The organism is Pseudarthrobacter sp. 1C304 (assembly GCF_052245515.1).
In the GTDB taxonomy this organism is placed as follows: domain Bacteria; phylum Actinomycetota; class Actinomycetes; order Actinomycetales; family Micrococcaceae; genus Arthrobacter.
In genome coordinates this window covers 55226-110057 of the sequence record NZ_JBQQCH010000001.1, presented here as the reverse complement: position 1 = coordinate 110057, position 54832 = coordinate 55226, and the positions used below count along the sequence as shown (strand labels likewise).

The window sequence follows — 54832 nt, the reverse complement described above, 5'->3', positions numbered from 1 at the left end:
TTCGGCCTGCTGGGCGGCGCGGAGGTCCGCGCCCACAGGGTTGGCCCAGGTGACCTGACGGATGTTGAGCCGCGGGTTGGTCTGCATGGCTGCCTCGCTTCAATGAAGGGTTATGCAGATCAAGGCTAGGCAGCGCCGGTTTCGGCTGTGTTTCCTGTGCGTAAGGGTTCGGAGAACTCGGCTAGGGCGTGCCGCCGGTGGGGTCTTCCGCCGTCGGGTCCGCCAGCGCCAGGCCGCCCACGGGGCTGTCGTCCCAGTGGATGAGCCGCCAGCCGGCGTCGGGGTCCCCTGCCAGGGCCACGATCCCGGTGTTGGCGAGGACATGGCGGGCGGCAAAGTCCGCCTCCACATTGCCGGCCCGCAGGCCCGTCCACACTCGGATCGCGGCTCCGTGGCTGACCACGGCCACCGTCCCGGCATTTCCTGCGGCCGCTGACGCGGCGATCCGCGCGATCGAGGCGTCGTAGCGCTCGAAGAAGTCGTGCCCGCTGGGCCCGGCCGGCATCCTGCGGTGCAGTTCCCCGGCCGCCCAGCCGAACACCGTGCCGAGGTAGCGGAGGTGCGATTCCTTGTCGGTGAGCTTTTCCAGGGAGCCTGCTTCGATCTCGTGCAGGCCCTCCAGCACCTCGACCGTCAGGCTGCGCGCGGACGCCAGCGGCGCGGCCGTGATCTGCGTGCGGATCAGGGTGGACGCGTAGAGGAGGTCGATCTGCTCATTCGCCAGCGACCGCGCCAGGGCGGCGGCCTGCCGCTCACCGAGTTCGGTCAGCCCTGGGCCCGGGTGGGCGGTGTCCAGCTGGCCAAGGACGTTGCCCGGCGTCTGGCCGTGGCGGATGAGCAGGAGCCTCATGCGAGGTGGTCCACCAGCTTGTCCGCAATGCCGGTGTAGGTGCCGGGGGTCAGCGCCAGCAGGCGGGCCTCGGCGTCCGCGGACAGGCCCAGGCTCTGGACAAACTCCTGCATCCGGGCCGCGTCAACGCGCTGCCCGCGGGTCAGGTCCTTGAGCCGTTCGTACGGGTTTTCCATGCCTTCGACGCCGGCGATGGCCTCCGCGCGCATCACCATCTGGATGGCCTCACCCAGGACTTCCCAGTTGGTGTCGAGGTCCCCGGCGAGCACGTCTTCCGCCACCTTCAGGCGCTCCAGGCCCTTGGCGACGTTGGAGATGGCCAGCAGCGAGTGGCCGAAGGCGACGCCGATGTTGCGCTGCGAGGAGGAATCGGTGAGGTCGCGCTGCCAGCGCGAGGTGACCAGGGTGGAGCCCAGGACGTCCAGGAGCCCGGAGGAGATCTCCAGGTTGGCCTCGGCGTTTTCGAAGCGGATCGGGTTGACCTTGTGCGGCATGGTGGAGGAGCCGGTGGCGCCGGCGACCGGGATCTGCACGAAGTAGCCGATCGAGATGTAGCTCCAGATGTCCGTGCAGACGTTGTGCAGGATCCGGTTGAAGCGCGCGACGTCGGCGTACAGCTCCGCCTGCCAGTCGTGGCTTTCGATCTGGGTGGTCAGCGGGTTCCACGTGAGTCCCAGGCCCTCCACGAAGCTCTTGGCAACGTGCTGCCAGTCGGCACCGGGAACGGACGCCACGTGGGCGGCGTACGTGCCGGTGGCGCCGTTGATCTTGCCGAGGTATTCGGTCCGGGCGATGCGGTCCAGCTGGCGGCCCAGGCGGTGCGCGATCACAGCCAGTTCCTTGCCGAGGGTGGTTGGCGTGGCCGGCTGGCCGTGCGTGCGGGAGAGCATGGGCACGGCCCGGTTTGCCTCCGCCATGGCGCTGATCTGCGCGACGAGCTTGCGGGCGGCGGGAAGCCAGACGTCCTCGACGGCGCCCTTGATGCCCAGGGCGTAGGAAAGGTTGTTGATGTCCTCGGAAGTGCAGCCGAAGTGCACCATGGCGGTCAGGTGCTCGATGCCGATGCCGGGCAGGCGCCTGCCGATGTAGTATTCGACGGCTTTGACGTCGTGCACCGTGACGGCCTCGATGTCCGCCAGCTCGGCCACCGAAGCGGCGTCGAACTCGGTGACGATGGCGCGCAGCTTCTCCTGCTGCCCGGCGGTGAGCGGTCCGGCGCCCGGCAGCACGTTGTTGCCGGTCAGGTGGATCAGCCATTCAACCTCGACGGCGACCCGGTCGCGGTTGAGCGCGGCCTCGGAGAGGTAGTCGACCAGCGGCGCGACGGCGGAGGAGTACCGGCCGTCCAGCGGGCCGAGCGCGATCTGTTGCGGGGACGCGGCGAGGGCCAGGCGTCCGGACGGCGTGCGGGTATCGGCTGTGGCGGCAGTTTCAGGCATGTCCCGATTCTTTCACGAAGTCCCGCCCGGCCTTAAGCGCGCGGATCCATGTGACTTCCCGGTTCCGGGGTTGTCCACATGGGACCACCGGGAGCTTCAGCGCGGCCCGCGCGGTGCCTAACGTCGGGGGTATGAGCGGCAGCAACGGCAATGCGTCCGCCGGTGTCCTCAGGGCAGCCGACGCCGCGGCCTGTGCCTCGCGCGGCTACGAGGTCCAGCAGCTGGCCGCCCGGGTGGCCGCCTGTGCCGACCAGGCCGACGCCGCGCTGGCCCGGCTGTCCGGCGTGGAGATGGGGACCTGGGAATCCCCGGCAGGCCGGGCGTACCGGACGGCACTGTCCCTGCAGGCCGCCTCCCTGCGCCGCAGCCGGACAGCGCTGCAGGAGGCGTCCGCCGCCGTCCTCAGGCACGCCCAGGCCGTGATGATGTCCGCCGCGGGTACGGGCTGATGGCCGAAGCCACGCCGTCCGGTTCCGGGGCAGCGCCCGTCCCGGCCGCGCCCGAGGACGGAATGCTGCGGATCCGCGGCGGAGTGGGCGGGCTCAGCTTCCAGTTCGAGGAGCTGCTGGCCGGAGCGGCGGCCCTCGACGGGATCGTGCAGGAGCTGGCGGCCGTGGAAGCGGAGGCAGAAGCGGTCCGCATCGCCCTGGTGCCATACCTGCACGGCTCCTATGCCAGCGGCAGCACCGCGATCACCGCCGTCGGTGAGGCTGCCCGGGACCTCGCCCGCGTCCGGACCGAGCTGGACCGCCTCGGCAGCGACGTCCGGGCCAGCCACCGGGAGTACGAGTCCGCGGAGGCGCGGAACACCCTCCTCCTGCGGATCGGCCGGACCGGCCCGGCCTACGGACCCCTGTGGGGGCTGCTCGGCCTGCCGCCGGTGACCCTGCGCGACACCGTTGAGGACGTGGCCGGCTCGGTGCCGGCAGCGCTGGCTCTGCTCCTTGGCGTGCCGGCCGGCCATGCCCCGGGCGGGGGACCGGCCGCCGGTGTGCGGGCCGGAGTGCAGGACACAGTCCGCGGGCTGGCGGACGCGCCCGGCCTCGAGTTCCTGCGGCCCCGGCCGGTCCGGATCACCGGCACGGACACCCGGGTGGAGGAGGCAGACGTCTCCCCGGCCGGGCTGCTGCTGCGGGCCGAAGCCCTCGGCGGGGACCGGGGGTCCGTCGAGGTTCTCCGGCTGGGGGAGCCCGGCAGCCGGGCCTGGGTGGTGGTCATCCCCGGAACGCAGCTGGACGGGCTCCCGCAGGGCACGAACCCTTTTGACGCCGGTGGCATCGCCGAGGGCCTGGGGTTCGGGTCGGCCCAGACCGCCGCCGCCATACGGACGGCGCTGGCGGAGGCCGGCGCCGAGGCGGGGGACCAGGTGGCCGCCGTCGGGTACAGCCAGGGCGGCATCCACGCGATGAACCTGGCCCGCGACAAGGCCTTCCTCGCCGACTACAGGGTGAAATTCGTGCTCACCGCCGGCTCTCCGGTGGGGTCGATCGAGTCCGCGGGCGGCGTCCGCAGCCTGCACCTGGAGCACGAAGCGGACTGGGTCCCTGGAGCTGACGGGGCGCCCGGGCCCGACACCAAGGAACGTGTGACCGTCACGTTGACCGGCCCGATCCCAGCGCCGGAGTGGCTGGAGCCGGGCCTGGGGCCGGGCCATGCCATGACCCGCTACGCCGCCGGCGCCCGCGACGTCGCGGCCAGCCGGGACCCATCACTGGAGGCGTCCACCGCAGCGCTCGCCGCCGTGGTCGGCGCCGGCGGAACGGCCACGGTGACCCGGTTCTCCCTGCGCAGGGATGCCATGCCGCCGCGGGTGGCCGCGGCGCCGGGGCCGGCGGTCAGCGGTCCAGCGCGGGAAGGAAGCTCGCGACCAGGGACACGGCGCTGATGATGAGGGCGGCGAAGACGGCGGTCCACCAGAAGCTGTCGATGGTGAACTGGACGGTGGTGTAGCTGCTGATCCAGGACGTCAGGTAGAGCATGCCCGCATTGATGACAATCGTAAACAGCCCCAAGGTGAGGATGGTGATCGGCAGGGACAGCAGCATGACGATCGGCTTGACGAAGGCATTGACGAGGCCGAAGACCAGTCCGATGAAGAGGTACCCCAGCACCAGGCTGAGCGTGCCGTTGTCCGACGTGGTGATATCCAGGCCGGTAAGGATCCAGCACGCGATGGCCAGGGCCAACGCGTTGACGACGACTCGTACGATGAATGAGCGCATGGGCCAATGCTGTCACAGGGCCCGGGGCTGGCGGCAGGGACCATATCCCCCTTTTGCGGCGGGCTGTTGCGGCGGGACCCGAAGTAGGCTGGTGGGCATGACTTCTTCAGAGAACCCGGCCGGGGGCATCAGGCCCCGCCCGGTGGTAGACCTCCTTCCCCGCTACGCGGCCGGCAAACCGCCGGTCCCCGTCGAGGGGCTGGTCAGCTACAAGCTTTCCTCCAACGAAAACCCGCTCCCGCCGATCCCTGCAGTGCAGCAGGCCATCGCGGCGCAGACCGACTTCAACCGCTACCCGGACCCGCTCAGCAGCAAGCTGCGGGAAAAGCTCGCTGGTTTTCTGGACGTGCCCGCCGAGGACGTCGTCACCGGTGCCGGGAGCCTGGGCGCACTCAACCAGCTGCTCACCACCTTCACGGGGCAGAACGACGACGGCAAGCCCGACGAGGTCATCTACGCCTGGCGCTCCTTCGAGGCGTACCCGATCTGTGTCGGCCTGGCCGGCGCCGAGAGCGTCCGGATCCCGCTGACCGCCGACGGCCGCCACGACCTCGACGCCATGGCCCAGGCGGTGAGCGCGCGCACCCGGATGATCCTCCTCTGCACGCCCAACAACCCCACCGGCCCGATCCTCACCACCGAGGAAACCGAGCGCTTCATCCAGCGGGTGCCGGCCGACGTTGTGGTGGTCATCGATGAGGCCTACCAGGAGTTCGTCCGTGACGAACACGCCGTCGACGGCATCGAGATGTACCGGAAGTACCCGAACGTCGTGGTGCTCCGCACCTTCTCCAAGGCCCATGGCCTCGCCGGCCTGCGGGTCGGCTACAGCGTGTCGCGGCCCGGGCTCACCCAGCACCTGCGGGTCGCAGCCACCCCGTTCGCCGTCTCCCAGATCGCCGAAACCGCCGCCGTGGCATCGCTGGAGCATTTTGACGACGTTGTAGAAAGGGTACAAAGCCTGGTGGACGAACGGGAACGGGTCACCACGGGCCTTCGGGAGCTGGGCTGGTTCGTTCCGGAGGCGCAGGGCAACTTCGTGTGGCTCGATCTGGGGGCCGACAGCACGGAATTCGCCGCCCTGGCAGGGGAGCGGGCCCTCTCCGTGCGGGCGTTCGCCAACGAGGGGGTACGGGTGAGCATCGGCGAAGTGGAAGCCAACACCCGATTCCTGGAACTCTGTGCAATCTATACAAAACCCCCTCGGCGTTCCTAGCGCTTAACATGACGGCCGCGGCCAAGCCGCTGCCGCTAGAGTAATGACGAGTAAGCCACCTACGTATGCCGGACCGGGAATGTATTCCTGGCCCGGCATATGTCCCAGCGATCGCGGCGCATTCGGATGCGGCAGGCAAGGAGACGGTATGGGCACCACACATCTGCCCTCTACCGAGTTCGACGGAACCGGCATTGAGGACCGGCTCGAGGCGGAAGCCGAAGCGCGCCAGGGCGATCCTGCCGACCCGATGGTCCAGCTCCTTGCGCCGGACGGGACGCTCGGCTCTGATCCGGTGTTCTCTGAATACGCCGAGCGGCTCGATCCGGAGAAACTCCGCGGCTTCTACGCCGACATGGCGAAGATCCGCCGGTTCGACGTCGAGGCAACGGCCCTGCAGCGGCAGGGCCAGCTGGCCTTGTGGGTTCCGCTCACCGGGCAGGAGGCCGCCCAGATCGGCTCCGGCCGGGCCAGCCAGCCGCAGGACTACATTTTTCCCACGTACCGCGAGCATGGTGTGGCGCTGACCCGCAACGTGGACCTTGCCGAGCTGCTGCGCCAGTTCCGCGGCGTCTCCAACGGCGGCTGGAACCCCAAGGACACCAACTTCCACCTGTACACCCTGGTCCTCGCCGCCCAGACCCCGCATGCGGTCGGCTATGCGATGGGCATCCAGCGTGACCAGAAGTTCGCGGCGTCCACCGCCGGGGCGGGAAACTCCGGGAACCCGGGAAACTCCGGGAACCCGGAAAACTCTGCACCGGCAACCGAGCCCCAGGCTGCCGTGATGGTCTACTTCGGCGACGGGGCAAGCTCCGAAGGCGACGTGCACGAGTCCATGGTGTTCGCGTCCTCCTACAAGGCGCCCGTGGTGTTTTTCTGCCAGAACAACCACTGGGCCATCTCAGTCCCCACCGCCGTGCAGACCCGCATCCCGCTGGCGAACCGGGCCAAGGGCTACGGATTCCCGGGCATCCGGGTGGACGGCAACGACGTGATCGCTGTCCACGCCGTCACCGAGTGGGCCCTGGACCGCGCCCGACGGGGCGAGGGCCCGGTGCTGATCGAGGCGTTCACCTACCGGGTCGGGGCGCATACCACTGCCGACGATCCCACGAAGTACCGGGAGTCCGCCGAGGAAGAGCACTGGCGGGCCAAAGATCCGCTGGTGCGCCTGGAGACCTACCTGCGCGCCCAGGGTCTGGCCGACGACGCCTTCTTCGAGCAGGTCAGGGCCGCCGGCGACGAACTGGCCGCCTACGTCCGCAAGACCACCCACGACCTTGAGACGCCGGACATCCGGACGGCCTTCGCCAACACCTACGTGGAGGCCCACCCGCTGGTGGCCGAGGAGCTGGCGTGGTTCGAGGAATACAGTGCGGGATTCGCCGATGAGGCAGAAGGTGCGGCCAACTGATGACCACCATGACCATTGCCAAGGCCATCAACGAAGGCCTGCGCGCCACGCTGGCAAACAACCCTCGCTCCTTGCTGATGGGCGAGGACATCGGGCCCCTCGGCGGCGTCTACCGGGTCACTGACGGACTCTTTGCGGAATTCGGTGCTGACCGGGTGGTGGACACCCCGCTGGCGGAGTCCGGCATCATCGGCACCGCAATCGGCCTGTCCCTGCGCGGCTACCTGCCGATCTGCGAGATCCAGTTCGACGGTTTCGTGTTCCCGGGCTTCAACCAGATCACCACGCAGCTGGCCAAAATGCACTCCCGCAGCAACGGCAACCTGACCGTCCCGGTGGTCATCCGCATACCGTACGGCGGCGGCATCGGTTCGATCGAGCACCACTCGGAGTCCCCGGAGGCGCTGTTCGCCCACACGGCTGGCCTGCGCATCATCACCCCGTCCAATCCGCACGACGCCTACTGGATGATCCAGCAGGCCGTGGAGTGCCAGGACCCTGTGATCGTCTTCGAACCGAAGCGCCGCTATTGGCTCAAGGGGGACGTGGACACGGCGGCCCCCGGGCCTTCCGCGGACCCGTTCAAGGCGCACGTGCTCCGCGAAGGAACGGACGCCACCGTGGTGGTCTACGGCCCGCTGGTGCCGGTGGCCCTGGCGGCCGCCAACGCCGCCGCCGAGGACGGCCGCAGCGTCGAGGTGATCGACCTGCGGTCCATCTCGCCGATCGACTTCGACACCGTCACGGCATCCGTCACGAAGACGGGCCGGCTGGTGGTGGCCCACGAGGCCCCCACTTTCGGTGGAATCGGCGGCGAGATCGCTGCCCGGATCAGCGAGCGGGCGTTCCACTCCCTCGAGGCCCCCGTGATCCGCGTCGGCGGTTTCCACATGCCCTACCCGGTGGCCAAGGTGGAGGAAGACTACCTGCCGGACATCGACCGCATCCTCGAGGCGCTGGACCGCGCCTTCACCTACTAACGAGGACACCATGACTCTCCACAAGTTCAACCTCCCGGACGTGGGCGAAGGGCTGACCGAGGCCGAGATCGTCAGCTGGAACGTCAAGCCCGGCGACACGGTGGCCATCAACGATGTCCTGTGTGAAATTGAGACCGCCAAATCCCTCGTCGAGCTGCCGTCGCCGTTCGCCGGCACTGTCACCGAACTTCTCGTCCCGGAGGGCCGGACGGTCGACGTCGGGACCCCCATCATCAGCGTGAGCGACACCGCCGGCCCCGAGGCAGCCCCCGCGGCGGCGGCGCCGATGTACGGAAAGCTCGAAGAGGAAGCGTCCGACGCCGGTGAGCCGGCCGGGCGCCCGGCCGGCGGTCCCCTGGTGGGCTCCGGTCCCAAGGCCGACGCCGTCAAACGCCGCCGGCGCGTGGCCGCTCCGGCGGCAAGCCCTGCGGCAGCACCTTCTGCCGCAGCACTCGCAGCATCCGCAGCCGGGCAGGAGGCGGTGGAGGCCCACGACATCTGGATCAGCCCGGACGCCGTCGCCCACGCGGACCGCCCGGCCGCCCCCGCGGCCGGTCCCGCCGTCGACCAGCGGCCGACCCTCGGCGGCGCCATCAGCGGCCTGGTCAGCAAGGTCCTGGCCAAGCCCCCGGTGCGCAAGATCGCGCGGGACCTGGGCATTGACCTTGCCGACGTCACCCCCACGGGCGCCCGGGGTGAAGTGACCCGCGAGGACCTCGTCAGCTACCAGGCGCAGCGCGATGCCGAGGTGGACAAGGCGGATACCTTCTGGGGCAAGTCCGGCCGGCCGCAGGAGCAGCGGATCGAACGGATCCCGGTCAAGGGCGTCCGCAAGGCCACCGCGCGGGCCATGGTGGAGTCGGCGTTCGCCGCCCCGCACGTCAGCATCTTCGTCGACGTCGACGCCAGCCGGACCATGGAGTTCGTCAAGCGCCTCAAGGCCTCCCGCGACTTCGAAGGCATCAAGGTCTCCCCGCTGCTGATCCTGGCCAAGGCCGTCATCTGGGCCGCGGCCCGCAACCCCAGCGTCAACGCGACCTGGGTGGACAACCCGGACGGCAGCGACACCGCCGAGATCCATGTCAAACACTTCATGAACCTCGGCATCGCCGCCGCCACGCCCCGTGGCCTGATGGTCCCGAACATCAAGAACGCCCAGGACCTCTCGCTCAAGGAGCTGGCCCTGGCCCTGAATGATCTGGCCACCACCGCACGCGCCGGCAAGACCCAGCCTGCGCAGATGCAGGGCGGCACGCTGACCGTCACCAACATCGGCGCCCTCGGGATCGACACTGGCACGCCGATCATCAACCCCGGCGAGGTCGCGATCGTGGCCTTTGGCACCATCAAGCAGAAGCCGTGGGTCCTCGACGGCGAAGTGATTCCCCGCTGGATCACCACCCTGGGCGGATCCTTCGACCACCGGGTGGTGGACGGTGACCTCTCCGCGCGCTTCATGGCCGACGTCGCCTCGATCCTGGAAGAGCCCGCGCTGCTCCTGGACTGACGCGGGGACGCCGCCGGGCCAGGGCGGAATGCTGACCCGCCCGGCGGCCGGATCCCGGAGTAGGCCTATACCCCCGAGTAGGCAGAGAGCAGCTGCGTCATGCCCGGGTCGCCGCTGAGCCCGGCCAGGGCGACGGCGGCGGCGATCATCGCGCCGGCGAAGCCCGTGGTGCAGGCGGTCGCCACGGCAAAGAACTTCCAGTCCTCGCGCAGGACGCTCCGCATGGTTTCCGGCATGGCCAGCCCGGGGGTGATCAGGTTGGGGGCGCTGTCCACGGAGCCGTCGTCGAGATAGGCGACGACGCGGCCGGCCTGGCGGTCGACGCGCATGGTGCTGATGTGGTTGCCGTGCCGGGCGAGGAGAATGTCGGGGCCTACGAGCTGGCGGCGCTGAAGAGTGAGCATCGGTGTCCCCTGGGGTGTCGAGAATGGCGGAGCCGACGCCGTTGGGGGCACCTCAATTTTATCGCCGGGACAGGCTCCGGCCGGGCCGGATTCCCCGTGAGGCTGCCCACGGGGCGGGGTGACGCGCGTCAAGGCCGGTCCTGTCCAGGACGGGCGCCCGGCACTAGAGTGGCACCAGCCGCCGCCGGTTTGGCGGACGCGGATCAAAGGAGATGTTGCGTGTTTTCCAGCCCGTACCCCGATGTGGACATTCCCAATGCCAGCCTCTACGACTACCTCTTTGGCGACCTGGCGGAGGCGGACCTGGACCGGACCGCCGTCGTCGACGGCACCAGCGGGGCCGAAACCAGCTACCGGACCCTGGTGCAGCAGATCGACGCCGTGGCCGGTGCTGTCGCGGCGCAGGGACTGGGCGTCGGCGGCGTGGCGGCGCTCCTGTGCCCCAACATCCCCGCTTTCGCTGTGGTCTTCCACGGGCTGCTGAGGGCCGGCGCCACTGTCACCACCGTCAACTCGCTGTACACGGCGGACGAAATTGCCCACCAGCTCGCCGACGTCGGTGCGGAGTGGATGTTCACCGTCTCCGCCCTGCTCCCCGCTGCCCGGCAGGCCGCGGCCGATGCCGGGATTCCGGCCGGCAGGCTGGTGGTACTCGACGGCGCCGACGGCCATCCCTCGCTGCGGGACCTGCTCAGCGCGGGCGCCCCGGCGCCGCACGTCAGCTTTGATCCCGCCACCCACGTGGCCGTCCTGCCCTACTCCTCCGGGACCACCGGCCGGCCCAAGGGCGTCCGGCTCAGCCACCGGAACCTTGTGGCGAACGCCGAGCAGTCCCGCGGGCTGCTCAAGGTCTCGGCCGAGGACCGGCTGCTGGCACTGCTGCCGTTCTTCCACATCTATGGCCTGACGGTGCTGCTGAACCTCGCCCTGCGCCAGCGGGCCTGCCTCGTCACCATGCCGAAGTTCGAGCTGGCCGAGTTCCTGCGCATCATCCAGGACCACAAGTGCAGCTACTTGTTCATCGCGCCGCCGGTGGCTGTGGCCCTGACCAAGCACCCGATGGTGGCCGACTACGATCTCAGCTCCGTCCACACCACCCTGTCCGGAGCGGCGCCGCTCGACGGTGAGCTGGGACGCAGGCTTGCCGGGCGCCTCGGGTGCCGGGTCCTGCAGGGCTACGGCATGACCGAGATGAGTCCCGTGTCCCACCTGATCCCGGTGGACGCCACGGGCGTGCCGGTCAGCTCGGTCGGCTACACGGTCCCGAACATGGAATGCCGGCTGCTGGATCCCGCCACCGGGGACGACATCGAGGTCCCCGCCGAGGGCACCAGCGCCCCCGGCCACCTCCTCTGCCGGGGTCCCAACGTGATGCTGGGCTACCTCAACCGGCCCGAGGAGACGGCGGACACCCTCGACGCCGACGGGTTCCTGCACACCGGCGATATCGCCACCGTGACCGCCGACGGCGTCGTCACGATCGTTGACCGGCTCAAGGAGCTGATCAAGTACAAGGGCTACCAGATCGCTCCGGCGGAGCTGGAGGCGCTGCTCCTGACGCATCCCGGCATTGCGGATGCGGCAGTGATCGGCACGCCCGACGCCGACGGCCAGGAAGTCCCGATGGCGTTTGTGGTGCGCCAGCCCGGGGACGATGGCGACCGGCTCGACGAGGCCGCGGTGGCGGACTACGTGGCGGCCCGCGTGGCACCCTTCAAGAAGATCCGCCGGGTGGAGTTCCTCGACGCCGTGCCGAAGTCCTCCTCCGGCAAGATCCTCCGACGGAAGCTGAAGACGGCAGGGGCGGCCGCGGGATAGCCGCGTCCCCGGTGCGCCCCGCGGGGCGCACCGGAGACGGCGCGATCCCGCGCGTTCTAGTCGGCCGCGTCCGTCTTGGCGATGTACACGTCGCAGGGGGCGCTGTGGGCCACTGAATTGGCGACGCTGCCCAGCACGCGCCCCAGTCCCTGCATGCGCCGGTTCCCGACGACGATCAGCTGGGCGCCGGACCGCGTCGCCTCGGCCACCAGGGCCTCCGCGGGCTTGCCGCGGGCGGCGGCGTACGTGACATTCAGTGACGAGGTGCGGAGGCTGTCCGCGACGCTCCGGGCAACCTTTTCCGCGTTGCCCGCGTCGGAAACAATCCACTTGTCGCTGCCGCTGCCGAAGACCTCCGTCCGGTCGCTGTCGAACGCGCTGACCACGTGCAGCGTGGCTCCGAGAGACACCGCCAGGTCACGGGCGGTCTCCGCCGCTTTCCGGGCGGTCCCGCTGCCATCGACGCCGACAACAATAATTCCGGTCATGAAATGCTCCTTCGGATCAACGAAACTGCTGGCCATGCCAATGACTCAGGCTACAGCGCGTCGATGGCTTCCCGCAGGACCGGCGCCAGCCGGCGGACCCCCTCGCGGATGGACTCCGGCGGGACGGCGCTGAACGCCAGCCGGATCTTGTTGGACGGATCATCGGAGTGCGTGAACGCCGCACCGGGAATGAAGACCACCCCGGCGTCGATGGCCTTCTTCAGCAGCGGGTAGGTGTCCACGCCCTGGGGCAGGGTGACCCAGACGAAGAAGCCGCCCTCCGGCCGGGTCCACTCCAGGCCCGGCGGCATGTGCTCCTCAAGGGCGGCCAGCATGGCGTCGCAGCGTTCCTTGTACAGGCCCCGGTAGGTCTCGATCTGGCCCCGCCAGTCGTAGTCGCGGAGGTAGGCCGAGACCAGCATCTGGTTGAGCGTCGGCGGGCACAGCGTCACGGCCTCGGAAGCCAGGTAGTAGCGGCGCTGGAGGTGCGCCGGGACCAGGGCCCACCCGATCCGCAGCCCGGGTGCGAAGATCTTCGAGAAGGACCCCATGTAGATGACGTCGTCCGGATTGTCTGCCCGGAGCGGCGTGAGCGGTTTGCCGTCGAAGCGGAGCAGCCCGTAGGGGTTGTCCTCCAGCACCAGAATATTCGCCCTGCGGCATATATCCACGACCTGCTGCCGGCGCTCCGCGGAGAGGGTAATGCCGGAGGGGTTGTTGAAGCTGGGGATGGTGTACAGGAACTTGATGTTCTTTCCCGCAGTCTGCAGGGCGGCAATCCTGGCTTCGAGCAGATCGGGGACGATCCCGTTGCCGTCCATGGGTACGGTTTCAACCTCCACCTGGTAGGCCTCGAAGGTGTTGAGGGCCCCGACGTAGGTGGGGTCCTCCACCAGCACCACGTCGCCCGGGTTGCAGAAGACCTTGGTCGCCACATCCTGGGCCGACTGCGAGCCCGCCGTGATGATCACGTTCTCCGGTTTGGCGTCAAGGATTCCCTCGGCGGCCATCACTTCGCAGATCTGGGTGCGGAGCTCCTCGGTTCCCTGCCCGCCGCCGTACTGCAGAGCCGTCATGCCCTGCTCGGCAATGATCTTGGCGGCGGTCTGGCCTAGCCGTTCCAGCGGCAGGGACTGGAGGTACGGGCTGCCCCCGGCCAGCGAGACGAGGCCCGGGCGCATCGAGATGTCAAAGACATCGCGGACCGCCGACTGCTTGATATTGGCTGCGCGCTCCGAGAACAGGTCCTCGTGGCGGTGGGCGGACGTAGCCGCACGTTCGATTGCGTCAATTGCCTCGGCCGGAAGTACTTCTGCGGCGGCATCAAGTGTTTCGTGGGTCACATCTCCCAGAATACAGCCCGTGTTGCCGCGGGGGAAACCTTTGTTTCCTTTGCCGCGAATTCGCTACGAAAGCCGACAGCCGCTACGTGGAACCACGTAGCGGCTGTCCGAAATCGGCGCGAAATCGCCGGGGATTAGGCCGCTGCTGCGCGGGAGCCTTCCAGCGCGTCGAAGACGCCCTTGATCTGTTCCACTACCTCGGCGTCGTCCTTCGGGTGGGTCTCGGCAAAGCGGACCATGGAGCCCGGGACGGCCAGCTTGACGTCCTCCAGGACCCGGGCGCCGGCGATCCCGACGGCCTTGCGGGCCTCATCCTGGGCCCAGACTCCGCCGAACTGGCCAAAGGCGGTGCCAACGACGGCGGTCGGCTTGCCGTTCAGGGCGCCAGCACCGAAGGGGCGGGACAGCCAGTCGATGGCGTTCTTGAGCGAGGCGGGAACGGTGCCGTTGTGCTCCGGGGTGACCAGGAGCAGCGTGTCAGCATCCTCGGCTGCGGCGCGCAGGGCGGCTGCGGCGGCGGGGACCTGGCCCTCGACGTCGATGTCCTCGTTATAGAACGGGATGTTGCCGAGGCTGTCGTGGATGACCACCTCGACGTGGTCCGGGGCGTTGAGCTGGATGGCTTCGGCCAGCTGGGCGTTGGTGGAACCGGCGCGCAGGCTGCCGACGAGGGTGAGTACGGTGTTCTTGGACATGTGGACTCCTTGGGGGTCGTACCGCAGGGGCTCTGCGGCGGGCTGTTTATGGCGGCTTTGCCGGCCTTCAGGAGTGCAAACGGACTGCGGTCCGTTTCTATTCCCCGGATCCATTTTCCCGCGTCTAGACTGGGCGGTGTGAGCCTGATCCCCATCCGCACGGGCCTGGAGCCTGAACGCCGCGACGCCGCCCGGAACCGCGAGCTGCTGCTCCGCGCCGCCCGCGAGCTCATCGAGGAATGCGGTGCAGACGGCCTCACCATGGGTGCGCTGGCGCAGCGGGCCGGCGTCGGCAAGGGCACGGTGTTCCGGCGCTTCGGCAGCCGGGCGGGGCTGATGATGGCGCTGCTGAGCGACGCCGAGGCGGAATTCCAGGGCCGCTTTATGTTCGGCCCGCCCCCGCTGGGCCCGGGTGCGCCCGCGCTGGAACGGCTCATCGCTTTTGGAGTGGAGCGCATTGCCTGGGTGCTTGAGTTCGGCGAGCTGGCCCGGGCCGCGGACGTGTCAGCCTACAACCGCTTTGACGTGCCGGCCGCCGTGCTCTGGCACCGCCACTTGGAGATGCTGCTGCGCGACGCGGGTGTCACGGCTGATCCCTGGCTCATGGCCACCTCGCTGAGTGCAGTCCTGGAGCCTGAACGGATCCTGCATGCCGTCCGGGTGCACCACATCGCCCCGGAGCGCCTCTGCGCTTCCTGGCAAGAGCTGGCCTCGCGGGTTGTGCACGGAGCGTAGGACCTCGCCCGCGATGCCGCGTCCGGCCAAATCAATTCCCCAGACTTATTCATAACGATCTGATACCTGACTCGCGGAATGCACGGCCCGAGGGCATTCGGCGGGCCGATGCATGTGATAGTTTCCTCTGGAATGTGACCCGCAACATAGTCCACAAGGACTTGCCGACAGGCCTGCGGGGGGCCAGAGACCCGCTGGCGCAGATCCCGGATCGGCAAAGGTAACCCCCTGCCGCATGGGGACTACGGAAGGATCAAGTCGTGAATCTTGTCAATAATCGTGCGCGCGGCGGGGCTGGAATGACCCGTCCGGCACCGGCAGGCGCCGCGCAGGCACCGGCGATCCGCAACTAGGCCTCCCGTGCTCCGATACCTCGCCAAGCGTGCCGCCACGTATGCGTTCATGATCTTCCTGACCACCACCGCCGGGTATTTCCTGGCCGTCAACACCCTGAAGCCGGCACTGCTGGAACAGGAACGGATCCCGCGGCCCACCCCCGAGCAGGTGGCCAACTCCTTCCGCCTCAAGGGCCTCGACCCGGAGCTCAGCCCCTGGGAACGGTACGTCGAATGGCTCACCGCGATCGTCACCCGCTGGGATTGGGGGCGCAGCCCCAACGGAGCCTTCATCAACGCCGAGTTCGGCGACCGGGTCTGGATCTCCACCCGGCTGTTCCTGGCCTCCATCATCCTGACCCTGATCATCGGCGTCGCCCTGGGCGTCTACACCGCGGCTCGGCAGTACAAGGCCTCGGACCGGGTCATCACCTCCTACAGCTACCTCGTCTACATTGTGCCCGCCCCGATTGCGTACTTCCTGGTTCAGCTCGGCGCCATCAACATCAACGAGACGGTCGGCGAACGGATCTTCTTCGTCACGGGCATCTCCACCCCGGGGCTGGAGGGCGACGGCTGGGCACAGTTCGTCGACATGCTGGCCCACTACGCGGTGCCGACCTTCGCCATCACCATTGTGGGCTGGGGTGCCTACCAGATCGCCCAGCGGCAGTACCTGCTGGATAACGTCAACGCCGACTTTGTCCGGACCGCGCGGGCCAAGGGGCTCACCCGCAACCAGGCGATCAGCCGGCACGCGCTGCGGGTGTCCTTCATCCCGGTGGCGCAGAGCATCGCCTTCACCATCCCCGCCATCTTCGCCGGCGGTTTCTTTGCCGAGAAAATTTTCGCCTGGCACGGCGTCGGCTCCTGGAGCATCGACGCGATCGCCCTGCAGGACGTCAATGCCGCGACGGCGACCCTCGCCTACGGCTCCGTGATCTTCGCGATCGGTGCGATCCTCGCGGACTTTGCCACCACGCTGGTCGACCCGAGAGTGCGGGTGCAGTAGCCATGACAAACCTCAACACCGTTGACCCGGCCGCCGTCGCCGGCGAGGCGAAAATCGAGACCAACGACGTCGTCATCGCGAAGTCCTCGATCATCCTGCGGCGCTTCCTGCGCAACAAGACAGCCGTCGTCGGGCTGGTCATCTTCCTGGCCCTGACCGTCTTCTCCTTTGTGGGCGGGTTCTTCACCAGCTGGGACAAGGAGACAATCGACCCGTTCAACATCGGCATGCCGCCGTCGGCCGAGCACCTCCTGGGCACCTCCCAGGCCGGTATCGACCTCTACGCGCTGACGGTGGAAGGCACCCGCATCTCCATCCTGATCGGCCTCGTGGTCGGCCTGGTCTCGGTGCTGATCGCCGCCGTGTACGGCTGCACCATGGCCTACTTCGGCGGGAAGGTGGACAAGGTCATGCTGTTCATCCTCGAGGCCCTGATCATGATGCCGGCCCTGCTGGTGGTGGCCGTAGCCACGAGCGGCGGCGGCAACGGGCTCCAGGAGACCCTGCCCAGCTGGCTGCTGCTGATCATCGTCCTGCTCGTCTTCAGCTGGATGGGCACCGCCCGCCTCATCCGGTCGCTCTCGATGTCCCTGATGTCGCGCGATTTCGTCAAGGCAGCCCAGTACATGGGAATCCCGCCGCGGCGCATCGTCTGGCGGCACCTCGTGCCGAACATCGGCTCGCTGCTGGTCCTGGACATCACCCGCGGCGTCACCGGCGCGATCCTGGCGGAGGTGGCGTTCTCCTTCATCGGTATCGGTATCAAGGTCCCGGACGTCAGCCTGGGCGTGCTGATCGGCCAGGCCACCTCCCAGGTGTCCACCTTCCCGTGGATGTTCTGGGTCCCGCTGACCGTCATGTTCCTCCTCACCGGCTCGCTGGCCATGATGAACGACGGCCTGCGGGACGCGTTCGACCCCAACTCCAGCTCGGTCGGCAGCGCCAGGAAGGGCAGCCCCAAGAAGGGCCGGACCCGCAAGACACAGGAGAACGCCGTATGAGCCACGAAATGACCGCCAGCGCCGCCTCGGCGGGGCTGTCCGACTCCGACCTTTCCCCCGCCGAGCGCCTGCACGTCGCCGGGCTGCACGCCGCCGGCAGGCACTACACAGATGCCGCCACGGACGCCGTACTCTCCGTCCGGGACCTGAACGTCCGTTTCAACACCGAAAACGGTGTGGTCCACGCCGTCCGCGGCATCGACTTCGACCTGCGTCCCGGCAAGACGCTGGGGATTGTGGGCGAGTCCGGTTCCGGGAAGTCCGTCACCTCCATGGCCATCCTGGGCCTGCTGCCGGACACCGCCCAAGTCAGCGGGTCGGTCCGGCTCCAAGGCAAGGAGCTCCTGGGGCTCAGCGACAAGGCCATGTGCCAGCACCGCGGCCACGACATCGCCATGGTCTTCCAGGACCCCCTGTCCTCCCTGACCCCGGTCTACTCGGTGGGCACCCAGATCATCGAGGCGCTCACGGTGCACAACCCCACCATGAGCAAGCAGGCCAAGGAGGCGCGCGCCGTCGAGCTCCTCGGCATGGTGGGCATCCCCAGCCCGAAAGACCGGCTCAAAGCCTTCCCGCACGAATTCTCCGGCGGCATGCGCCAGCGCGTCATGATCGCCATCGCGATCGCCAACAACCCCCGCGTGCTCATCGCCGACGAACCGACGACGGCGCTCGATGTCACCATCCAGGCCCAGGTCCTGGAGGTGCTGCACACCGCACAGGAGGAAACCGGCGCCGCCGTCGTGATGATCACCCACGACCTGGGCGTCGTCGCCGGCATGGCGGACGACATCATGGTGATGTACGCCGGGAAGCCGGTGGAGACCGGCAGCGTCGACGACATCTACTACAACCCGAGGATGCCCTACACCATGGGCCTGCTCGGCGCGGTGCCGCGCGTCGACGTGGCGGAAAAGTCCTCGCTGGTGCCGATCGAGGGCATCCCGCCGAACCTCATCCACACCCCCACCGGCTGCTCCTTCGCGCCGCGCTGCCCGCTGGCCAGCGACTCCTGCCTGCAGGGCGAGCCGGAACTGTGGCCAGTCCCCGGCGACACCACCGGCGGCGGCCTGCCGCACCAGGCCGCCTGCATCAAGACCGACTCCCTCGGCCTGGAAGTGGACGTCCGCGAGGTCTTCAAGGCCCCGGCCGTGCCGGAGTCCCGCTTTGACGCGATCCCGCGGGCGGAACGCCGCACCGTGCTGGAGCTCAGGGACGTCAGGAAGCACTTCCCGCTGATGAAGGGCGCCCTGATCAAACGCCGGATCGGCACCGTCAAGGCCGTGGACGGCCTGAGCTTCGATATCCGCGAGGGCGAGTGCTTCTCGATCGTCGGCGAGTCCGGGTGCGGCAAAACCACCACCCTGCTGGAAATCATGGAGTTCCACAAGGACCAGGACGGCGAGGTGGTCATCGGGGGACTCAGCAACAAGCAGGCCGCGGACGCCAAAACCAAGGGCGCCATGCGCAAGGAACTCCAGATGGTGTTCCAGGACCCCACCGGGGCCCTCGACCCGCGCTTCACCGTCTTCGAAGTGCTGTCCGAGCCGCTCGAGAACGCCGGCATGCCCAAGGCCCAGATCCGGCAGCGGATCCTGGAGCTGATGGAGCTGGTGGGCCTCCAGCCGGACCACGTGAACCGCTTCCCCAACCAGTTCTCCGGCGGCCAGCGCCAGCGCATCGGCATTGCCCGCGCCCTCGCCGTGAACCCCAAGCTGGTGGTCCTGGACGAACCAGTCTCCGCACTGGACGTCTCCGTCCAGGCCGGCGTCATCAACCTCCTGGACCAGCTCCGCGCGGAGCTCGGGCTCAGCTACCTGATGGTGGCGCACGACCTGTCCGTGGTGCGGCACATCTCCAACCGGGTGGCCGTGATGTACCTGGGCAAGATCGTGGAGATCGGCGACGTGGACAGCGTGTTCGACAATCCCCGCCACCCGTACACCCGGGCCCTGCTCTCCGCCATTCCGGTACCGGACCCTGTGCAGGAGCGCACCCGCGAACGCATCATCCTGCAGGGCGACCTGCCCTCGCCGCTGGAGGCGCCCAAGGGCTGCAACTTTGCCACGCGCTGCCCGGTGTTCGCGGCGCTGCCGCCCGCGAAGCAGGAGAAGTGCCTCACCCTCGAGCCGGCACTGGCAGCAGTTCCGGCCCCCACAGACCAGCAATTCGCCTGTTTCTACCCGGACGGCGAACTGGACGCGGACATGCTCGTTGTCCACGACACCCACTGACCCACCGGTCTCACGCAGTACAACTCGCACCACAGCAAATGAAGGGGAACTCATGAAGAATCTGACCAAGCTCGGCGGCGTCACCGCCGTCGTGGCGGCGCTTACGCTCACCGCCTGCGGCGGTGGCGGCGGCGCTGCGACAGGTCCCGAAGCTGCCAAGGGCCAGGAGGCTGGAAGCGACCTGGCCAAGCTCGTCAGCATCAACGCCAAGGAGGCCAAGGACCTGCAGCCGGGCGGCACCGTCACCCTGCCGCTGGGCAACATCGGCCCGGACTTCAACGGCTTCTCCAACAACGGCAACAGCGCGGACAACACCGCCCTGCACCGCCCGATCGACCAGGCCGGCACCTGGGGCTGCTGGAACTTCGACTTCGACGGCACCGCCACGCCGAACAAGGATTTCTGCGAGGACGTCAAGAGCGAGGTCAAGGACGGCAAGCAGACCATCACCATCAAGGTAAATGAAAAGGCCACCTACAACGACGGCACGCCGATCGATGTCAAGGCCTTCGAGAACACCTGGAACATGCTCAAGGGCGAAAACAAGGACATCGACATCGTCAGCTCCGGCGCATACGAGTTCGTTGATTCCGTGAAGGCCGGCGCCAGCGACAAGGAAGTCGTTGTCACCACCACCCAGCCGGTCTACCCGCTGGATTCGCTCTTCACCGGCCTGATCCACCCGGCCGTCAACACCCCGGCGATCTTCAACGAGGGCTTCACCGGCGACATGCACCCGGAGTGGATGGCAGGCCCGTTCAAGCTGGACCAGTACGACAGCGCCGCCAAGACCGTCACCCTCGCCCAGAACGAGAAGTGGTGGGGCAACAAGCCGGTCCTGGAAAAGGTGGTGTTCCGCCAGCTGGAGAGCAGCGCAGCCATCGCCGCCTTCAAGAACGGTGAAATCGACGGCGTTTCCGCCAACACCATCACCCCGTACAAGCAGCTCGACGGCACCAAGGACTCCGAGATCCGCCGCGGCCAGCGCCTCTTCGCCGGCGGCCTGAACCTCAACGCCCAGAAGGCCCCGCTGACCGACGTCGCGATCCGCAAGGCGATCTTCACCGCCGTCGACCGCGAAGCGCTGCGCAAGGTGCGCTTCAACGGCCTGAACTGGGAAGAGGAAAGCTCAGGATCCATGATGCTGCTGCCGTTCTCCAAGTACTACCAGGACAACTACCCGGTCAAGGAAACCGGCGCCGAGGCCGCCAAGAAGGTCCTCACCGACGCCGGCTACACGGCCAACGCCGCCGGCATCATGGAGAAGGACGGCGTCCCCGCCGCCTTCAAGATCAGCAACTTCGGTGACGATCCCACCACCCTGGCGTTCGCCCAGACCCTCCAGAACCAGCTGAAGGCCGGCGGCATGGACGTTGGCATCGACCAGCGCGCCTCTGCCGACTTCGGCAAGGTCCTGGGCAGCCGCGACTTCTTCATGAGCGTCTCCGGCTACACCGTGGGCGCCGACGCGACCGACGCCGTCAAGCAGTTCTACGATTCCAAGACGAACGAGAACGAACTCGGCGACGCCGAGCTGGACGCCGAGATCAAGAAGCTCTCCACCATTGCCGACAACGCCGAGCGCAACAAGGCAGCCATGGAAGTTGAGAAGAAGCACATGGAGAAGTACTTCTCCATGGGTGTTGTGATGAACGGTCCGCAGATCTCCTTCGTGCGCACCGGCCTGGCCAACTACGGCCCGTCCCTCTTCAAGAGCCTGTCCCAGGTTCCGGACTGGACCACCATCGGCTGGGAAAAGAAGTAACACCCCCTCCGACGCTCCCTCACCAGTAGCGGCATTTCAGGCGGCGCTCCCTCACCATGTGGGGGAGCGCCGCCTTGTTTGTTGCAGGATCTGAGGGAGCGCCGGATGGCGGTGCGGGAGTAGCGTGGGGGCCATGACACAGAACTCCCGGCCCATCCGCACGGCCGTGGCGGGCTTTGGCCTCTCGGGCAGGGTCTTCCACGCCCCGCTCATCGCCGCCAACCCCGCCTATTCCCTTGACATGATCGCAACCTCCGACGCCGGCCGGCAGTCCGACGCGTCCGCCCGGCACCCCGGCGCCCGGATTGTGGACACCCCGGCGGAGATCCTTGAACTCGCGGACGGCCTGGACCTGCTGGTCCTGGGCACCCCGCCGGCCACGCACTACCCGCTGGCGAAGGCCGCGCTGGAAGCCGGGCTCGACGTCGTCGTCGACAAGCCGTTCGCCGTGCGCAGCGCCGAAGGCGAGGAACTCATCGAGCTCGCCGCGCAGCTGGGGCGGGTGCTTACCGTTTTCCAGAACAGGCGCTGGGACGGCGACTACCTGACGGTCCGGGGGCTGCTGGACAGCGGCGCCCTCGGCGCCGTCGCGCGGTTCGAGTCCCGTTTTGAACGCTGGTCCCCGACGGTCGCCAAGGCGTGGAAAGCGGACGCGACGGCGGACGACGGTGGCGGGGTGCTGTTTGACCTCGGCACCCACCTGCTGGACCAGGCCGTGCAGCTCTTCGGACCCGCCACGGTGGTCCACGCGGAACTGGCGGCGCGCCGGCCGGGCGCGAAGTCCGACGACGACGTGTTCCTCGCGCTGCGGCACGAATCAGGCGTCACGAGCCACCTCTGGATGAACATGCTCTGCGCCCAGCAGGGGCCGCGCTACCGGCTGCTGGGCAGCGAGGGCGCCTTCACCAAGCACGGGATAGACCCGCAGGAGCCGTTCATCGTGGCCGGCGGCAGCCCGCTGGACGCGGACTACGGCGTGGAGGACCGGGACTGGGCCGGGCTCCTCGGCCGCGACGGGCACCTCGACCGGCTGCCCACCGAACGCGGCGCCTACCCGGATTTCTACCGGATCCTGGCGGAGAAGATCAGCGGCGGCGGCGCGGCGTCGGACCTGCCGGTCCCGGTGGATCCGGCGGGCCCGGTGGAGGTGCTGCGGCTCATCGAACAGGCCCGCGCCCTGGCCGGCTAAGCGTGGCCCATTAACCGAAAACGGCAGCCACCCAGGTGTTGGATGGCTGCCGTTTTGCGCGTGCTGCTCGGCTGGTTACGCGGAGACCAGCTCGTGCCAGTCGGCCACGAGGGGCAGGTTGTGCGCCTCGGAGACCGAACGGTGCGCCACCTTGCCGCCGGCGATGTTGAGGCCGGCAGCCAGGGCGGCGTCACGCTCGAAGGCGGCCTTGACGCCCAGGTTGGCCAGGGACACGGCGTAGCGCAGGGTGACGTTCGTCAGCGCGTACGTGGACGTGTTCGGAACCGCGCCCGGCATGTTGGCCACGCAGTAGAAGATGGTGTTGTGGACCTTGTACGTGGGTTCCTGGTGCGTGGTGGGGTGCGTGTCCTCGAAGCAGCCGCCCTGGTCCACGGCGATGTCCACCAGCACCGAGCCGGGCTTCATCCGGGAGACCAGCTCGTTGGTGACCAGCTTCGGGGCTTTGGCGCCGGGGATCAGCACGGAGCCGATCACGAGGTCGGCGTCGACAACCGACTTCTCAATCTCGTAGGAGTTCGACGCCACGGTCTTCAGGCGGCCCTGGTACTGGGCATCCAGTTCGCGCAGGCGGTTGATGTTGATATCCAGGATGGTGACGTCGGCGCCGAGGCCCAGGGCCATGGCGGCGGCGTTGGTGCCGGCCACGCCGGCGCCGAGGACAACAACCTTGGCCGGGCGGACACCCGGCACGCCGCCGAGCAGCACACCCTTGCCGCCGGCCGGGGCCATCAGCGAGGTGGCGCCCACCTGGACGGACAAGCGGCCGGCGACCTCGGACATCGGGGCCAGCAGCGGCAGCGCGCGGCCTTCCTGGACGGTCTCGTAGGCGATGGCGGTGACGCCGCTGTTGATCAGGGCCTGGGTCAGTTCCGGCTCGGCCGCGAGGTGCAGGTAGGTGAAGAGGATCAGGCCCTTGCGGAAGCGGTGGTATTCGGCCTTGACCGGCTCCTTGACCTTCAGCACCATGTCGGCGCGGGACCAGACGTCGTCGGCTTCGGCGACGATCTCGGCGCCGGCGATGGCGTACTCCTCGTCCGTGATGCCCGAGCCCAGGCCTGCGCCGCGCTCCACCAGGACCAAGTGGCCGTGGGTGCGGAATTCGTGGACACCGGCGGCGGTGATGGCGACGCGGAATTCGTTGTTCTTGATCTCTTTGGGGACACCGATGATCATGTTGGGCTCCATAGTCTGGCGGCTTTGTGGGCCTGGGGATGTGGGGGAATCTGTACTTCCAGAATAAATCCGGTTGTGAGGCAAGCGACATGGCCGGATGCTGGCGGGCGCCGTAAATCCGCGGAATTCCGCCGGTTTCCAAATCCGACGCAGGACATTTGTCGACCCGCCAAGCGTCAGGTGTCGCCTGCTGTCCGTTGGAAGCAGTTCGCCGCGGCGTTCCCGGCGCCCGAGCGATCGGCAGTAATGTGGCACCATGCAGCAGCAGGACGTCGAACAGCTCGTCGAGCAGGTGGCACTGAAACTTGGCCGAGGCCTCTCCCTCGAGGATCTGGACGGCCTCCTGCTCGCCTACAGTTCCAACCAGTCCCACGCTGACCGGGTCCGGGTGAACTTCCTGCTGAGCAAGCGCGTCCCGGTGGACGTCAGCGCCTGGCAGCTCTCGCACGGGATCGCGACGGCCGTGCGGCCGGTGGTGGTGCCGGCCAATGAGGAACTGGGGATGCTCGGCCGCGTCTGTGTTCCCCTGCTGCTTCGGGGTTTCCGGGTGGGCTACCTCTGGGTCCAGCTCGACGCCGACGAACCGAGCGCGACGGCGGTCCTGGGCCAGCTGCCCGGGGTGTCCCGCGAGCTCGAACAGCTCTCTGCCCTGCTGCTGGAATCCAACACCGCCGAGTCCGAGTTCCGCCGCCGCCGCGAGCAGGAATTCCTGGCGGCCTGCAGGGGCGAGTCGAACGCCGTCGCGGCCGTGGGCGGCTGGAAGGAGGTCCAAGGACGTGGGCCCTGGCAGCTCGTCACCGTGCTGGACGCCGATGGCTGGGCCGAAGGGTCGGATCCGATCGCGTCCACCCTGGTCCACCGGTCCGCCGCGCTGCAGGCCACCATCGGGGTGGACGCCGCCCTGTTCAGCGCCGGCACGGAAACCCACTCCGTGGTGCTGTTCAAGGAGTCCACCGGGCGGGCGGACCACGCCCAGGTGCTGGTCCACTACCAGCTGGAGCTTGCCAAACGCTCAGGCAGGCCCGTGCACCGGATCATCCTCGGAACCTCCGAGGGGTTCACGCGGCCGCGGGAGCTGGCCGACGCGTACCGGCAGTCCCGGCAGGCCGCGCAGGCGGCGGCGGTGGATCCCCAGCTGGGCGAACTCGTGGACTGCCGGGCCACCGGAATCTACCAGCTCCTCGCATCGGCCGGCGGCGGCGCCGGAGCGTGGGCGGACGCCGGCTCGGTCTACTTCCGGCTCCTGGAGGACCATGACCGGAACCACGAGCTGCTGCCTGTGCTGGAGCTGTTCTATGACAACGACAGTTCGGTCCAGGGGGTGGCGGACAAGCTCCACCTGCACCGGAGCAGCATCTACAACCGGCTGGGCAGGATCAGGCAGCTGCTCGGCGTCGACCCGCTCAAGGGCATGGTCCGGCTGGAACTGCACGCGGCGCTGAAGGCGCGGCGCTGGGCGGGGCGGCCCAGGATCTAGGCGGCCCGGGATCCAGCCTGCCGGGGTCAGGAACGGCGGTCGTCGTCGCAGTCCGCCGCCCGGACGGCGTCGCACGCGGATTCCGTTCCCTGCGCCGCCTCGCCCGCTGTTCCCCGCGCTTTTCTGCTCTCGAACTCCCGCGCCCGTTCTCTCCTCCGGAGCGCTATCCGGCTGTCCATCCATAAGGAAACTGCCACAAACGCGACACAGCTGGCCATAAACGTGGCGGTGTTGCTCAACCCCATCGCGGTTCCGAGGAAGCCGGTGAGCACCATGGCGGCAATGCCCGCCACGATGTGCCACCCTCTGAACTTACCCACAATTCAAGCGTAACCCCGGCCTTCTCCGCGTTTCCGCGCAGGGCCGGGATCGTTGTTTGATCCTTATCACGCCGTCACGAACCATCCGCGGAGCCGTCATTTCCGTGGTCGGGAGCGGCGACGGCGGTACTGTTCTTCTTTTGCTTCTCCAGCCACGCCATGACGTCGGCGAGCCGGATCCTCCGGTGCGTGCCCCGGTATTCCACCGGGATTTCGCCGCGGTCCGTCATGTTCCGCAGATACGTGTGGGAGATGCCGGCGAGCTCCGCGGCCCGGGATGTGGTGAGCATTTCCTCGACACTGCTGACCGTCACCGCCTCGCCCCGGCTGAAGCGCGACAGCAGGTCAACCACGGCGTCCCGCGCCTGGGCCGGCAGCCGGTGGACGGTCCCGTCAACAAAAACGGTGATGTCGTCACTGCCGTTCAGGGCGAACCGGAGTTTCTGCGCGTCCTCGGCCGGCAGGGCGGCCGCCACCCGGGGTGCTATCTGTGTCATGGAGTGCATCCTAGCGCCCCGCGGCTAAACTGCACCCGGCTGCACATCGCCGCTGCACATCGCCGCTGCAAACTGGCGCTGCCTGCTGCGGCCCTACAGCCCCAGCTCCTCAAGGACCGGCAGTTTGGCCCGCACCCAGGCGCGGGCTTCCGTGGCGCTCGGTGCGGAGAGGGCCAGCTTGGCCAGCTCCTGCGCCTCGGCCAGGGTGACCGTCTTCAGCACTGCCGCCACGGCCGCGAGCGACCGGGCCGTCATGGACAGGGTGGTCACGCCGAGCCCGGTCAGCACGACGGCGAGTGCGGGGTCAGCGGCCGCCTCGCCGCAGACGCCCACCGGCTTGTGGTGGCCTTCTGCCGCGGACCCCTCCACGGTCAGGCCCACCAGGCGGAGGACGGCCGGCTGCCACGGGGTGTTAAGGGCAGCGAGCGGGCCGAGCTGGCGGTCGGCGGCCATGGCGTACTGCGTGAGGTCATTGGTTCCCAGGCTCGCGAAGGCCACCTCCCGGAGGATGGACTCGGCAGTGAGCGCCGCGGACGGCACTTCCACCATGACGCCGGGCGTCTTGATCCCGGCCTCGGTGCAGAGGTCGGCGAAACGGGCGGCCTCCTCCGCGGTGGAGATCATGGGCGCCATCACCCAGACATCCGCAGAGGATTCCTGCTCGGCCAGGGCGATGGCCTGCAGCTGGCGCTCCAGCACCCCCGGCGTCGTGAAATCGGTGCGGTACCCGCGGACGCCCAGGGCCGGGTTCGGTTCCGTGGCATCGGTGAGGAACGGCAGGGGCTTGTCCGCGCCCGCATCGAGCGTCCGGAGCACCACCTTCTTGCCCGGGAAGGCGTCGAAGACACCCTTGTAGGCGGCGGCCTGCTCTTCCACCGTGGGTTCGGTGTCGCGCTCCAGGAAGCAGAATTCGGTCCGGAAGAGCCCCACGCCCTGCGCGTTCAGCTTCGCGGCGGCCGCGGCGTCCTTGGCCCCGCCCACATTGGCGAGCAGCGGCACCAGGTGGCCGTCCGCCGTCGCGCCGGTGCCGTCAAAGTCGGCCAGCAGGGATGCCGTGGCGGCCCAGTGCTCGGCGGCGGCGCGCTGGGAGTCATCCGGGTCCACCGTAATCAGGCCGGCCGCGCCGTCAACGTAGACTTCGGTGCCGTCCGGCAGATGGTCCACGCCGGTGGCTGCCACGACGGCGGGGAGGCCCAGCGAGCGGGCGATGATGGCCGTGTGGGACTGGGGTCCGCCGCCGGCCGTGAGCAGCGCCAGCACCTTCTCCGGGTCCAGGGTGGCAGTGTCCGCCGGGGCCAGATCCTCGGCGATCAGGATGAACGGTTCGGGGGAGGACGGGATGCCCGGGGCCGGGACGCCCCGCAGTTCGGCCACGATCCGGGCCCGGACGTCCAGGACGTCGGTGGCGCGCTCCGCCATGTAGCCGCCCAGGTTGTGCAGCATTTCCGAGACCGAGGCGCCCGCTTCCCAGATGGCCCGCTGGCCGGAGGTGCCGCGGCCGATCAGCTTGGCGGCCGACTTCAGCAGCATGGTGTCCGTGGCCATCAGCGCCGTGGCTTCCAGGACCGCCTTGCCGTCGCCGGTGACCGTCCCGGCCCGGGCCTTCAGCTCGTCATGGACCGCCTTCGCCGCGGCCTTCAGTGCCGCCGTTGCCTCCTCGGCCGTCACGCCGGCCGGCAGCTGTTCACCTGCGGGCGGCTCGCTGACGGGTTTGGGCATCTGGCGGATGGTTCCGATGATGCGGCCGGGGCTGACGCCTACTCCTGGGAAGTTCTGCACTGAAGGTCCTCATTCTCTGCCGTGGGCCGCTAGGCCAGTAAGTCAGGGAGCGCCGGCGGCCGTCCGGGCCGCGTGGGAGGATCCCCCGGACCGTCCGGCGGGCCTGCCGACGGCTACGTCGGCGGGCCCCATCCGGCACCTCTAAAAAATTGTATGTGATGCACTTCATATAGCGTTGCTATAGGTGCTAGGGTAGCGGTTATGAGTTTCGATGGCCAGCTCCCGCCTAAGACGCGGCTGCTCCGTGCAGCCGCCGAGCTGCTGGCCAATTCCGCCGGAAGCGCCGTTTCCACCCGCCAGATCACGCAGCTGGCCGGCGTCACCGCACCCACCCTCTACCACCACTTTGGTGACAAAGAAGGCTTGTTTGACGCGGTGGTGGCGGCGGGCTTTGAAGATTATGTGGCGGGCGAACGCGACTTCGCGCCGTCGGGACAGCCGCTGGAGGATATCCGGCGGATGTGGGACAACCATGTGCTGTTCGGGCTCAACCAGCCGGAACTGTACCTGGTCATGTTTGGCAACATTCGCCCGGAAAGCCGCCCGGCCGTCGTCGCCGACGCCGAGGGCCTCCTGGAGGAAATGCTGAACAAGGCCGCCGTCGCCGGCCAACTCAACGTCCCTCCCCGGGAAGCTGCCAGAAGCATTCTGGCCGCCAACGTGGGTGTGACGCTGATGCTGATCGCGGAGAAGGCGCCCGAGCGCAACCTCGAGCTCTCCACCATGACCCGGGACGCCATGATCTTTGCGGTGTCCTCCGAGCAGGCCAAGAACAGCAGCCCCGAAGCCGCCGGGAAATCCTCGGTGGTTGTCGCGGCGATCGCCCTGAATGCCGCCTTGCAGGCCTCGCACTCGGATCAGCTCTCCAGCTCCGAACTCAAGCTCTTTCTCGAATGGCTCCACCGGATCTCTACCAGCTCCACCAGCTAGCTTTCGCGAAATCAACGGACCATCCTGCGGTGCAGCAGGAACAACGGTTAGGAAATCACATGGCAACAGAGACAGTTGCGAAACCCCGCACCAGCATGCGGGTGCATGTCCAGAAATTCGGGACGTTCCTGTCCGGAATGATCATGCCCAACATCGGCGCGTTTATCGCCTGGGGCATCATCACGGCGCTCTTCATCCCGGCCGGCTTCCTGCCGAATGAGGAGCTCGCCAAGCTCGTCGGACCCATGATCACCTACCTGCTGCCGCTGCTGATCGGCTACACCGGCGGCCGGATGGTCTACGGCGTGCGCGGCGGCGTTGTAGGCGCAGTGGCCACCACGGGCGTCATCGTCGGCACAGACATCCCCATGTTTATCGGCGCCATGATCCTCGGCCCCCTCACGGCCTGGCTCATGATGAAGCTGGACAAGATCTGGGAAGGCCGGGTCAAGCCGGGCTTCGAAATGCTTATCGACAACTTCTCGGCCGGCATCCTGGCCGCCATCATGGCGGTCGTCGGCATGCTGGTGGTCGGCCCGGTGGTGAAGGCATTCAGCAACGGCGCCAGCGCCGTCGTCGAATTCCTGGTTCTCAACGGGCTGCTGCCGTTCACCAGCATCTTCATCGAACCCGCCAAGGTCCTGTTCCTGAACAACGCCGTCAACCACGGCATCCTCACCCCGCTGGGCACGCAGCAGGCCCTTGAAGAAGGCAAGTCCCTCCTGTTCCTGCTCGAGGCCAACCCCGGCCCCGGCTTCGGCATCCTGCTGGCCTACTCCATCTTCGGCACGGGGCTGGCCAGGGCGTCCGCCCCGGGCGCAGCGGTCATCCAGTTCGTCGGCGGCATCCACGAGATCTACTTCCCGTACGTGCTGATGAAGCCCATCATGATCCTCGCCGCTATCGGCGGCGGCATGACCGGCATCTTCACCCTGGTGGTCACCGGCGCCGGACTCCGCTCCCCGGCAGCCCCGGGCAGCATCCTCGCCGTCTACGCAGCGACCGCACGCGACAGCTACGTCGGTGTGACGCTCTCCGTGCTGTTCGCCACGATCGTGTCCTTCCTGATCGCCTCGGTGATCCTGAAGGCCAGCAAGGCCACCGCGGAGGACGACCTGGACGAGGCCACCCACCGGATGGAAGCACTGAAGGGCAAAAAGAGCTCGATTTCCTCCGCCCTGACGGGCGCGGGCATGAACGCCGGAGGCGTTGCCGTCCTCGCCGGACCGGTCAAGAACATCGTCTTTGCGTGCGACGCCGGCATGGGATCCAGCGCGATGGGCGCCTCGGTGCTGCGGAACAAGATCAAGGCCGCCGGCTTCCCGGACGTCAAGGTCACCAATTCCGCGATCGCCAACCTCACGGACACGTACGACGTCGTCATCACCCACCAGGACCTGACGGAACGGGCGAAACCCGTCACCGCCAGCGCCGTCCACGTGTCGGTGGACAACTTCATGAACAGCCCGCGCTACGACGAGATTGTGGAGCTCGTCCAGGCCAGCAACACGGACGGGGGAACCGCCGCCGCCCCGGCCCCGGCTGCCGCCGTCGCCTCTGCCGCCGGCACCCCTGCGGCGGACGCCCCCGCGCCGGAAGCTGCCGGAGAGGCCGGTCCTGCCGGCATCCTGGTGGCCGAAAGCGTGGTTCTCAACGGCACCGCGACCTCGCGGGATGCCGCCATCGACGAGGCCGGCCGGCTCCTTATGGACCGCGGCGCCGTCGACGCCGGGTACCTGGACGCCATGCACGAACGCGAGGAGTCCGTGTCCACCTACATGGGCAGCTTCCTCGCCATCCCGCACGGCACCAACGCCGCGAAGGACCACATCATGAAGTCCGCAGTCTCGGTGGTCCGCTACCCGGACGGCATCGACTGGAACGGCAAGGAAGTGAAGTTCGTGGTGGGCGTCGCCGGCATCAACAACGAACACCTGCAGATCCTGTCCTCGATCGCCAAGGTCTTCACCAACAAGGCGCAGGTGGCACAGCTTGAGGCGGCCACCTCGGTGGACGAAGTGCTGGCCCTGTTCGGAAAGGTCAACTCCTAGTGAAGGCTGTTCATTTCGGAGCCGGAAACATCGGCCGCGGATTCGTGGGCCTGCTGCTTCACGAGGCCGGATATGAGGTGGTGTTCGCCGACGTCGCGGACGCCCTCATCACCCAGCTGGCAGCGGCGGACTCGTACCGCGTCCACGAGGTGGGGGACAACCCCGCCGTCCGTACCGTGGAGAACTTCCGCGCGCTGAACTCCGGCACCCAGGAGGCGGACGTCGTCGCGGAGATCGCGACGGCGGACATCGTCACCACCGCCGTGGGGCCGCACATCCTCAAGTTCGTGGCGCCGGTGATCGCCAGGGGGATCGCGGCCCGCGCGGCGGGGCTGCCGCCGCTGCAGGTGATGGCCTGCGAGAACGCCATCAACGCGACCGACATCCTCAAATCCGAGGTGGCTGCCCAGTGGGATCCGGCCGCCGGGTCCCTGGATTCCGCCGCGGTGTTCGCCAACACGGCAGTGGACCGCATTGTGCCCAATCAGGAGGCCGGGCAGGGGCTGGACGTCACGGTGGAGACCTTCTACGAGTGGGTGATCGACCGGACCCCGTTCGCGGGCAAGGAGCCGGTGATCCCGGGTGCCACGTTCGTGGACGACCTGGCACCGTACATCGAGCGGAAACTGTTCACCGTGAACACCGGGCATGCCGCGGCGGCCTATTTTGGCTTCGATGCCGGCCTGGACAAGATCTCCGCGGCCATGGCCGACCAGGATGTCGCCGCGGACGTGCGCGCTGTCCTGGACGAAACCAAGGAGCTCCTGGTGGCCAAGCACGGCTTCAACCGTGACGAGCAGGAGGCCTACGTCCAGAAGATCCTGGGCCGCTTCTCCAACCCGCACCTGCCGGACACCGTGCACCGGGTGGGCCGGGCGCCGCTGCGCAAGCTCAGCCGGCACGAACGGTTCATCGGCCCGGCCGCGGAGCTGGCCGAACGCGGGATCGTCCCGGAGGCCCTGCTCGGCGCGATCGCGGCGGCCCTGAGTTTCAACGACCCGGCCGACGAGGAAGCGGTGGAGCTTGGCAAGATCCTGGCCTCCTTGAGCCCTGCCGACGCGACAGCGAAAATCACGGGCCTGGCCCCGGACCATCCGCTGTTCCCGGCCGTCGCCGCCCTGGTGGAGGAGGCGAAGGCCGCCGTTTAGTGCGCGACGAGGTGACAGATAATGCCCATGTTTCCAGGAAACATGGGCATTATCTGTCACCTTCGACGAGGCGGGGGTTGGGCGCTAAGGCCGGGCAGCGGGTCAGGCCTTCGCGGAGCCCTTCGGCACAAACAGGGTCTCGGCCTGTTCCAGCGACATCCCGTTGGTCTCCGGCACCTTGAACTTCACGAAGAAGAACGACGCCGCCGCGAAGGCAGCGTACATGGCGTAAGTCAGCGGCAGGGAGGCGGCGGCCATGACCGGGAAGCTCAAGGTGATGGCGAAGTTGGCGATCCACTGGGCGGCGGCGGCGAGGCCCAGGGCGCGGGCGCGGATCCGGGACGGGAAGATCTCGCCCAGCAGCACCCAGACCAGCGGGCCCCAGGAGGCGCCGAAGCTGATCACGAAGACGTTGGCGGCAACCAGGGCCACCGGCCCCCAGGCTCCGGGGAGCGAGATAGCGTCGCCCGTGCCGGTGGCGGACCCGAAGGCCAGGGCCATGGTGCCGAGCGACAGGGCCATGCCGGTGGACCCGGCCAGCATGATGGGCCGCCGGCCGATCCGGTCCACGAGGGCGATCGCAAGGAGCGTGACGAGGATGTTCGTGACCGCGGTCGCCACGGAGATGGTCAGGGAGTCCTTCTCTTCGAACCCGACAGCCTTCCACAGCGTGGTGGAGTAGTAGAAGATCACGTTGATCCCGACGAACTGCTGCAGCACGGACAGGATGATGCCGATCCACACGACGGGCTGCAGGCCGAAGGCCTTGCCGCGCAGGGAACCCTTCTGGCCGGCGAGCTTGTCCTCCTCGATGGCCGTCTTGATCTCGCGCAGGTGGCGGTCGGTGTCCTCATCCGGGGCGATGGACTGGAAGACCTTGAGGGCTTCCTCGTCCTTGCCCTGGAAGACCAGGAACCGCGGTGACTCGGGCAGGGTGTAGGCAATCCAGCCGTAGACCACCGCAGGCACCGCGCCCGCAAGGAACATCCAGCGCCAGGCTTCAATGCCGAACCACAGGTCCTGGTCGGCGCCGCCGGCGAAGTTCGCGAACAGGGCGTCCGAGAGCAGGGCGGCGAAGATGCCGGTGGTGATGGCGAGCTGCTGGAGCGACGCGAGGCGGCCTCGCACGTGGCGCGGGGAGATCTCCGAGATGTAGGCCGGGGCGATCACGGAGGCCAGGCCGATGCCCAGGCCGCCGACGAGGCGCCAGAAGATGAGGTCCCAGACGCTGAAGGCGAAGCCGGTGCCGAGCGCGCTGACCAGGAACAGCAGCGCGCCGATCTTCATCGCCGGGATGCGGCCGTACCTGTCCGCCACCTTGCCGGCCAGGTAAGCGCCCGCCGCGCAGCCGAGGAGGGCCACAGCCACGGCGAAGCCCGTCACGGCCTCGCTGAGCGCAAACTCGCCCTTGATGGCATCGACGGCGCCGTTGACCACCGAGGAGTCGAAACCGAAGAGGAAGCCGCCCACGGCGCCCGCCACGGCCAGCCAAATCACCCGCTGGGGGATCTTGGTTACGGGCTGGTCTTGGGTGGTTGTCATGTGGCTCCCTCGGCATTTCGCGGTCCGCGGCCTGCGCCGCAGCTACCAAGTCTTACACCAGAGCCGGAGCGACCCCTGTCACACGCCGCAAAAAGTGAGAGGAAACATACCGCCGCCCGGAGCGGGAACGCCGGAACCGCAGTCGGGTTACAGTCGGGGTTACAGCCGGGCTTACCGCTCGACCAGGATCCCGTCCGGGTCGCACCAGATCATCGCCCCGGGCCGGATGGCGACGCCATCGATCTCCAGATCCGCGCCGCTCTCGCCGGCGCCCTCCTTGGCACTCTTGCGCGGGTTGCTGCCCAGCGCCTTCACTCCGAGCGGCAGCCCGGCAATGGCGGTGCGGTCGCGGATGGCGCCATTAATGACGACGCCGGCCCAGCCGTTCGCGACGGCGCTCGCCGCGATGAGGTCCCCCATGAGGGCGGTGCGCAGCGAGCCGCCGCCGTCGACGACGAGGACCGCCCCGTCGCCGGGCGTCGCCAGGGTGGCTTTGACCAGGGCGTTGTCCTCGAAGCACCGGATGGTCCGCACCGGGCCGCTGAAGTGCGTATGGCCGCCGAGCGACTGGAACTGCAGGGCCACGGAGTCGAGCTCCTCGCCCCGTTCGTCGTAGAGATCGGCGGTGTTCACGGCGGATGCGGCCATTAGTTCTCCTGTGCGCTGGTAATAGAAGGGCGGATCGTCACCCCCACGATAGTCTGGCCCCACACTGACTTTCAGCCTGCGCTGTCCGTTTCCGGGGGGAACCGAATTCCATGAGCCTGTCCGATACGCCCGGAGCAGCTCCGGACCCTGCCCGGCAGAGCCCCGGCGCCCCAGGCCCGACGGCGGTGGCGCTCGCCGAACCCGACCGGGCTGTCCGCCCGGTCTGGATATCCGGCGTCGTCCTGGTCAACGTCGGGATCAATGCGGCGTTCTTCGGCCCGCTCCAGGTGCTCCTCGGCCAGCAGGCGGCGGCTTTCAGCGAAAGCGACAAGGAGGCCATCCTTGCCCTGGTGACCGGGGCCGGGGCTGCCGTGTCCCTCGTGGCCAACCCCCTGTTCGGCGCCTTCAGTGACCGCACCACCTCGCGGCTGGGACGCCGTGTCCCCTGGGTCCTGTTCGGGGCCATCCTCGGCGCAGCGGCCCTGATCGCCCTCGCGGGGGCGCCCGGGGTCGCCGTCATGACGCTGCTGTGGTGCCTGGTGCAGGCCGGCTGCAACGGGGCGTACGCCGCCATCACCGCGGCCATCCCGGACCGTGTGCCGGTGGCCCAGCGCGGCACGGTGGGGGGCCTGGCAGCCATGGGGCAGACCGTGGGGATCCTCGCCGGCGCCGTGATCGCCGCGGCCGTGGCCGGGAACTTCGCGGCCGGCTACCTGGTCTGTGCCGTGGCGCTGCTGGCGGGCGTCGGGCTGTACTTCTTTAAGAACGACGACGTCCCGCTCCCCGCCGGGGCGCGCCCGCCGTTCAGCCTGGCCGGCTTCATCCGGGGCTTCTGGATCTCCCCGGCGCTGTATCCGGACTTCGCCTGGGCCTGGCTGACCCGGCTCCTGGTCAACATCGGCAACCACATGGTGACCCTTTACCTGCTCTTCTTCCTCAAGGACGCGGTCCGCCTTGAGGAGACCCAGGGCATCGCACCGGAGTTCGGCGTCCTGGTCCTCACCGGGCTTTACGCGGTGATGGTGATCATCACCAGTGTGATCGGCGGCCGGCTGAGCGACCGGATGGGACGGCGCAAACCCCTGGTGATCATTTCTTCGGTCATCATTGCGGTGGCCTCGCTGATCCTGGCCTTCGCGCCTAACTGGACCGGTGCCCTGCTGGGGGCGTCGGTGCTGGGAATCGGTTTCGGCTGCTACCTGGCGGTGGACTTTGCCCTCATCACCCAGGTGCTCCCGACGGCGCTGAGCCGCGGCCGGGACCTGGGGGTCATCAACATCGCCAACTCCCTGCCCCAGGTGCTGGCGCCGCTCATCGCCCTCCCGTTTGTGACCCTGTGGGGCGGCTACGTGTCGCTGTACACCGCGGCGGCGGTGATCGGCCTGCTGGGGGCCCTCTTCGTGGTCAAAATCAAGGGCGTCGACTAACCGGGGACGCTCGTTCGGCCCGCGCAGCCCCCGGTGTCCGGGTGCCGCCGGACCCCGGAAACGGACCTGTGACGTGGCGTATAGTGGACGGGAATTGCCGCGGCAGGGCTGTGGGGAGCATGTCCGCCTGCCGAGAAAACCGACCCCGGAACGCCACTGATGCCTGAATTTCACTCAGAACTTCCACCCATGGCCCCGCCGCCCACCCTGCCCCGGCAGCGGCTCCGCTACACCCGGATCCTCGACGTGGCGGCCGGATTCGCCCGGAAGGGCCTGGACTCCGTGGTCCTGTCTGAAGTTGCTGCCAAGGCCGATGTTCCGCTGGGCACCCTGTACCGCTACTTTCCCTCCGCCACCCAGCTGATGCTGGCCCTCTACCGCAAGCAGCTCACGGAACTTCACACAGCCGGCTCAGCGGCCCCGCCCGCTGGGAAAGCCGGGGTGGGCGTCCCGGCGCACTCTCTGGCCGGCGTCGTGATGGAAATCTTCCACATGCGCCTCATGCAGCCTGCGGTCGAGCAGTGCCTAAACAAGGCCGTCTACGCCAAGGGCACCGACACCACGAAGCTGCTCCGCGAGATCGATGCCGCGGCGGAGAAGGCCGTCACCGCCGCCAGCGGCGACGCCGCCGTCTCCCGGGTGCTGCTGCTGACCGTCACCGGACTGGTCCAGTCTGTCCGCTGCCGCCGGCTCTCCCTGTTCGAGGCCGAGGAAGACCTCAAAAAAGCCTGCGTGCTGCTGACATGCAGCGGCCGCGCCGCGTAACTGGCCTAGACCACAGACGGATTTTATTGGGCAGTAATTGGCTGTTTTTGGCGATCCGGCCCACCAAATAGCCTGAATAAACGTTTCACCAGCGCTTCGACTGTGTCGCGGCGGACCTGAGGCCCGCCTCCCGCTGTTTACTATTGCAACACCGGAGCGGCCCCGCCGCCTGCACTACCGGAGCGCCACCGCAGACCCACCACCACGGGCCTGCCGGCGTTCCCCCAGACCATCTTGAGCATCCCTGTGCTTGAGCTTCCATGAGCCGTACGCCCACGGTGAGCCCCAGGAGACAACGACGTGTCCATTGAAACGATGACCCCTACCGACGCCACTTCCGCCGCCGAGCCCGTAGAGGTGATCGGCGACGAGGAAATTTTCGCCTCCCACGAGGGCGGCAAGCTCTCCATCTCCGGCACCGTCCCGCTCGCCACCAAGCGGGACCTCTCCATCGCCTACACGCCGGGCGTTGCCCAGGTCAGCCGCGCCATCGCCGCCGACCCGGAGCTCGCCAAGACCCTCACCTGGGCCCAGCGCCTCGTTGTGGTGGTCAGCGACGGCACCGCAGTGCTGGGCCTCGGCAACATCGGAGCCAGCGCCTCACTGCCCGTCATGGAGGGCAAATCTGCCCTGTTCAAGGCCTTCGGCGAGCTCGACTCCATCCCGCTGGTCCTCAACACCACCAACGTGGACGAGATCGTGGAAACCCTGGTCCGGCTGCGCCCCAGCTTCGGCGCCGTCAACCTCGAGGACGTCTCGGCGCCGCGCTGCTTCGAACTCGAGGACAAGCTCATCGAGGCGCTGGACTGCCCCGTGATGCACGATGACCAGCACGGCACCGCCGTCGTGGTCCTCGCCGCCCTGACCGGCGCGGCCAAGGTGACCGGGCGCGGGCTGGAGACACTGCGCGTGGTGGTCTCGGGCGCCGGCGCGGCCGGAATCGCCGTCGCCCAGATGCTGCTCACCGCCGGGATCACCGACGTCGTGCTGCTGGACTCCCGCGGTGTCCTCAACCGCGAGCGTGCGGACATCGCCGCCGACCCCGCCAGCAAGAAGGCCGAGCTGGCCGCGAGCGGCAACCCCCGGGGCGTCTCCGGCGGCCCCGCCGAGGCCCTGCAGGATGCCGACGTGTTCATTGGCGTCTCGTCGTCCAAGCTGGCCGAGGAGCACCTCAAGCTCATGAGCCCGGACGCGATCGTGTTCGCCCTGTCCAACCCGGATCCCGAAGTCCTGCCGGAGGTGGCACAGCGGTATGCGGCCGTCGTCGCCACGGGCCGCAGCGACTTCCCGAACCAGATCAACAACGTCCTTGCCTTCCCGGGGATCTTCCGCGGAGCCCTCGACGCCGGCGCCCGCCGGATCACGCCGGCAATGAAGCTGGCCGCGGCCCGCGCCATCGCCGACCTGGCCGCCGAGGACCTGTCCGCCGACTACATCGTCCCCAGCCCGCTGGACCCGCGGGTGGCATCGGCGGTATCCGCCGCCGTCGCCGCGGCGGTTGAAGCCGAGTAGCCGCTCCTGTTCACACGACGGCGGCGGCGCACCCTTGGGGGGATGCGGCGCCGCCGTCGATGTTCCATAGACTGGGGCGATGAATCCCGAGACTGTTGTGACGGTCCTGTGCGGCCTCGCCATCCTGGTCGGCGTGGCCGGCACCGTCATCCCCGTGCTTCCCGGCAGCATCCTGATCGGGTTGAGCCTGCTGGCGTGGGCCATCTGGGGAGGCGCCGCGACCACCGGCTGGGTGGTGTTCGGAATCGGCATGGTGTTCGTGGCCGCCGGGATGGCCGCCAGCGCGGTGCTGACCGGCCGGAAGCTCAAGCAGCACAGCATCCCCGGCCGTTCGGTGGTGGTGGGCCTGGTGTTCGGCGTCGTGGGGATGTTCATCATTCCGGTGGTGGGCCTGTTCGTGGGGTTCGCCGCCGGCCTGCTGCTGAGCGAACTCCACCGCACCCGGGTTTTGGGCACCGCAGTGACATCCAGCTGGGCCGCGCTGAAGGCCACGGGCCTGGGCATGATCGTCGAGTTCGGGCTCGCCTGCCTGGCCGGGAGCACCTGGGTGATCGGCGTCTGGGTCGCGGCCGCGTCCTAGTCTGCCCCCGGTCCGCCTGCGCCTATTAGCATGGAAGCATGAGCTTCGCACCGGGAGAACCCGCTCCCCGCCCGGCCCTGTACCGCGACCACCGCGACCTCACGCCGTTCCGCCGCCCGGTCATCCGGACGCCCGCCCGCGGCCTGGCCGACGGCGTCGGCGGGATGGTGACCGGTGTCCTGGCGGGCCGGACCCGCGGGACCTTGCCGGTGGAGGGCGGGGCGCCCCGGCTCGGCCGGGCGCCGGGCAAGGCGGCGAAGGTGGTCCACGCCGCCATTTTCGGCAGCTCCGACCCGGACCGGCTGATCGCCGTGGCACATGCCCACCCCGGGTGGGCCGGGCTCTGCTACCTCATGGCCGGGCTGCTGAGCTATGACCAGGGCGGCCACCTGCGCGCCTCCGAACTCCTCCAGCGCGGCCTGCTGACCAAGAACGACGACGACGCGAACCGGTACGCGTACACCTACCTGTCCCGCGTGGTCACCAGGGTGGCTGTGGCCGAGCGGGTGGAGGTTCCGGTGCTGTTCAGCGAGGAGGCGGTGTTCCTGGCGCTCTCGCACGCGCTCCGTGAAACCGGCCAGAGCGAGGCGGCCCTCGCGGCGCTCAACGGCCTGCCGCCGTCGCTGCCCATGGCGCTGGCCCGCTGCTCACTGGCCGCCTCGCTGGGGCGGGATGTGGAGGTGGTGGCGGACACTGAAGGGTTGCTCAACGGGGACGACCTCTCCGCCGCGCTGCTCCTGGTCCGGGCACGCTCGCTGCGGAGGATGGGTGCCAATGCGGCCGCCCGGGCCGCCCTGCAGGAGGTCCTGCGCCGGCGGAAGACGGACTTCACCCTCCGCAGTGACGCGCTGACGGACCGGGCGCTCCTGCTGCTGGACAACGGGCGGAAGGCCCTGAACCGGCGCGAATGGCAGCACCCCCAGCCCTCCGAACTGCAGACGGTCAGAACCTTACGGAAGGACGCGGAACTGCACGAGCTCTGGGACCGCGAATACGGCAGGGCCGACGACGAGTGAACCTTGGGCGAACTCGCCCCGTTCCGGGCCCATCACACTTGCGGGCGCGCGGAAGCAGGGAGTAAAAACGAGGGATGAGAGACGCGGCAGCGCGCTGGATGCAGCACTACATCGCAGCCTGGACATCGAACCAGCCGGAGGATATCAGGGCGCTGTTCACCGAAGACGCCGTCTACGCCACCAGGCCGGATGATCCCGAGCCGTGGACGGGGCGCGAGCAGATTGTGGAACGCTGGATCGCGGCCGGTGATGCGCCGGGGGACTGGACGTTCGAGTGGCAGCTTCTGGGGGTCGACGGCGGGAGGGCCTTTGTGCAGGGCCGCACCGACTACAGCGACGACAGCCGCAGCTACGACAATCTCTGGATCATCCAGCTCACGGGGGACGGCCGGGCCACGGCTTTCACCGAGTGGTACATGCCCCGCAAGTGACCCGCGGCTTTACGCGCGGTTGAGGGCGTGGCCCACAAAGGGCAGCACCTGCTCGGACAGCAGGACGGCACCGAGGGCTACCATGATGATGCCGCTGGCGAGCGTTACCTTTCGTGCCGCTCCCGGCCTGGATTGCAGCAGTTTGCGTGCCAGCAGCGCCACGCACGTGTAAACCACGGCGACCAGCAGGACGAACGTCAGGCCGAAAAGGCCTGACTGCACCGGCACCGGCAGCGGCGCCTCCGGGCTGACGAACTGCGGCACCAGGGCAACGTAGAACAACAGGCCCTTCGGGTTGATGCCGCTGGTGCCGACGCCCTGCAGGAAGGTCCGGAGCTGGTTCGCCGGCACTGCTACCTCCACGCTGCCGAAGCTGGCGCCCCGCCAGGAGCGGATGGTGGTGAGCCCGAGCCACAGCAGGTAGAACGCCCCGGCCACCGTCAGCCAGCCCAGCACTCCGGGAACCCCGGTCAGCAGTGCCGCCAGGCCCGCCACCAGCAGCACCGTGTGAAGCACATAGCCGCCGCAGAGCCCCGCCACCGCGGGCACGAAGCTGCGTTGCTTCAGCCCGGCAGTGATGGAATACGCCCAGTCCACCCCGGGGGTGCAGGCCAGAGCGCCGGCCACCACGAGAAAGGCGAAAAACAGCTGGGGATTCACGGCGGTCTCCTGACGCTCGGCTACAGGAAAAGCCTAGAAAATATTGCGCCGTAAGTGTTCCCTCTTTTCGCGCGAAAAAGCCGGTACCGGGTAAAATAATTGCGTGGTTGATCACTTGGACAGAACTATTTTGCGCTACCTCAAAGAGGACGGCCGGATGACGGCCACGGCGCTCGCCGCCAAGGTGGGCCTGACGGTGGCACCCTGCCACCGGCGGCTCCGGGACCTGGAGGCCACCGGCGTCATCCGCGGCTACCGGGCGGACATCGATCCCGCCGCCGTCGGGCTCGGGTTCGAAGCGATAGTGTTCGTGACCCTGCGCCAGGTCGACCGCGCCACCATGGAGATTTTCGAGAACCGCGTTGCGGACAATCCGAATATCGTCGAAGCGCAGCGGCTGTTCGGCTCCCCCGACTACCTGCTGAAGGTCATCGCCGAGGACCTCCCCGCCTACCAGCGCTTCTACGACGCCGAACTGTCCTCCCTGCCCGGCGTCGAGCGCCTCACGTCGACCCTCGTCATGAAGAACCTCAAGACCAACACCGGCCCGCCGGTGTAGGTGCCGGCCGCAGGCTCAGGCGCCCAGCAGCCCTGTGGTCCGGTACGGGATGACTTCCCGCAGGAACATGCTGGTGGAGGTCCGCACGATCCCGGGGCACAGGCGGATTTCCTCCGAGACCCGGTAGAGGTCATCCGGGCTCTTCGCCACCACGCGGATCAGCAAGTCGGTCTCGCCGGCCGGAGCGTGGCATTCGAGGACCTCGGGGATGTTCCGCAGTGCGGCGATCGCCTCGTTCAAGTGGCTCTGATCCAGCTCGGCGCTGACCGACGCCGCCACGCCCCGGCCCAGCGCCGCAGGGAGAACCCGGCTGCTGTTGGCCCGCAGGGCGCCCGACAGACTCATCCGCTCAAGCCGCGACTGCACCGTGCCGCGCGCCAGGCCGAGCTTCTGCGCCAGCACCATGATCGGCAGCCGGGGATCTTCGTCCAGGGCGAGGAGGATCCGCCGGTCCGTCGGGTCAAGTTCCTGCAATGTGACTACTCCCTGCGCTTCGGTGTGGTCCGACTTGATCAGATTGACCAGCGTAACCCGAGTCCGTTGCGCCTACTGTATGGCTTCTGCTGAAATGGTAGCAACAAAGGAACAGGCCACCGCCGATCCTGAACAGGCTACAAGCACCCCGGCACACCACCCGGAGCTTGGATGAGGCTTCCCGCAAGGAACCCGCCCGCTGATTGACTCTTGTTCACATCATCGTCATTCCGCAAGAGCCCCTGAGCCACCGACGTCGGATTTTCCGAAGTCATCGGTAGCTGAGGGGCTCTGGTGTTGTTAGGGGGCGCCGGGCCCGCTGCGCATAGGCTGGTGCCATGACTTCCGCCGGCCGCTTCGCCCCCAGCCCCTCCGGCGAACTCCACGTCGGCAACCTCCGCACGGCCATCCTTGCCTGGCTCTTCGCCCGGTCCACCGGCCGGCGGTTCCTGATGCGCGTGGAGGACCTGGACCGTGCCCGGGCCGGCGCGGAGGCCGGGCAGCTCCGGGACCTCGCCGCCATCGGCATCACCTGGGACGGCGGCGTAATCCGCCAGACCGACCGTGGGCCGCTCTACGCGGAGGCGATCTCCCGGCTGTCCGCGGCGGGCCTCACGTACGAGTGCTACTGCACGCGCCGCGAGATCCAGGAAGCCCCCTCCGCCCCGCATGCCCCGCAGGGGGCCTACCCCGGGACGTGCCGGGACCTGTCCGCTGCTGTTCGGGAGGCGAAGCGGGCGGTCCGGCCCGCGGCGGTCCGGCTCCGGGCGGCCGTCACCGAGGCGGAGGTGCAGGATGTGCTGCACGGGAGCTACACGGGTGTGGTGGATGACTTTGTGCTGCGCCGCAACGACGGCGTGACGGCGTACAACCTCGCCGTGGTGGTGGACGACGCCGCCCAGGGAATTGACCAGGTGGTCCGTGGCGACGACCTGCTGCCCTCCACGCCCCGGCAGGCCTATCTGGCCTCGCTCCTGAATATGCCTGTTCCGGAATATGCGCATGTGCCGCTGGTGCTGAATGCCGGCGGCGCCCGCCTGGCCAAGCGTGACGGGGCGGTCACGCTCACCGACCTCGCCGCCGTCGGCGTCTCTGTGGATCAGATACGGGACAGGCTGCTGGCGTCCCTCGGATTGCCCGCGGGCCGGCTGGAGCACGCACTCGCCGTCTTTGACCCCGCCAAGCTGCCGCGGGACCCGTGGATATGGCCCGGGATGGGCGGGCCCGGCGCGTAGGCTGGAACCATGCCAGAACCAGAGTTGACCGAAGCGGGCAGCCCGCAGCCGAGATTTACCGTCGAAACGGCGAAGGTCCTCGCCGAGGTGGCCCACAACCGGCAGAAGGACAAGCTCAAGCGGCCCTACCGCGAGCATGTGATCGCCGTCGGGGACGCCCTGGCGGACTTCGACGACGACATCCGGATTGCCGGTTATCTGCACGACATCGCCGAGGACACCCCCATGACCCGGCAGGCCCTGCTGGACATGGGCGTCTCCGAGCGCGCCGTGGACATCATAGAGCGCGTCACCAAGCGCTTTCATGAGAACCCGGACGACTACCAGGCCGGCATCCGCTACATCGCCGAGGACCACGACGCCACGCTGGTGAAGATCGCCGACAACGCCCACAATTCCCTGCCGGAGCGGGTCAAGGCACTGGCCGAGAAGTGGCCGGACAAACCGCCCGTCACGCGCTACAACGAGGCCCGCCCGGTGCTCTACGCCGCGGTGCCGGTGGAGGAGACCCGGAAAATCCTGGCCCGGATCAACCCGTGGCTACTGGAGGAACTCGACGACCGGCTCGACGAGGCGGACGACACCGACTACGAGAACCTCTCCTACGACGAGGCCCCGAAGGGCTAGACCCGGCCCAGGGCGTCGATGTCCTCGAGGAACTGCTGGTGGACCTCGTCGCTCACCGTGGTGCGGGTCTCCGCAATCGCGTCGAGGTAATCCTGCGTCGCGGGGCCCTTCCGGACGGCTTCGCGGACGGAGGCGTTGCCGCTGGAAGCCAGCCCGCCGTCGTCGTACACCGCTTTTTCCAGGGCCCGCTGGGACGCGCTCCGGGCCGCGTATTCGATGTCCGCCGGGGAGAACCCCTCGGTGCGGTCCACCAGCAGTTCCACGTCCACGTCGTCCACAACAGTGGAGGGGATGAACCGCTGCCACATGGCCTCCCGGGCCTGGCGGTCGGGCAGGCCGATGGGGATGACGTAGTCGAAACGGCCGTGGCGCAGGAACGCCGAGTCCAGGGCGCGGATGAAGTTGGTGGCGCAGACCAGCAGGCGGCCCGGCTGCTCGCGGAAGGCCGGGATGATCTTCAGGAGCTCGTTGGTGACGCCCTGCAGCGGCGACGGCGGTTCGCCGGACCGCTGGGCGGCGATCTCTTCCACCTCGTCGATGAACACCACGGCGTGTTCCAGCTCGGCGATCTCCAGGAACGTCTCACGCAGGGCACCCGCCAGTCCCTGCGGGTCGGAGGCCAGCCGGGAAGGGAAGACCTCCACGAACGGCCACTCGAGCCGCGACGCAATCGCCTTCGCGAACGTTGTCTTGCCGGTGCCTGGGGGGCCGAAAAGGACCACGGCGCGCGGCGGCACCACGCCGTACTCGTCGGCGAGGTCGGCTTCGGCCAGGGGCAGGACCAGCCGGCGTTCCAGCAGCTCCTTCTCATTGCGCATGCCGGCGACGTTTTCCCAAAGATCGCGGGCCAGGATCCGGCCGCCCAGCAGGCTGAGGGGCTCAAGCTCCTGGCGCTGCACGGGAATCGTCCGCTCGAAGTAGCGGAGGTTCTTCTTCAGCACAAAGCCGCGGCCCAGGAACGCCTCCACCCGGGTCTCGGATTCCGGCATCAGGGCGGACAGCTTGTTCAGCCCGTGCGGCGCCATCCGGTTCTCGACGGCGGCAAGCAGCGAGGTTCCGATGCCGCGGCCGCGGTATTCCGGGAGCGTGGCCAGGAAAACGATCCAGCCCTGGTCGTGGGCGGCGCGGCCGACGGCGGCACCCACCACCTGGTCGCCCTGCACCGCGACGACGGCGTGGTCTTTTTCGCAGGAGGCCAGCACCTCGGACAGCGCGTAGACCGGCTCGACATTCGAGGCTTTGAGGGTTTCCCAAAGGTGCAGGATGCCGTCAAGATCGGCCGAGTGGAAATCCCTGATGCGCCAGTTGGTCATGAAGTGTCTCCCGGATGGTTCGTCGCTGAGCCAGTGTGAAGCTGTCTGCTGAGCATATGCGAACCGCATCCGCGAGAGGGTGCCGGGACGCTGCGTTACGGGGAGGGCGGCATGCCGGAAGGCTACTCCGGATTTCCGCCGTCGGATGCTTCCGTGCCACGCACGGAGCGGGCCGCCACGAGCGGATAGGGCCCGGTGAACCCGTCGCGGACGGCTGCGATTTCCAGGATGCGGTGCCGGCAGAGACGCCAGCCGAGCATCAGGAGCGGCACGATCACCACGATGGACGCGATGGTCCACGTTCCCACGGGCGAGTCGAACGCCATGAGGATCAGTACCGCCAAAAGGAAGGCCAACGTGATCCAGCCCGTAACGGGAGCGCCGGGCATGCGGAAAGCGGGCCGGAGCAGTTCCCCGCGGGCTGCGAGCCGGGCAAGCTGCATTTGGCACAGGACGATCATGGCCCAGGTGCAGATGATGCCCAGCGATGCGACGTTCAGGACGATCTCGAAGGCCTCGGCCGGGACCAGTGCGTTGAGGATGACTCCAAGGCCGGCCACGCCGGCGGTGAGGGCGATGCCGCCGTACGGAACACCGGACTTGTTCATCCGACCGGCAAACTTCGGCGCGGAACCTGACATGGACATGGACCGCATGATCCGGCCGGTGGAGTACAGGCCGGCGTTAAGCGAGGACAATGCCGCGGTCAGGACCACGAGGTTCATGATGGCGTCCACGCCCTCGACGCCGATGGAACCGAAGAACGTCACGAACGGGCTTTCGCCGGCCTTGTAGGAGCTAAAGGGGAGCAGCAGCGAGAGCAGTACGAGCGAGCCGACGTAGAACACCGCAATACGGACTATTACCGTGTTGATGGCCCGCGGCATGATTTTTTCCGGGTTTTCCGTCTCGCCGGCAGCGGTGCCGATCAGCTCGATCGAGGCGTAGGCGAACACGACACCCTGCATCACCACGACTGCGGGCAGCAGACCGTTGGGGAACATGCCGCCGTTGTCCGCGATCAGGCTGAAGCCCACCTCCTGGCCGGCGACGGGGGTGCCAAAGATGACGAAGTAGATGCCTACGATCAGGAAGGACGTGAGCGCCACGACCTTGATCAGCGCGAACCAGAATTCGAGCTCGCCGAACACCTTTACGCTGACGAGGTTGAGGCCCAGGACCAGGATCAGGGCGGCCAGCGCCCACGCCCACTGCGGTACGTCCGCGATCGGCGCCCAGTACTTCTTGAAGAAGTTCATGTACAGCGCGACGGCGGTGATGTCCACGATCGCCGTCATGGCCCAGTTCAGCCAGTACAGCCAGCCCGTGACAAAGGCGGCCTTCTCGCCGAAGAATTCGCGGGCGTAGGAGACAAACGAGCCCGACGACGGCCGGTGCATCACGAGTTCGCCGAGGGCGCGCAGGATCATGAAGGCGAAAAACCCGCACACGGCATAGCTGATAACCAGGGCCGGGCCGGCCGCGGCGAGACGGCCGCCGGCGCCCATGAACAGGCCGGTGCCGATCGCCCCGCCGATCGCGATCATCTGCACCTGCCGGGGTTTCAGACCCTTGTGGTAACCCTGGTCCTCGGCATGCAGCGCCGCCTCGGAGGCATGGGCATGCGCGGGAATGGTGTGGTCGGAGATGGCGGGCTGCTGTTGGGTCGCTTGTTTTTGGGCGCGGGCAGTTTCGGGATAAGTCATGAGGGTCCTTCGGGGTTCGAGGGTGCGCTATTTGCTCAGGTTGGCCAGGCGCTGCGGGCTGAGGAGGTCGGCGAGCTGCTCGGCGGTGAGCAGTCCGTGTTCGAGTACGAGTTCCGCGACGCCCTTGCCGGTGGCAAGGGCTTCCTGCGCGATGGCCGTGGCCGTGGCATAGCCCAGGTGCGGGTTGAGTGCGGTGACGAGTCCGATTGACTGTTCCACCGTGAGGCGGAGGTGCTCGGTGTTGGCGGTGATGCCGCGGACGCAGCGGGCCGTAAGGGTGCGGCAGGCGGCTTCCAGGTGGGAGATGCTCTTGTGAAGGCTGTGGACAATGATGGGTTCGAAGGCGTTGAGCTGGAGCTGCCCGGCCTCGGCCGCCATGGTGATGGTCACGTCGTTGCCGATCACCTCATAGGCCACTTGGCTGACCACTTCGGGAATGACGGGGTTGATCTTGCCCGGCATGATCGAGGAACCGGACTGCACGGCGGGGAGGTTGATTTCCCCGAAGCCGGCGCGCGGGCCGGAGGAGAGCAGCCGGAGGTCGTTGCAGATCTTGGACAGTTTCACGGCGACGCGCTTGAGCACGCCGGAAAGGTGCACGAAGGCGCCAACGTCCTGGGTGGCCTCGATCAGGTCGACCGCGGTGACGAGCGGCAGGCCGGTGATGTCGGCGAGGTGCCGGCAGGCGGCCCCGGCGTACCCTGCCGGGGCGTTGAGCCCGGTGCCGATGGCTGTGGCGCCGAGGTTGATTTCGTGGATGAGCAGGTCGGCTTCGGCCAGGCGGAGCCGGTCCTCGCCGATGGTGACGGCGTAGGTGCCGAACTCCTGGCCGAGGGTCATGGGGACGGCGTCCTGCAGTTGGGTGCGGCCCATCTTCACCACCGTGCGGAATTCCAGCGCCTTGGCGGCGAAGGCGTCCTCGAGCTCCCCGAGGGCATGGAGCAGTTCCCGGGCGGCGAAGATCGTGCCGAGCTTGACCGCGGTGGGGTAGACGTCGTTCGTGGACTGGCTGAGGTTGACGTGGTCGTTGGGGTGCAGCCGGGAGTAGTCGCCTTTCGGGTGGCCGAGGATTTCCAGGGCACGGTTGGCGATCACCTCGTTGGCGTTCATGTTCGACGAAGTCCCGGCACCGCCCTGGATGACGTCCACCACGAACTGCTCGCTGAGTTTGCCGTTCAGGATGTCGGCGCAGGCGTCCTCGATGGCCCGGGCGCGCTCGGCATCGAGCAGGCCGAGCTCGTGGTTGGTGCGGGCGGCGGCCAGCTTTACGGCGGCCAGTCCGCGGACCAGGTACATGTTGGAGGACAGCGGCTGGCCCGTGATGGGGAAGTTCTCCACGGCGCGCAGGGTGTGCACACCCCAGTAGGCGTCGGCGGGGACGTCCCGGTCGCCCAGGAGGTCGTGTTCGGAGCGGAAGTCTGCGCGTTCGTCGAGCGGGGTCATGGCGGTCCTTACGGGGCTTCGGGGGCGTTGCAGGTTTCGGGAGATGGGAGGAAGTCGGCGGCCTGCAGCAGCCCGACCGGCCGGCCGCCGCCCAGCACGGGTGCCGAGGCGATGCGCGCCAGCGGAGAAGTGTCGACGCCGAGGGCGGCCAGGATGCGCACGGTGACGGGCATCCTCGCGCGGTCCCCGCCGTCGGCAATTTTCACTGCGACGGCGCGGCCGTCGGGCAGGCCCACCAGCTGGACGCCCTCGAAGCCGTCCTTTGCCAGGAGGCCGGGGACCAGGAGCATCAGCTCGGTGACATCCCGGTCCTCGCCCGCCACCATCTCCGGGTGACGCCGCATGGCGCCGGCGACGGCGGCTTCCGCGCTGCCGGGTCCCGTGGCCGAGGCCAGCCGGCCGAACGCGCGGGCCATGCCATGCAGGCTCAGTGCGAAGAGCGGAGTTCCGCAGCCATCGGTGGACATGCGCTCCGGGTCCTCGCCTGTCAGGTCCGCTATGGTCCGGGCCACGAGCTGCTGGAGCGGGTGTGCCGGGTCCAGATGTCCCAGGACTGGCCAGCCATTGATGACGCAGGTGGCCGCCATTGCGGCGTGCTTGCCGGAGCAGTTCTGCGCCAGTTGGGTGGTATGCCCGCCGCCGCTTAGCCATTCCTCGCGCTCACGGACGCCATAGGGGAGGTCGGTGCTGTTTTCGAGGTCTTCCGGAGTCAGCCCGTGCAATTCCAGGATGCGCAGCGCACCGTCGCGGTGGGCGGCACCCCCGGAGTGGCTGGCGGACGCGAGGGCCAGGAGTTCGTCCGGGAGGTCCAGGCCGGCACGGACCATGGCGACGGCCTGCAGGGGCTTGAGGGCGGAGCGCGGGTAGAACGGGGCGAGGGGCTCGCCAGCTGCCAGAAGGGTCCGGCCGTCCGCTGCAGTGGCGATTGCCGAGCCGTAATGGACGCTCTCGACCAGTCCGTCGCGGGTCTGGACCGCGAGCGGGGTGTGCTGCGGGAGCGTCTCCGGGGCCAGCGGGGTGGGGAGGCGCGTGAGGGAAGGAGGAATCATTGCGTCCTTTGGCGGTGGTGGCTACTGGTCAGGCTGCTGCTGAGTCTGCTCTTGTTGGCGCGGGCTGAGGCGCCTGCGCTCACGTGTTGAGGATCGAGTCGAGGGCAACACCCACGGCGTGCAGGTGCTGGCTCATGGCGATGCGCGCCGTTGCCGCGTCGCCAGCCTCGATGGCGGCCAGGATGCGCCGGTGCTCCTCGTCGGAGGCGCGCTGGCGGTCCGCCACCATGTTCAGGGTCTCGGACTGGTGGGCCAGGGCCTCCCGGATATCCGCGACGACGTTTTCGAACACCTTGTTCCGGCTGGCCCGAGCGATCAGCGCGTGAAAGCTTGAGTCCAGGCCCACCCACACTTCGGGGTCGTCCTCGGTTGTCATCGCGGCGACGATGTCCCGCATGGTGTCAAGTTCCTCGGGCGAGCGGCGTTCTGCTGCCAGTCCGGCGGCAGGAACCTCGATGTGGGGGCGCGCCTCGGTGAGGTCGCGGGCAGCGTACTGGCCGAGGACCAGGTCCTTGGCCACGTGGTCGGCGACCACGAACGTGCCCCGCCCGGTCCTCGTGACGGTCAGCCCCAGGGCGGTGCAGGACCGCAACGCCTCCCGGACCACGGAGCGGCTCACGCCGTACTGCTGGGCAAGGCTGGCCTCGGAGCTCAGCTTGGCGCCGATGCCCAGCTTGCCGGATTCGATTTCGGAGCGGAGGACATTGAAGACTGCTTCGGCCGCGCTGAGACGGGCGAGAGGCTGTCCTGCTGTCTGGCTGTCTGACAGGTTCACCCTTTGAATATGGCAGGGGTCACATCGGCGTGTCAAGTGTGACGGCGACCCCGGGGTGGGGGCCGCCGCCATTGTGCATCTCTGGTGTTTGTCTAGAGCCCTGCGAGCAGGTCCTTCATTTTCTGGATCTCGTCCGTCTGGGAGGCCGCAATGTCCTTGCCCAGCTGGATGGCCTCGGCGTTTTTGCCGGAGCGGACCTCTGCGTTCGCCATCTCGACGGCGCCCTCGTGGTGCGCAATCATCTGGCTCAGGAAGAGCTTCGCGGCCTCGGTGCCCTCCGCGGCGTCGAGCTTGCTGAGATCCTCGCCGCTCATCATGCCGGTCATGGAGTGGCCCCCGGGTGCCTGGGTGGCTTCGTTCCAAGCGGTGAGCCAGCCGGTCATCTTCTCGATCTCGGGCGCCTGGGCCGCTTTGATCTGCGTTGCCAGCGCGGTGACCCTGGCATCGATGCCCTGCTTCTTAAGGATGATGTCGCTCATCTCCACGGCCTGGGCGTGGTGCGGAATCATGGCCTGGGCAAACATGGTGTCCGAGCCGTTGTGGTCTGCCGCTTCAGGGGCGGCGCTGGAGCCGGGCATTGACTGGCCCGTGCTGTGGTTCATGCCGGGCATGCTGCTGTCAGAACTGGCGGAGCAGCCTGCCAGGGCAATCGCAGTGGCCAGGGCAGCGGCGGAAATGGTCAGGATTCTGTTCATGGAAAATCGCGTCCTTTGGGTGGAGTCCGGGGATGGCGCGCAGGGGCCACCGGGCGGCGGCCTGCGCCGGAGCGGGTGATGTGCCGGTGGCTTCACGGCACATGTCCAGTCTTACGTCCGGCTGATGGACAGGTCGCCGGGTGTGGGTGTCCCGGGAGAATACGTGGAGCGGGGGAGGAGGCCCGTGTGTTCCGCCGCAGGAGGCCAGGCGGTCACCAGCGTGGCCCCCGGCTGCGGGGCGCTCAAGGCAGCGCCCGCCGGCGACGGTGTGCAGTCGACGTGCGCGCCCGGCTGCTCCGTGCAGCCGTCTGCCGCCGGGGCCGGATGGAGGCCGGCTGGGCTGGCACCGTGCCCGGCATGGCCGGTGGAGCTGGTGGTGCCGTGCTCGGCGGCATGGCTGCCTTCACCGCCGGCTGCGGCGGGGGCATGCGTCACGTGGGGGCTGGCGAGGACATGCATGCCCAGGAATCCCAGGATGACGGCCAGGACCCCGGCCAGCAGGAAGGCGTGGCGGAGCAGGACGGCGGGACGGGCTGCAGTGGCAGCGGGCATGAGGCGCCCTCCTTCCGCGTGATTGTGGTCCGGGGCAGTTTCCAGAATTCCCAAGGGTACCTGTAGTCAACGCCCGCCACCGGAGCTGTGTTCCGGGCGCGGGACGGAAAACAGCCGCAGTAAGGAAAGTGTGGCATTATCTGCATATGAATGCAGATATGCAGATTGGGACCGACAGCCCGCACGTGGAGTTGGCTGTCGAGGTGTTTGCACTGCTGGCCGATGCCACCCGGGTCCGGCTGATCCTGGCGCTCGGGGACGGTGAGCTGACGGTCAACGCGCTTGCTGAGAAAGTGGGGAAACCGGCCGCCGCTGTGTCGCAGCACCTGGCCAAGATGCGGCTCGGCGGCATGGTGGCCACCCGGCAGGAAGGCACCAGGGTGTATTACCGGCTGCGGGACAGCCACGCCAGCCAGCTCGTTCTGGATGCAATCCATCAGGCGGAGCACGCGCTCGGTACGGCCCCGCGGCACGGCGCATGAACCGCCCGGCGGAGTCCGTGGAGCAGCATGACCACGGCGACGGGCAGGACACCAGCCACCACCACCATGGCCCGCATGACCACGGCGACGGGCAGGACACCAGCCACCACCACCATGGCCCGCATGACCACGGCGACGACGGACACGCGCACCCCCACAGTCACGCGCACCCCCACACCCATGCGAAGGGCCTGAGGGGCTGGTTCCAGTCCGTCTTCGTTCCGCACTCGCATGACGCCGCGGATTCCATCGATGAGGCCCTCGAGGCCAGTGTGCAAGGGATTCGCGCGGTCAAAGTCTCGTTGCTGGGCCTCGGCGCAACAGCCGCGTTCCAACTGGTGATTGTGCTGGTCAGCGGCTCCGTGGCGCTTCTGGCGGACACCGTGCACAACTTTTCCGACGCGCTGACGGCAGTGCCGCTGTGGATCGCTTTCCTGCTGGGCCGCCGCAGGGCAACGCGGACCTACACCCACGGCTACGGCCGGGCCGAGGACCTCGCAGGGCTCTTCATCGTCGCCATGATTGCGCTGTCGGCAGTCGTCGCCGCCATCGAATCCATCCGCCGCTTCTTCGAACCCCAGCCGGTCAACAACCTCGGCTGGGTGCTGGCCGCTGGCGTGGTGGGCTTCGCCGGCAACGAACTCGTGGCGATGTACCGGATCCGGGTCGGACGGCGGATCGGTTCCGCCGCGCTGGTGGCCGACGGCGTCCATGCCCGGACGGACGGGTTCACGTCGCTCGCCGTCGTCGCCGGCGTCGTCGGCATCTGGCTGGGCTTCCCGCTGGCGGACCCGATCGTGGGCCTCCTGATTTCCGCGGCCATTGGCGTGCTGCTCTGGGGCACCATGCGTGACGTCGGTCGGCGGCTCATGGACGGCGTCGACCCGGAACTGACGAAGCGCGTCGAGGACCTCATTGCGGAACACTCACGGGCCGGCGGCACCGCGCGGCTGCGCTGGTCCGGCCACCGGCTGCAGGTCGAAATCACGGTGCCGATCCCCACGGATGCCCACCTGGTTGAGCTCGCCTCGGTGACGGCCAACCTGGAGCGGGAAATCCGACGGGCCCTGCCGCACGTCGGATCCGTGGCCGTGGTGCCTGCTTTCGCTGACGCCGAGGCGCCGCGGACGGTCTAGATTCCCAGCGTCGCCAGGCTCTCCCGCAGCGTCTCGGCGGAGTGGTGCAGGGAGGCGAGTTCGCCGTCGTCCATGGGGGTATCCAGCACTGCGCGGACACCGCCGTGCCCCACGATGCTGGGGAGGGACAGCGCGATGCCGGTGATTCCGTACTGTCCGTCCAGCACGGTGGAAACCGGCAGCACCGCGTTTTCACCGCGCAGCAGCGCCTCCACGATGCGTGCGCCGGAGAGGCCGATCGCGTAGTTCGTGGCGCCTTTGCCGGCGATTACTTTGTAGGCCGCCTGCGTCACTTCCCGCGCGGTGTCGGCGAGGTATTCGGGCGTGAAGACGCGTTCTCCGTCCACCGTCCAGTTGCGGATGGGGACCGGGCCGATCGTCGCGCCGGACCACACCGGGAACTCGGTGTCGCCGTGCTCGCCCACCATGCTGGCGTGCACGCTGGTGAGGGAGACTCCGGCCCTGTGCGCCAGCAGCCAGCGCAGCCGCGACGTGTCGAGCACCGTGCCGGAGGAGAAAATGCGCGACGGCGGCAGTCCGGAGATCTTCTGCGCAGCAACGGTCAGCACGTCGCAGGGGTTGGTCACCAGCACGTAGACGGCGTCCGGTGCGTGCTTGAGCAGCTGCGGCATGAGCTGTTCGAGAATGCGGACGTTGGTGCCGGCGAGGTCCAGGCGCGTCTGGCCCGGCGCCTGTTTCGCCCCGGCGGTGATGACGACGACGTCGGCCCCTTCCGTCGCGGCGATGTCCCCGCCGCCCGTCACGGTGGCCGCTGCGGCGGAGAACTGGGTTCCGTGCGCGAGGTCGAGAACCTCGGCTTCGGCCTTGGCGGCGTTGACGTCAAAGAGTGCGACATTGCTTGCGGAGCCGCGGATCAGGGCCGCGTAGGCGAGGGACGAGCCCACGCTGCCGGCGCCGACAATGGCCAGTTTTGAGCCGGGATTCTGGGACATGGGATTTCGCTTTCGTGTCAGGCGGTGTCAGTCGGAAGGTGGCGCAACGGAGCCGGCCGTCTCGCCGCCGTCGATTACGAACTCGGCACCTGTGACAAACGAGGACTCGTCGGCTGCCAGGTACACCGCCAGGTCCGCGATCTCCGTGGGTTGTCCGGTCCGGTGCAGGGGGACATGTCCGGTGTCGAAGGTCATGCCGGCGGTCATGGGCGTTTCGATGACGCCGGGGTGCACCGAATTCACCCGGATCCCGGAGCCGCCGAGGTCCAGCGCGGCGCTTTTTGTCAGGCCCCGGACGCCGAACTTCGACGCCGTGTAGCCGGAGAGGTTCTCGTAGCCGCGGAGGCCGGCGATCGAGGAGACGTTGATGATGGAGGCGGTGCCTGCCTGGGCCATGGCCGGGGCCGCCGCCTTGATGCCGTTGAAGACGCCGGTGAGGTTCACATCGATGATCCGGGCCCAGTCCTCGTGCGGAAACTCGTCAATCCGGCCGAAGTTCACAATGCCGGCATTGTTGACCAGGATGCTGAGGCTGCCGAAAGTCGAGACGGCCTCGCTCACCGCCGCATCCCAGTCAGCGGGCCTGGTCACGTCGAGGTGGACGTAGCGGACTCCGTCCCCGAGCTGGGCAGCCAGCTGCCGGCCGTCCTCGTCCAGGACATCCCCGGCGACGACGTTGGCCCCTTCTTCGAGGAACCGCCCCGCGATGGCGGCGCCGATGCCCCGCGCGCCGCCGCTGACCAGAGCCACTTTGCCGTCCAACCGTCCCATCGCGGGTCCTTTCGGGAGCGAGCCTCCCTGGGGACGCGGCCGTCCGGGCTCCGCTCCAAGCTCACCAAGGACAGCAGGGGTTGGGCAGGGCCGTTGGACCCTACGGGGGGCCGCACCAATCCGCAGCGGACGACGGCGGCCGGTCAGCCGCCGTCGCGCTGCGTGGGTATCAGGTCAGAGGTGCTGGATGCCTGCCCGCTGCATGGCGTCCTTGTAGACCTCGACGTTCTTGCCCAGGAGCTCCTCCTGCTTGGCGGGGGAGACGGCGAAAGCGCGGCCGCCCAGGGCTGTGGCCTTGTAGATCTTGACGCCGCGGTTCTTCAGCGAGGAGTGGTAGGTCTTCTCGAAGAGTGTCAGGAAAGAGTGGGCGTCGGCGCCGTGGGCGATGATGGCGGACACCCGCTTATTGATCTTGAGGAACTGGCGGAAGGGCCG

Annotated in this window: 54 protein-coding genes (2 of these 54 cut by a window edge); 28 read left to right on the top strand and 26 right to left on the bottom strand. The window is 68.3% G+C overall.

The annotated features are described in order from the left end of the window. From ACTWQD_RS00535 to purB, 3 genes are all read right to left on the bottom strand, one after another. Positions 1-87, bottom strand: the 5' end (the start) of a protein-coding gene (locus ACTWQD_RS00535; RefSeq protein WP_443194262.1) for a GNAT family N-acetyltransferase. The gene continues 417 nt to the left of window position 1, outside the view; the window shows 87 of its 504 coding nt (coding positions 1-87); its start codon is at positions 85-87; the stop codon falls past the left edge of the window. 94 nt (positions 88-181) lie between these two features. After that, entirely contained in the window at positions 182-850 is a 669-nt protein-coding gene (locus ACTWQD_RS00530) for a histidine phosphatase family protein (protein WP_443194261.1), read from the bottom strand. Beyond that, the gene (purB, locus tag ACTWQD_RS00525) at positions 847-2289 is read right to left on the bottom strand and encodes an adenylosuccinate lyase (protein WP_443194260.1); all 1443 of its coding nucleotides are present in this window, start codon (positions 2287-2289) and stop codon (positions 847-849) included. Before purB ends, ACTWQD_RS00530 begins: the two co-directional genes overlap by 4 nt. Before the next feature lie 131 nt (positions 2290-2420). Between purB and ACTWQD_RS00520 the strand changes: the two genes are divergently transcribed. Together ACTWQD_RS00520 and ACTWQD_RS00515 are read left to right on the top strand one after the other, a co-directional pair. After that, positions 2421-2738 (top strand): hypothetical protein, encoded by a 318-nt coding sequence (locus ACTWQD_RS00520; protein ID WP_443194259.1) that lies wholly within the window; start codon positions 2421-2423, stop codon positions 2736-2738. Continuing rightward, positions 2738-4174: a hypothetical protein gene (locus ACTWQD_RS00515; protein ID WP_443194258.1), complete on the top strand. Its 1437-nt coding sequence runs from the start codon at positions 2738-2740 to the stop codon at positions 4172-4174. Before ACTWQD_RS00520 ends, ACTWQD_RS00515 begins: the two co-directional genes overlap by 1 nt. Here ACTWQD_RS00515 and ACTWQD_RS00510 read toward each other — a convergent pair. After that, complete coding sequence (locus tag ACTWQD_RS00510) at positions 4125-4511, bottom strand: phage holin family protein (protein ID WP_443194257.1); 387 nt, start codon at positions 4509-4511, stop codon at positions 4125-4127. The two genes, ACTWQD_RS00515 and ACTWQD_RS00510, sit on opposite strands and share 50 nt — an antisense overlap. A 97-nt stretch (positions 4512-4608) precedes the next feature. Between ACTWQD_RS00510 and ACTWQD_RS00505 the strand changes: the two genes are divergently transcribed. The 4 genes from ACTWQD_RS00505 (at position 4609) to ACTWQD_RS00490 (ending at position 9631) form a co-directional block, all read left to right on the top strand. Beyond that, positions 4609-5727 (top strand): histidinol-phosphate transaminase, encoded by a 1119-nt coding sequence (locus ACTWQD_RS00505; protein WP_443194256.1) that lies wholly within the window; start codon positions 4609-4611, stop codon positions 5725-5727. Positions 5728-5875: 148 nt separating this feature from the next. Further along, entirely contained in the window at positions 5876-7144 is a 1269-nt protein-coding gene (gene pdhA, locus ACTWQD_RS00500; protein WP_443194255.1) for a pyruvate dehydrogenase (acetyl-transferring) E1 component subunit alpha, read from the top strand. Beyond that, positions 7144-8124 carry an alpha-ketoacid dehydrogenase subunit beta gene (locus ACTWQD_RS00495; protein WP_443194254.1) on the top strand — a complete coding sequence of 327 codons (981 nt, stop codon included), beginning with the start codon at positions 7144-7146 and terminating at the stop codon, positions 8122-8124. Before pdhA ends, ACTWQD_RS00495 begins: the two co-directional genes overlap by 1 nt. 10 nt (positions 8125-8134) lie before the next feature. Continuing rightward, positions 8135-9631 (top strand): dihydrolipoamide acetyltransferase family protein, encoded by a 1497-nt coding sequence (locus ACTWQD_RS00490; protein ID WP_443194253.1) that lies wholly within the window; start codon positions 8135-8137, stop codon positions 9629-9631. A 65-nt stretch (positions 9632-9696) separates the two neighbouring features. On the opposite strand, the gene ACTWQD_RS00485 is transcribed toward ACTWQD_RS00490, so the two are convergent. Then, positions 9697-10035, bottom strand: a complete 339-nt coding sequence (locus tag ACTWQD_RS00485) for a hypothetical protein (protein WP_443194252.1) — start codon at positions 10033-10035, stop codon at positions 9697-9699. Between the two features lie 219 nt (positions 10036-10254). Here ACTWQD_RS00485 and ACTWQD_RS00480 point away from each other — a divergent pair, with 219 nt between their 5' ends. Continuing rightward, entirely contained in the window at positions 10255-11853 is a 1599-nt protein-coding gene (locus tag ACTWQD_RS00480; RefSeq protein WP_443194251.1) for an AMP-binding protein, read from the top strand. Between the two features lie 56 nt (positions 11854-11909). On the opposite strand, the gene ACTWQD_RS00475 is transcribed toward ACTWQD_RS00480, so the two are convergent. The 3 genes from ACTWQD_RS00475 to ACTWQD_RS00465 form a co-directional block, all read right to left on the bottom strand. Next, positions 11910-12341: a universal stress protein gene (locus tag ACTWQD_RS00475; protein ID WP_443194250.1), complete on the bottom strand. Its 432-nt coding sequence runs from the start codon at positions 12339-12341 to the stop codon at positions 11910-11912. A 50-nt stretch (positions 12342-12391) separates the two neighbouring features. Next, positions 12392-13684, bottom strand: coding sequence for an aminotransferase-like domain-containing protein (locus ACTWQD_RS00470; RefSeq protein ID WP_443194249.1), 1293 nt, complete (start codon positions 13682-13684; stop codon positions 12392-12394). A gap of 134 nt (positions 13685-13818) precedes the next feature. Beyond that, positions 13819-14379 carry an NAD(P)H-dependent oxidoreductase gene (locus ACTWQD_RS00465; protein WP_443194248.1) on the bottom strand — a complete coding sequence of 187 codons (561 nt, stop codon included), beginning with the start codon at positions 14377-14379 and terminating at the stop codon, positions 13819-13821. A 138-nt stretch (positions 14380-14517) separates the two neighbouring features. Between ACTWQD_RS00465 and ACTWQD_RS00460 the strand changes: the two genes are divergently transcribed. The 6 genes from ACTWQD_RS00460 to ACTWQD_RS00435 all read left to right on the top strand — a co-directional run bounded on the left by ACTWQD_RS00460 (position 14518) and on the right by ACTWQD_RS00435 (position 22650). Continuing rightward, positions 14518-15114 carry a TetR/AcrR family transcriptional regulator gene (locus tag ACTWQD_RS00460; RefSeq protein ID WP_443194247.1) on the top strand — a complete coding sequence of 199 codons (597 nt, stop codon included), beginning with the start codon at positions 14518-14520 and terminating at the stop codon, positions 15112-15114. 360 nt (positions 15115-15474) lie between these two features. Beyond that, on the top strand, positions 15475-16461 hold the full coding sequence (locus tag ACTWQD_RS00455) for an ABC transporter permease (RefSeq protein ID WP_066432066.1): 987 nt from the start codon (positions 15475-15477) through the stop codon (positions 16459-16461). Between the two features lie 2 nt (positions 16462-16463). Beyond that, complete coding sequence (locus ACTWQD_RS00450) at positions 16464-17462, top strand: ABC transporter permease (protein WP_443194246.1); 999 nt, start codon at positions 16464-16466, stop codon at positions 17460-17462. Further along, positions 17459-19696, top strand: a complete 2238-nt coding sequence (locus ACTWQD_RS00445; protein ID WP_443194245.1) for a dipeptide ABC transporter ATP-binding protein — start codon at positions 17459-17461, stop codon at positions 19694-19696. The genes ACTWQD_RS00450 and ACTWQD_RS00445 overlap by 4 nt, the downstream gene beginning before the upstream one ends. A gap of 52 nt (positions 19697-19748) precedes the next feature. Further along, complete coding sequence (locus ACTWQD_RS00440; protein WP_443194244.1) at positions 19749-21461, top strand: ABC transporter family substrate-binding protein; 1713 nt, start codon at positions 19749-19751, stop codon at positions 21459-21461. Positions 21462-21594: 133 nt separating this feature from the next. Beyond that, positions 21595-22650: a Gfo/Idh/MocA family protein gene (locus ACTWQD_RS00435; RefSeq protein ID WP_443194243.1), complete on the top strand. Its 1056-nt coding sequence runs from the start codon at positions 21595-21597 to the stop codon at positions 22648-22650. A gap of 75 nt (positions 22651-22725) precedes the next feature. Here ACTWQD_RS00435 and ald read toward each other — a convergent pair whose 3' ends face one another. After that, the gene (ald, locus tag ACTWQD_RS00430; RefSeq protein WP_443194242.1) at positions 22726-23844 is read right to left on the bottom strand and encodes an alanine dehydrogenase; all 1119 of its coding nucleotides are present in this window, start codon (positions 23842-23844) and stop codon (positions 22726-22728) included. A gap of 256 nt (positions 23845-24100) precedes the next feature. Here ald and ACTWQD_RS00425 point away from each other — a divergent pair, with 256 nt between their 5' ends. Then, positions 24101-25321 (top strand): PucR family transcriptional regulator, encoded by a 1221-nt coding sequence (locus tag ACTWQD_RS00425; protein ID WP_443194241.1) that lies wholly within the window; start codon positions 24101-24103, stop codon positions 25319-25321. 26 nt (positions 25322-25347) lie between these two features. Here ACTWQD_RS00425 and ACTWQD_RS00420 read toward each other — a convergent pair whose 3' ends face one another. The 3 genes from ACTWQD_RS00420 to ptsP all read right to left on the bottom strand — a co-directional run bounded on the left by ACTWQD_RS00420 (position 25348) and on the right by ptsP (position 27917). Further along, complete coding sequence (locus ACTWQD_RS00420) at positions 25348-25641, bottom strand: hypothetical protein (RefSeq protein WP_443194240.1); 294 nt, start codon at positions 25639-25641, stop codon at positions 25348-25350. Between the two features lie 74 nt (positions 25642-25715). Further along, entirely contained in the window at positions 25716-26138 is a 423-nt protein-coding gene (locus tag ACTWQD_RS00415; protein ID WP_443194239.1) for a helix-turn-helix domain-containing protein, read from the bottom strand. 93 nt (positions 26139-26231) lie between these two features. Then, the gene (gene ptsP, locus ACTWQD_RS00410; protein WP_443194238.1) at positions 26232-27917 is read right to left on the bottom strand and encodes a phosphoenolpyruvate--protein phosphotransferase; all 1686 of its coding nucleotides are present in this window, start codon (positions 27915-27917) and stop codon (positions 26232-26234) included. A 201-nt stretch (positions 27918-28118) separates the two neighbouring features. On the opposite strand from ptsP, the gene ACTWQD_RS00405 reads away from it, so the two are divergent. From ACTWQD_RS00405 to ACTWQD_RS00395, 3 genes are read left to right on the top strand one after another with little or no spacing between them, the layout of a single operon-like run. After that, the gene (locus ACTWQD_RS00405) at positions 28119-28847 is read left to right on the top strand and encodes a TetR/AcrR family transcriptional regulator (RefSeq protein ID WP_443194237.1); all 729 of its coding nucleotides are present in this window, start codon (positions 28119-28121) and stop codon (positions 28845-28847) included. Positions 28848-28906: 59 nt separating this feature from the next. Further along, positions 28907-30898 carry a PTS mannitol transporter subunit IICBA gene (locus ACTWQD_RS00400; RefSeq protein ID WP_443194236.1) on the top strand — a complete coding sequence of 664 codons (1992 nt, stop codon included), beginning with the start codon at positions 28907-28909 and terminating at the stop codon, positions 30896-30898. Further along, entirely contained in the window at positions 30898-32046 is a 1149-nt protein-coding gene (locus tag ACTWQD_RS00395; RefSeq protein WP_443194235.1) for a mannitol-1-phosphate 5-dehydrogenase, read from the top strand. The genes ACTWQD_RS00400 and ACTWQD_RS00395 overlap by 1 nt, the downstream gene beginning before the upstream one ends. Before the next feature lie 102 nt (positions 32047-32148). Here the strand turns inward: ACTWQD_RS00395 and ACTWQD_RS00390 are convergent, their stop codons facing one another. Continuing rightward, positions 32149-33588 carry a sugar porter family MFS transporter gene (locus ACTWQD_RS00390; RefSeq protein WP_443194234.1) on the bottom strand — a complete coding sequence of 480 codons (1440 nt, stop codon included), beginning with the start codon at positions 33586-33588 and terminating at the stop codon, positions 32149-32151. 171 nt (positions 33589-33759) lie between these two features. Next, positions 33760-34236: a ribonuclease E activity regulator RraA gene (gene rraA, locus ACTWQD_RS00385; RefSeq protein ID WP_443194233.1), complete on the bottom strand. Its 477-nt coding sequence runs from the start codon at positions 34234-34236 to the stop codon at positions 33760-33762. A gap of 110 nt (positions 34237-34346) precedes the next feature. Between rraA and ACTWQD_RS00380 the strand changes: the two genes are divergently transcribed. From ACTWQD_RS00380 to ACTWQD_RS00355, 6 genes are all read left to right on the top strand, one after another. Further along, entirely contained in the window at positions 34347-35663 is a 1317-nt protein-coding gene (locus ACTWQD_RS00380; protein ID WP_443194232.1) for an MFS transporter, read from the top strand. A 189-nt stretch (positions 35664-35852) separates the two neighbouring features. Then, positions 35853-36428 (top strand): TetR/AcrR family transcriptional regulator, encoded by a 576-nt coding sequence (locus tag ACTWQD_RS00375; protein WP_443194231.1) that lies wholly within the window; start codon positions 35853-35855, stop codon positions 36426-36428. Positions 36429-36728: 300 nt separating this feature from the next. Next, positions 36729-37940 (top strand): NAD(P)-dependent malic enzyme, encoded by a 1212-nt coding sequence (locus ACTWQD_RS00370; RefSeq protein WP_443194230.1) that lies wholly within the window; start codon positions 36729-36731, stop codon positions 37938-37940. 79 nt (positions 37941-38019) lie between these two features. Next, a complete protein-coding gene (locus ACTWQD_RS00365) occupies positions 38020-38520 on the top strand; it encodes a DUF456 domain-containing protein (RefSeq protein ID WP_443194229.1) in 501 nt (166 codons plus the stop codon). A gap of 38 nt (positions 38521-38558) precedes the next feature. After that, positions 38559-39536 (top strand): hypothetical protein, encoded by a 978-nt coding sequence (locus tag ACTWQD_RS00360; RefSeq protein WP_443194228.1) that lies wholly within the window; start codon positions 38559-38561, stop codon positions 39534-39536. Positions 39537-39610: 74 nt separating this feature from the next. Then, the gene (locus ACTWQD_RS00355; RefSeq protein WP_443194227.1) at positions 39611-39967 is read left to right on the top strand and encodes a nuclear transport factor 2 family protein; all 357 of its coding nucleotides are present in this window, start codon (positions 39611-39613) and stop codon (positions 39965-39967) included. Between the two features lie 9 nt (positions 39968-39976). Here the strand turns inward: ACTWQD_RS00355 and ACTWQD_RS00350 are convergent, their stop codons facing one another. Beyond that, positions 39977-40627: a LysE family translocator gene (locus ACTWQD_RS00350; RefSeq protein WP_443194226.1), complete on the bottom strand. Its 651-nt coding sequence runs from the start codon at positions 40625-40627 to the stop codon at positions 39977-39979. A gap of 103 nt (positions 40628-40730) precedes the next feature. Here ACTWQD_RS00350 and ACTWQD_RS00345 point away from each other — a divergent pair, with 103 nt between their 5' ends. Next, entirely contained in the window at positions 40731-41186 is a 456-nt protein-coding gene (locus tag ACTWQD_RS00345) for an Lrp/AsnC family transcriptional regulator (protein ID WP_082699129.1), read from the top strand. A 15-nt stretch (positions 41187-41201) separates the two neighbouring features. On the opposite strand, the gene ACTWQD_RS00340 is transcribed toward ACTWQD_RS00345, so the two are convergent. Then, positions 41202-41660, bottom strand: coding sequence for an Lrp/AsnC family transcriptional regulator (locus ACTWQD_RS00340; protein WP_443194225.1), 459 nt, complete (start codon positions 41658-41660; stop codon positions 41202-41204). 338 nt (positions 41661-41998) lie between these two features. Between ACTWQD_RS00340 and gluQRS the strand changes: the two genes are divergently transcribed. Continuing rightward, positions 41999-42895, top strand: a complete 897-nt coding sequence (gene gluQRS / locus ACTWQD_RS00335) for a tRNA glutamyl-Q(34) synthetase GluQRS (protein ID WP_443194224.1) — start codon at positions 41999-42001, stop codon at positions 42893-42895. 9 nt (positions 42896-42904) lie between these two features. Next, positions 42905-43522: an HD domain-containing protein gene (locus tag ACTWQD_RS00330; protein WP_443194223.1), complete on the top strand. Its 618-nt coding sequence runs from the start codon at positions 42905-42907 to the stop codon at positions 43520-43522. Here ACTWQD_RS00330 and ACTWQD_RS00325 read toward each other — a convergent pair. From ACTWQD_RS00325 to ACTWQD_RS00295, 7 genes are all read right to left on the bottom strand, one after another. Beyond that, a complete protein-coding gene (locus ACTWQD_RS00325; RefSeq protein ID WP_443194222.1) occupies positions 43519-44835 on the bottom strand; it encodes an ATP-binding protein in 1317 nt (438 codons plus the stop codon). The two genes, ACTWQD_RS00330 and ACTWQD_RS00325, sit on opposite strands and share 4 nt — an antisense overlap. Before the next feature lie 122 nt (positions 44836-44957). Beyond that, entirely contained in the window at positions 44958-46541 is a 1584-nt protein-coding gene (locus ACTWQD_RS00320) for an amino acid permease (protein ID WP_443194221.1), read from the bottom strand. Positions 46542-46568: 27 nt separating this feature from the next. Next, a complete protein-coding gene (locus tag ACTWQD_RS00315; RefSeq protein ID WP_443194220.1) occupies positions 46569-47984 on the bottom strand; it encodes an aspartate ammonia-lyase in 1416 nt (471 codons plus the stop codon). A gap of 8 nt (positions 47985-47992) precedes the next feature. Next, positions 47993-49033: an asparaginase gene (locus tag ACTWQD_RS00310; RefSeq protein ID WP_443194219.1), complete on the bottom strand. Its 1041-nt coding sequence runs from the start codon at positions 49031-49033 to the stop codon at positions 47993-47995. Between the two features lie 79 nt (positions 49034-49112). After that, the gene (locus ACTWQD_RS00305; RefSeq protein WP_443194218.1) at positions 49113-49808 is read right to left on the bottom strand and encodes a FadR/GntR family transcriptional regulator; all 696 of its coding nucleotides are present in this window, start codon (positions 49806-49808) and stop codon (positions 49113-49115) included. Positions 49809-49900: 92 nt separating this feature from the next. Further along, a complete protein-coding gene (locus ACTWQD_RS00300) occupies positions 49901-50503 on the bottom strand; it encodes a DUF305 domain-containing protein (protein ID WP_443194217.1) in 603 nt (200 codons plus the stop codon). Between the two features lie 111 nt (positions 50504-50614). After that, complete coding sequence (locus ACTWQD_RS00295; protein WP_443194216.1) at positions 50615-51055, bottom strand: hypothetical protein; 441 nt, start codon at positions 51053-51055, stop codon at positions 50615-50617. 158 nt (positions 51056-51213) lie between these two features. Here ACTWQD_RS00295 and ACTWQD_RS00290 point away from each other — a divergent pair, with 158 nt between their 5' ends. After that, positions 51214-51537, top strand: coding sequence for an ArsR/SmtB family transcription factor (locus tag ACTWQD_RS00290; RefSeq protein WP_443194215.1), 324 nt, complete (start codon positions 51214-51216; stop codon positions 51535-51537). After that, entirely contained in the window at positions 51534-52673 is a 1140-nt protein-coding gene (locus ACTWQD_RS00285; protein WP_443194214.1) for a cation diffusion facilitator family transporter, read from the top strand. Before ACTWQD_RS00290 ends, ACTWQD_RS00285 begins: the two co-directional genes overlap by 4 nt. Here the strand turns inward: ACTWQD_RS00285 and ACTWQD_RS00280 are convergent. The 3 genes from ACTWQD_RS00280 to ACTWQD_RS00270 form a co-directional block, all read right to left on the bottom strand. Continuing rightward, positions 52670-53626 (bottom strand): L-lactate dehydrogenase, encoded by a 957-nt coding sequence (locus tag ACTWQD_RS00280; RefSeq protein ID WP_443194213.1) that lies wholly within the window; start codon positions 53624-53626, stop codon positions 52670-52672. The genes ACTWQD_RS00285 and ACTWQD_RS00280 overlap by 4 nt on opposite strands. A 27-nt stretch (positions 53627-53653) precedes the next feature. Further along, positions 53654-54397: a glucose 1-dehydrogenase gene (locus ACTWQD_RS00275; protein WP_443194212.1), complete on the bottom strand. Its 744-nt coding sequence runs from the start codon at positions 54395-54397 to the stop codon at positions 53654-53656. Between the two features lie 174 nt (positions 54398-54571). After that, positions 54572-54832, bottom strand: the 3' portion of a protein-coding gene (locus ACTWQD_RS00270; RefSeq protein ID WP_443194211.1) for a uracil-DNA glycosylase. 357 nt of this gene lie beyond the right edge of the window; only the last 261 of its 618 coding nucleotides appear in the window; the start codon falls outside the window, past its right edge — the gene reads right to left on this strand; its stop codon occupies positions 54572-54574.

What these genes read in the sequence shown, in the direction of transcription:
- ald (WP_443194242.1), bottom strand. Translation starts at nt 23,844, where the DNA reads ATGATCATCGGTGTCCCCAAAGAGATCAAGAACAACGAATTCCGCGTC.
- ACTWQD_RS00285 (WP_443194214.1), top strand. Translation starts at nt 51,534, where the DNA reads ATGAACCGCCCGGCGGAGTCCGTGGAGCAGCATGACCACGGCGACGGG.
- ACTWQD_RS00415 (WP_443194239.1), bottom strand. Translation starts at nt 26,138, where the DNA reads ATGACACAGATAGCACCCCGGGTGGCGGCCGCCCTGCCGGCCGAGGAC.
- ACTWQD_RS00375 (WP_443194231.1), top strand. Translation starts at nt 35,853, where the DNA reads ATGGCCCCGCCGCCCACCCTGCCCCGGCAGCGGCTCCGCTACACCCGG.
- ACTWQD_RS00380 (WP_443194232.1), top strand. Translation starts at nt 34,347, where the DNA reads ATGAGCCTGTCCGATACGCCCGGAGCAGCTCCGGACCCTGCCCGGCAG.
- ACTWQD_RS00475 (WP_443194250.1), bottom strand. Translation starts at nt 12,341, where the DNA reads ATGACCGGAATTATTGTTGTCGGCGTCGATGGCAGCGGGACCGCCCGG.
- ACTWQD_RS00275 (WP_443194212.1), bottom strand. Translation starts at nt 54,397, where the DNA reads ATGGGACGGTTGGACGGCAAAGTGGCTCTGGTCAGCGGCGGCGCGCGG.
- ACTWQD_RS00495 (WP_443194254.1), top strand. Translation starts at nt 7,144, where the DNA reads ATGACCACCATGACCATTGCCAAGGCCATCAACGAAGGCCTGCGCGCC.
- gluQRS (WP_443194224.1), top strand. Translation starts at nt 41,999, where the DNA reads ATGACTTCCGCCGGCCGCTTCGCCCCCAGCCCCTCCGGCGAACTCCAC.
- ACTWQD_RS00290 (WP_443194215.1), top strand. Translation starts at nt 51,214, where the DNA reads ATGCAGATTGGGACCGACAGCCCGCACGTGGAGTTGGCTGTCGAGGTG.
- ACTWQD_RS00435 (WP_443194243.1), top strand. Translation starts at nt 21,595, where the DNA reads ATGACACAGAACTCCCGGCCCATCCGCACGGCCGTGGCGGGCTTTGGC.
- ACTWQD_RS00280 (WP_443194213.1), bottom strand. Translation starts at nt 53,626, where the DNA reads ATGTCCCAGAATCCCGGCTCAAAACTGGCCATTGTCGGCGCCGGCAGC.
- ACTWQD_RS00360 (WP_443194228.1), top strand. Translation starts at nt 38,559, where the DNA reads ATGAGCTTCGCACCGGGAGAACCCGCTCCCCGCCCGGCCCTGTACCGC.
- ACTWQD_RS00320 (WP_443194221.1), bottom strand. Translation starts at nt 46,541, where the DNA reads ATGACTTATCCCGAAACTGCCCGCGCCCAAAAACAAGCGACCCAACAG.
- ACTWQD_RS00330 (WP_443194223.1), top strand. Translation starts at nt 42,905, where the DNA reads ATGCCAGAACCAGAGTTGACCGAAGCGGGCAGCCCGCAGCCGAGATTT.
- ACTWQD_RS00465 (WP_443194248.1), bottom strand. Translation starts at nt 14,379, where the DNA reads ATGTCCAAGAACACCGTACTCACCCTCGTCGGCAGCCTGCGCGCCGGT.
- purB (WP_443194260.1), bottom strand. Translation starts at nt 2,289, where the DNA reads ATGCCTGAAACTGCCGCCACAGCCGATACCCGCACGCCGTCCGGACGC.
- ACTWQD_RS00425 (WP_443194241.1), top strand. Translation starts at nt 24,101, where the DNA reads ATGCAGCAGCAGGACGTCGAACAGCTCGTCGAGCAGGTGGCACTGAAA.
- ACTWQD_RS00445 (WP_443194245.1), top strand. Translation starts at nt 17,459, where the DNA reads ATGAGCCACGAAATGACCGCCAGCGCCGCCTCGGCGGGGCTGTCCGAC.
- rraA (WP_443194233.1), bottom strand. Translation starts at nt 34,236, where the DNA reads ATGGCCGCATCCGCCGTGAACACCGCCGATCTCTACGACGAACGGGGC.
- ACTWQD_RS00400 (WP_443194236.1), top strand. Translation starts at nt 28,907, where the DNA reads ATGGCAACAGAGACAGTTGCGAAACCCCGCACCAGCATGCGGGTGCAT.
- ACTWQD_RS00295 (WP_443194216.1), bottom strand. Translation starts at nt 51,055, where the DNA reads ATGCCCGCTGCCACTGCAGCCCGTCCCGCCGTCCTGCTCCGCCACGCC.
- ACTWQD_RS00390 (WP_443194234.1), bottom strand. Translation starts at nt 33,588, where the DNA reads ATGACAACCACCCAAGACCAGCCCGTAACCAAGATCCCCCAGCGGGTG.
- ACTWQD_RS00325 (WP_443194222.1), bottom strand. Translation starts at nt 44,835, where the DNA reads ATGACCAACTGGCGCATCAGGGATTTCCACTCGGCCGATCTTGACGGC.
- pdhA (WP_443194255.1), top strand. Translation starts at nt 5,876, where the DNA reads ATGGGCACCACACATCTGCCCTCTACCGAGTTCGACGGAACCGGCATT.
- ACTWQD_RS00440 (WP_443194244.1), top strand. Translation starts at nt 19,749, where the DNA reads ATGAAGAATCTGACCAAGCTCGGCGGCGTCACCGCCGTCGTGGCGGCG.
- ACTWQD_RS00505 (WP_443194256.1), top strand. Translation starts at nt 4,609, where the DNA reads ATGACTTCTTCAGAGAACCCGGCCGGGGGCATCAGGCCCCGCCCGGTG.
- ACTWQD_RS00365 (WP_443194229.1), top strand. Translation starts at nt 38,020, where the DNA reads ATGAATCCCGAGACTGTTGTGACGGTCCTGTGCGGCCTCGCCATCCTG.
- ACTWQD_RS00515 (WP_443194258.1), top strand. Translation starts at nt 2,738, where the DNA reads ATGGCCGAAGCCACGCCGTCCGGTTCCGGGGCAGCGCCCGTCCCGGCC.
- ACTWQD_RS00405 (WP_443194237.1), top strand. Translation starts at nt 28,119, where the DNA reads ATGAGTTTCGATGGCCAGCTCCCGCCTAAGACGCGGCTGCTCCGTGCA.
- ACTWQD_RS00315 (WP_443194220.1), bottom strand. Translation starts at nt 47,984, where the DNA reads ATGACCCCGCTCGACGAACGCGCAGACTTCCGCTCCGAACACGACCTC.
- ACTWQD_RS00530 (WP_443194261.1), bottom strand. Translation starts at nt 850, where the DNA reads ATGAGGCTCCTGCTCATCCGCCACGGCCAGACGCCGGGCAACGTCCTT.
- ACTWQD_RS00450 (WP_443194246.1), top strand. Translation starts at nt 16,464, where the DNA reads ATGACAAACCTCAACACCGTTGACCCGGCCGCCGTCGCCGGCGAGGCG.
- ACTWQD_RS00490 (WP_443194253.1), top strand. Translation starts at nt 8,135, where the DNA reads ATGACTCTCCACAAGTTCAACCTCCCGGACGTGGGCGAAGGGCTGACC.
- ACTWQD_RS00310 (WP_443194219.1), bottom strand. Translation starts at nt 49,033, where the DNA reads ATGATTCCTCCTTCCCTCACGCGCCTCCCCACCCCGCTGGCCCCGGAG.
- ACTWQD_RS00485 (WP_443194252.1), bottom strand. Translation starts at nt 10,035, where the DNA reads ATGCTCACTCTTCAGCGCCGCCAGCTCGTAGGCCCCGACATTCTCCTC.
- ACTWQD_RS00300 (WP_443194217.1), bottom strand. Translation starts at nt 50,503, where the DNA reads ATGAACAGAATCCTGACCATTTCCGCCGCTGCCCTGGCCACTGCGATT.
- ACTWQD_RS00510 (WP_443194257.1), bottom strand. Translation starts at nt 4,511, where the DNA reads ATGCGCTCATTCATCGTACGAGTCGTCGTCAACGCGTTGGCCCTGGCC.
- ACTWQD_RS00520 (WP_443194259.1), top strand. Translation starts at nt 2,421, where the DNA reads ATGAGCGGCAGCAACGGCAATGCGTCCGCCGGTGTCCTCAGGGCAGCC.
- ACTWQD_RS00355 (WP_443194227.1), top strand. Translation starts at nt 39,611, where the DNA reads ATGAGAGACGCGGCAGCGCGCTGGATGCAGCACTACATCGCAGCCTGG.